This is a genomic window from Phytomonospora endophytica (assembly GCF_014202425.1).
Classification (GTDB): Bacteria; Actinomycetota; Actinomycetes; order Mycobacteriales; family Micromonosporaceae; genus Phytomonospora; species Phytomonospora endophytica.
In genome coordinates this window covers 182,100-237,391 of sequence record NZ_JACHGT010000012.1, presented here as the reverse complement: position 1 = coordinate 237,391, position 55,292 = coordinate 182,100, and the positions used below count along the sequence as shown (strand labels likewise).

Below are 55,292 nucleotides of genomic sequence, written 5' to 3'. Positions count from 1 at the left end.
CAGCATCTCGGGGATGTGACCCGTCGCGCGCGGCTCGTAGGTCGGCTCCAAGACGCCCAGCGACGCGTAGTCGGCGGCCAGAAGCCGCTCATTCGCGTACGCGATCGACCAGAACGGACGATCCTGTTCGAGCGCTTTGGCCAGGAGCTTGTCGTCGATATCGGTGACGTTCCGGACGAAGTTCACGTCAAGGCCGTGATGCGTCAGCCACCGGCGAAGGACGTCGTAGTTGACGCCGCCGCGGAGGTGGCCGATGTGCGGTGGGGCCTGAACCGTGAGGCCACAGAGGTAGAGACTCGCCGCTCCGGACACGCGCGGCGTGAAGTCGCGCACCGAACGGGTGCTGGTGTCATGGAGTCTCAGGTTCACCGATACAGGGTATATGGCTGAGTTCGGCCGCCGCCGCACAGCGGCCCCCGCCGCCTAAACTCGCCCCGTGGCCGAAACACGCACCGTCCCGGCGCCCGGCGGGCTCCAATTCCACTGCCGGATCTGGGGACCCGACGACGGCGTCCCCGTCCTCCTCCTCCACGGCGTCACCGGCAGCGGAGCCGCGTGGGAGCGGGTCGCCGACGCGCTCGGCCCCCGGTGGCGGATCTACGCGCCCGACATGCGCGGCCACGGCGCCTCCTCCCGGCCCGGCGACTACTCCTTCGAGGCCATGCGCGACGACGTCCTCGCGCTGATGGACGCCCTCGGCGTGCCCGAGGCCGTACTCGTCGGCCACTCGATGGGCGGCATCGCCGCGTACCTGCTCGCCGCGGCCCGGCCCGAGCGTGTCAGCGGGCTGGTGCTCGTCGAGACGCCCCCGCCGGTGCCGCTCGGCCGGCCCGCGCCGGTCCGGCCCGAAGGCGAACTCGACTACGACTGGGAGCTGCGCCCGCAGATCATCGCCCAGCTCAACGCCCCATCGGAAGCCTGGTGGAAGGGGCTGTCGGCCATCACCGCCCAGACCCTGGTGGTCTCCGGCGGGGACCAGAGCTTCCTGCCGGGCGAGCGGGTGCTGGAGATGACCGCCGAGATCCCCTGGGGGCTGCTGACCGAGATCCCGGTCGGGCACGACGTGGTCGCGGCGGCGCCGGAACGGCTCGCCGCCGCCATCGGCGACCTCTTCTAGTGCGTGTGGTGGTTGTCGGGCTGTGACGGGTCGCCGGGGTGCTCCAGGCCGTGCACGAGCCGCACTCGCGCCTCCCGCTGACGGTCCAGCCAGATGACGAAGTGCCGCCGCCGTGCGGCCGCGCGGACGTGCTCGCGGGCGTCGTCGGCCGACGGGGGCGCCGGCCGGTGGGCCGTCGCCGCCAGGAAGGCCTCGACCTGCTCCTCGGGGCCCTCGACCTCACCGGTGACCCGCTCGTAGGCGGCCCGCACGGCCGGGTGGCCCTCGAAGGCCGCCGCGTTGATCGAGCCGAGCTCGACCGCGGCCTGCGCGTCGAGGCGGGCGAGGCCCACGTCGTCGCCGTCGAAGTCGGCGGCGCACAGGCGCTCGGTGAGGATCACCTGCGCGACCCAGCGCCGCAGCTGCCGGTCCTCCGAGGTGCCCGGCGTCGGCAGCGCCGCCGCGCGCGGGCCTTCGCGGAGCCGGGTGACGCGCTCGTCGAGCAGCGCGACGGGGACCGGGGCGCCGTCGATGTAGCCGAGGACGTCGTGATCGTGGTCATGGTGCTCGTGCGGCATGGGGACACCGTAGCTGGCGCGGAAACGCCGGTGGATCACCGATTTCCGCGACGAAGATCACGTTGCGTGAGCTTCGTACCGTGAGTGCATGCCCAGCGATACGCCCGCCGAGCACCAGCGCCATCCCACCGCCGTCGTCTGGACGATCGTCATGGCGATCCCGCCGCTGCTGATCCTCCCCGTCCTCTTCCTCGTCCTGCTCGGGGGCGCCCTGTGTGAAGGCGCCGACGGGTGCGGCGGGGGTCACCTCTCGCTCGCCATGTCCGTGGCGATCGCCGGTCCGCTGCTCGGCGCCGCCGTCGGCATCACCGGCGCGTGGCTGGAGTGGCGCATGTGGCCGCAGATCGGCCTGGGACTCCAGATCGGGGGACTGGTGACGGCGTGCGTGGCCGTCGTGCCGTGACGGGGGCGGCTCGCGCCCCCGTCACGGGCGGCTAACGGACCTCGACCCGCAGCGTCGGCAGGTAGGACACCCGCCCGAACCACATGACCTTCACCATCGCCCAGTAGTGACCCGGCGGCGTCGAACGCGGCACCCGCACCGGGAACTCGACGTCCACCGTGGAGCCCGCCTCGATCGTCGCGCCCTTGATCGCCTCCGGGAACAACTCCCAGGTCCCCCACGGCGAGGCCAGCTGGAGCTCGGCCGAGATGTCGGTCTCGGTGCCGTTCTCCAGCCGCGCGACGACCGCCGCGCTCGCACCGGCCTCCAGGACCAGCGCCTCGGTGGCCAGGCCGGCGATCAGGCCGGTGGCGCGACCGGTGCCGGCCTCGGTGCCCTTCGCCGAGTCGCCCCAGTCCTTGTCGGGGTCGCCGACCGGGAGCACGTCGGACGGGCCGCACACGACGGTGAGGGTGTCCTCGATCGTGTGGCGTCCGTCGTGGGTGCGGGCCTGGATGAAGTAGACGCCGTCGGCGAGGTCGTCGGGGACCTGCATCGACAGGGTCTGCACGACGTGGCCGCGCGGCTGGAGGTCGTAGAGGTCCAGATCGTCGTCGCGCCAAGGGGAGATCACGTGCACCTGGCCGGCGACCTCGGCGTCGGTGCGCTGGCTCGACACGCGGACCTCCAGTTCCAGGTCCTGCCCGGGCTCGACGGTGACCAGGTTCGGCGAGATCGCGATCCCGACCGGCTGGTACCCCAGCGGCGCCGGACCGCGGTTGTGCAGCCAGTACCGGGCGTAGACCGGTTCGGCCACTTCACCGTCGGCGCCCAGGATCGGGCCCGCCTCGGCCGAGCGCGCCGGTTCGGCGACGAAGGTCGCGATCTCACCGCCGGACAGTTCGATGAGGCCGCCCTCGACCCGCTCGCCCCGGTGCTCCAGCAGGTCGGCCGTCCACAGTGGAACGTCCTGGCCGGCGAAGGCGACCGTGGCGCGGGATCCGAGGCCGGTGGCGTCGTGCAGGCGCAGCGCGACGGGACCGTCGACGGGCGTGGCGCCTTCGGCGATCGGGTTGCCCGCCGACTTCAGCGTGGTCAGCAGGACGTCCCGCTCGGGCGTGACCGACAGCAGGGAGTGGGTGCCCGGGAGGGTGCCCGATCCGTCGGCGTGCCGGGCGTGCAACGGCGTCGAGAACTCCAGTCCCTTGGAGGGCAAACGGTTCTCGCGCCAGTCACCGGCGCCCGCGACGACCGCGTAGTCGAACTCGTGGGTCCAGTGCTGGAGCTGGAAGGCGGTGCCGTCGGGGGCGGTCCGGCGCGGCGGGTCGATCCACACGCCCGAGGGCCAGCCGGTGCACGACCGCAGCAGCGAGGCGTGCAGGGCGCCGGTCGCGTCGACGGCGAAACCGGGGACCCCGTAGGTGAGCAGCGCGACGGTGTAGTCGTCGAGCGTGCCCTCCGTGGGCACCGATCCGTGGACGGAGGCGGTGATCCGGGCCTGGTCGACGTCGACGAGCCCCTCCGGGGAGTCGACGATCAGCGCCGGCAGCGCGCGGACGTCGCGCAGGTCGGCGTTCGGGCGCCACACCTCGGTGAGCGGTCGGTCGGCCGGGATCCACACGGGCGCACCGGTGTAGGCCGCGCGGACCTCGGCTCCGGCGCCGTCGAGGATCTCGGCGGCGACGGGGTTGACGTCCGGGCCGCCGACGACGATGCGGAAGTCGGGGAGGTTGGAGTCGATGTGCAGCCAGCCGTAGCGGGGGCCGTCGGCGCGGGACGTCGTCGCGGTGACGCCGATCCGGGCGAGGGCGACGACGAGGTCGCGCACGTCGATGCCCTCGGCGGTGACGATCTCGGCGACACCGACGGCGCGTTCGGCGATTCCGTCGGCACCGCTGAGCACGACGCGGGCGGTCGAGGACAGGCCGAACCAGTTGTTGGCCGGGTTGTCCAGGGTCCAGGGGGCCTCGGCGACGTCGACGTCGGGCAGCGCGAAGCCGCGGCCGATGGCACCGGCCGAGACCTCCGAGACCGGCAGGGCGCCGGGGACGTCGGCGGCGAACTTGACGCGCAGCAGCCGGTCGGCGCCGGTGAAGTCCAGAACCCTGGTGCGGCAGTCGATGCGCTCGGCGCCGTTGAGGAGGGTGACGGTCTGCTCGTACTCGACCTCGCCCACGGAACCGCGGATCACCAGCCGCTGACCGAGCGCCGACTCCTCACGCCGGACCTCGGCCGACGACTCCGCCGAGCTGCGCACCGGCCCGGACGGGAGCAGGTGCCACGGGCCCTCGCCGAACTGCGGGTGCGTCGGGTACTCCTCGTAGACGCGCAGTTCGTTGCCGAGTGCGTTGTCGCGCAACAGTTCCCGCTTGGCGACCTTGTCGACCACGGTGGACAGGCCGCCGCCGCGACCGGGATCGGCGCCGACCGTCCAGTGCTCGTTCTCGATGGACGTGCCCTCGACGGCGGTCCAGCCGCCGTCGCCCTCGCCCGGCGTCAGGCGGTAGGTGCGCCAGCCCAGCGACGGCACGTCGGTGGCGCGGAAGACCACCTCGCCGCCGGAAATCGTTGACGCCACGGGTTTCCCGGCGTCGTCGACGACCCCGGCGGTGTCGGTGCCCTCCGGCAGGGCGACGCGGACGAGCCCGTCGCGCTTGAAGGACAGGGTGTTGGTGACGACGACGCCCTCGGCCGAGATCTGGGCGGCCAGCGCGTCCAGTGCCGCGTCGCGGGCGCCGGCGGCCAGGTCGTGGGCCTCGCGCCAGCCGGTGAGCAGGTCGATGTAGACCTGGTCGGACTCCGAGCCGGTGATCGCGTCGTGGTGGGCGCCGTAGGCCAGCTGCCGCCAGACCTTGTCCAGGGCGGCGTGCGGATAGCCGTGCCCGTCGAGGATCCCGGCGAAGACGGCGAGGCGCTCGGCGTCGAGCGCGGCGACCTCGGCGGCCCGCTGGGCCTGCTTGGTGTCGATGTAGGAGACGTCCTTGCCGGTGTAGACCGGGTTCATGTCGCGCGACTGCGGTGAGGGCGAGGCACCGCGTTCGGTGAGCTCTTCCCGCACGGCGTCGAGGAAGTCGCGCGGGGTCGCGCACACGAAGTTAGGCCAGACGTAGCGCTCGTTCCAGTCGCGCTGGATGGCGGTGACCCACTTGTTGGGCGGGGTGTAGTCGGTGCCGACGGGCAGCAGGATGTTGCGGGTCGCGGCGACCGGCTTGAGGCCCTGGTACAGCTCGTAGGTCTGCTTCTCGGCGTCCTCCAATGTGGACGCCGAGTCCATCCGCCAGCCCGCGCCGTAGTGGTTGGGCATGTAGTGCGTCAGCACGCCCTTGCCGGAGGGCGAGATCCACTCGAACTCGCTGTCGAACTGCATGACCGTGGCGTCGCCGGGGGAGTCGTCGTAGTTCTTCAGCATCGGCCCCCACTGGTGGAACGGGCCGCGCGCCCAGGCCGAGCCGGTCAGTCCGGCCGCGGCGAGCAGGCCGGGGAACTGCGGGTCGTGGCCGAAGACGTCGAGCTGCCAGGCGGTCCGGGGATCGCCGTCGAGGATGCCGCGCTGGTAGCCGACGCCGTAGACGATGTTGCGGATCGTCGTCTCCAGGCCGGTCAGGTTGGTGTTGGGCTCGTTGTAGGTGCCGCCGAGGAGTTCGGCCTGCCCGGTGCCGAGCAGGTGGGCCAGGTCGGCGCGCCGTTCGGGGTGGGTGTCGAAGAAGGGCTTGAGGTAGTCGATCTCGGCGAGGACGAACTTGTAGAGCGGGTCGCGCAGGGCCAGGTCCATGTGCGCCTCGACGAGGGCGAAGCCGTTGTTCGCCCACAGCGGCCGGGTCGAGCCGTCGCCGGCCAGGAACTCCCAGGGGCTGGTGTAGGCGGCCTGGGTGTTCCACCACACCGGGTCGTAGTGGAAGTGGGAGACGAGGTGCATCGTCCAGCCGGGTTCGTGGCGCGCGACGACCGTTTCGGTGCGCGCGAGCTCGGTGCCGTCGGCGTCGGCGAGGGTCACCGAGACATCGTTGTCGGGCGCGTCGGTGTCGAAGACGCAGCCGACTTCCACGACCGTCTCGCCGGTGCCCGGCGGTACCTCGGCGCCGCCGCTGATCCCGCGCCCGGTGATGGTCAGGGCGTGTGCGCCGCCGTCGCGCGCGACGGTCACCCGGATCACCTGCAAGGGCTGCGATCGGGTGCCGACGAACAAATCGGTCGATTCGACTGTCTCGATGCGTGCCGTCATGCGGGCACCTTATCCGGATCTCTGGGAAAAGAAACCCTTGCCGAGGGGAGCCGACGGCCCGGTGATCAGAGTTTCAGTGCCTTGATCGCCTCGATGCGTGGTTTGCGCGCCTTGGCGGTGTCCATGCTCGATCCGCGCAGGTCACCGAGCTGGTCGCGGACGTAGTCCTGGGTGCGGGCGACGGCGGCGCGGAGGGCGTCGTCGGGGCGGGTGAAGGAGACCCAGACGATCTCCTCGGCGCCCGGGTCGTACTCCCACAGCCCGACCAGGCGGCCTCTGTCCACAATGGCCTGGGTGGCGAGGTCGGAGAGCGCGCCCTGGGTGTGGCCGATGGCGGCCCGCTTGAGGTCGCCCGGTTCGGCGATCGAGGCCAGATCCCGGCGGAGCAGGAACAGGGAGTCGATCCAGCAGACGAGCGCGTAGGCGGGCTCGTCGGGGGCGGTGAACTCGTCGAACTCCTCGACGTCTCCGGAGTGCATCAGCAGGTCGGTGCCGGGAATCCCCACGAGGTCCACTTCGGACAGTGCGGCCTTGGCGTCGCGGACACCGAACCCGGAGAACCACTGGAAGTGCGCGACCGAGGCGCCGCCCGTCCAGTAGAAGTAGCGGCGGGCCAGCTCGGCCGGCGCGTCGGCGACGGTGCCGGTGGCGTTCCAGCGGGTGTAGGCGAAGCGCTGCTGGTCGAGGCGCCCGTTGACCGGGACGCGACGGATCTCACCGGCGGCCTGGAGCACGCCGAGGGTGGCGGGCAACGTCGTCGCCGCGCCCTTCTTGCGGCCTTCCTCGCCGAGGTTGCGGACCTTGTCGCCGAGACGGTCGCGCAGCTCGGCGGGGGTGAGGGCCTCATCGCCCTCGAAGACGTCGAGAACCTGGCCGCCGAGCTTCTCGACCTCGCCGTCGGGCACGCCCAGGCGGGTGAGGACCTTGACGGCCGTCCGCGCGGCCGGGCGGGCCAGAGTGAGGCCGAGGCCGTAGTCGGCGGCGGGGAGGACGTACGTGCAGCCCCGGGCCGAGGGCAACTCGTAGACGGAGAGGTCGGCGACGGCCTGGTCGGCGGCTTCGCGGGTTGTGCCGGCCCGGGCGAAGAGGGTGACGTAGGGGTTGGCACCGCCGACCGAGCGGGACCAGCCGCCGGTGATCAGGACGTCGGCGGGCGCGGCGGGAGTGGAGGTCAGGAGGCCCTGGCGATGTGCCCACCAGGCGCGCAGCTTCTCCGGTGCTGGTGCGTCGGTCATGGGCCGATCGTGACAGGTGGGTGTGACGCGCGGGGGAGTTTCGGGGATGAGGGCGTCAGGTTCGGACGACGAGTTCGTTCAGGGCCCAGGACTTGAAGGACCGCATGACCCATTGGGTTTCGTCGGGGAGTTCCTCTTCGCTGAACGCGGGAATGCTCGGTCCGGCGCAGATGAGCAGGGCGAACTGGCCGACGTGGGTCGTGTCCCACCAGTGCCAGCCGTCTTGCCTGGTGGCCTTCGACATGTCGAGGTCGAGCCAGTCGATGTCGGAGGACTGGAAGGCCTCGTCGATCTCTTTGGCCCGTGCGGGTTCCTCGTAGGCGAACATGTAGGCGGTGACGAACCAGTCGTCGTCGAGGTAGCCGACCTCCATCCAGTACCGGCACCCGTCGACGAGCTTCTCCGCGGTGGCGCCGCCTACGTCGGAGCAGTCGTCGTGGTCGTAGTCGGCGTCGCGTTCGAGCATCGCTTCGGGATCGGCGCCGAGCGTGCGGACCTCGACCTCGTCGGGGAAGAAGTCCTCGGCGAGCACGATCGCGTCGGGGGCGATCCGCGGCTTGAGCGGGGGCTGAAGAGAGGCGCTTTGGGGCGTGGGCGCGGTCGCGAACGCGAACCCGACCCCGGCGACGAGGACGATGGCCAGCAGCACGGCGAAGAGGACGGTCGTGACGCGCCGCCCGGGGGAGGACGGAGCCGACGACGGGGAAGTGGGCACGGAGTCTCGCTTCTGGCAAGGGGCGGTAGGGCAGGGCTTGGTCATGATGCCCGTCGGGCGAGGGGAACACCTCGACGGTTCGGAGGCTTCGCCTCGGCCGAACATGTGAGTGACGCGCTGTGTCGGCATCGACAGCGGCGAGCGATGCTCGTTCTTCACCGACGAGAAGTGGCCGCCGACCCCGCCCAACGGGCGAGCCGCATCGCGAGCGAAGCGAGCCAACCAAAACCGAGACGGCCGCCCCGGTCCGGCGGCCGTCTCTGTGTTCACTCGCCGCCGGTGTTGTCACCGGCCGGCGTTATCTGGTCAGGGCAATGGCGGGTAGGCGTTCGCCAGCAGCTGCCGGAACTGCGCCGAGAACCAGTGCCCGGACAGCGGTGCGCCGCCCAGGGCCCCGGACATGTTGTTGCCGTTCCTCGGGTTGCCCGTGTAGGTCGGGTCGCACATCCGGTCGAAGCCCTTGCCCTCGTCGTTCGGGATCGCCTCGCTGGAGCCGTCGGACTCGCCCGGCGGCTTGATCCACACGTAGGCGTCGATGCCGGCGGCGGGAGCCGCCGTGGGACGCTCGCCGATGCCGGCGTTGCTCTGGTTGCACCAGTTGCCCAGGTGGATCCGGCGGTCGAAGCGGCCGCCGTTGACGTAGGTGTCCACATTGGTCTGCGGGCCGGGCCCGGTCGGGCGCTGCGCGCCGCCCCAGCCGTTACGGCCGGTGTCGATGAGCATCCCGATGTTGCTGTTGAAGCCCGAGGTCACCAGCTGCTGCCGGAAGGCCTGCGCGAAGGTCAGTTCGTCGACATAGCGGTTCCAGTCGATCCACTTCGACGTGCGCACCGAGGCACCGCCGACGGAGTCGTTGATCGTGTAGTACTGCTCCTTCAGCACGCCGTAGTTGGCGGTGTTGGCGATGAAGCCGTGCACGTTGGCGGCCGTGGAGCCCGAGGCGTTGGCGGCGGTGTACATGAGGTTCGCCGTCGGCGCGAAGTTGTCGTCCCAGCCGATCCAGCCGTGGTGGCCGGCGTCGATGTAGTTGTAGACGTTCGGGACCGCGCCGAGCTTGGCCAGCGCGTAACCGACACCGTTGACGTAGTTGCCGTTGGCCTTCATGACGTCGCACTCGGGCGTCATCGTCGGGCGGCCGGAGACGTTGGTGATCAGGTTCGGCAGCGAGTCGATCTCGATGACGGTCACGATCCGCAGGTTCGCGTACGCCGGACGGGCCAGGATCGCCGCGATCGGGTCGATGTACTCGCTCTTGTACCTGGGCAGCTCTGTCGGGCCGAGCTCGCCGTTGGAGGCGAGGGCGGCGCAGTCGCGGCCGGGCAGGTTGTAGATGACCAGCTGGACCAGCTGCGCGTTCTGGGCGATGGCGGCGTCGAGGTGCTCGGCGAGGCCGAAGCCGCGGTCGGTGCCCTGGATGGCCGCGATGCGGTCGAGCCACACGCCGGTCGGCTGGTTGGCGATCTTCGAGCCGTTGGGCTCGGCGGCCGCCTTGGCCGACCACTCCGGGTTCACGTAGACCTTCGCGCCGAGGTACGGGTTGTCGACCCGGCCGGGGCCGCCGACGCCCTGCACCGTCACGGAGACGGCCGTCGACGTGGTGCGGGCACCGTCGTCGTCGACCGCCACCGCGGTCAGCGAGTAACCGCCCGCGGGAACGTTGGTCCAGCTGTAGGAGTAGGGCGCGCTGGTGTCGGTGGCCAGGAGCGTCCCGTTGGACCGGAACTCCACCGCGGAGACCGTGCCGTCGGAGTCCGCGGCGCTGGCGGCCAGGGGAATCGTCGCCGGAGCCTGGTAGGTGCTCGACGGCGGCGGCGTGAGGCTCACCGTCGGCGCGTTGTTGCCGCCGCCGGGACCGCCGTTGCAGGCGACGCCGTTGACGGTGAACGCGGTGGGCGCGTTGTTCACGCCGGAGTAGTTGGCGTTGAAGCCGATCGAGGCGCTGCCGAGGGTGCGGTTCCAGTCGAGGTTGGTCGCGGTGACCGCCTGACCCGACTGCGACCAGTTCGCGTTCCAGCCGTTGGTGATGGTCTGGTTGCCGGCGAAGCGGAAGCCGAGGGTCCAGCCGTTGGCGGTGTCGCCGGTGTTGGTGATGCCGACCGAGGCGGTGAAGCCGGAGCCCCAGTCGTTGACGCTGTAGGTGACCGAGCAGACGACGGCCGCCTGTGCCGGAGCGGCGACCACGAGTGCGCTGGCGAAGCCGGTGAGCGCGGCCGCGGCAAGGGCGGTGCGTGGGAGGAGGCGGCGAAATGGACGGTGCGCTAAGAGCTTTCTTAACATGCCGGTTCCTTAGGGTCGGGCCGGTGCGGCCCACGGTGCGGGCTATGTGGGAGCGCTCCCACCGATCAGTGTGGCAGAGGTTTCGCGGATGTCAACAGGTGGTTTCCATCCGGATCCGCTGGGTGTCCTTCCTGTGCGGAGTGTTGTCGCCGCTCACGATGGGAGCGCTCCCACATTTTGTACCGGTCCGAAAGAGCCGTTTCTCGCCTAGGGTGTCGCCATGACCTCGACGCCGTTGAGCTCCCCGCGCTTCGACGCGATCATCGTCGGCGGCGGCCACAACGGCCTCGTCGCCGCCGCCTACCTGGCCCGTGCCGGCCGCAGTGTCGCGGTGCTGGAGCGCCGTGCGGCGACCGGCGGCGCGGCGGTGTCGGCCCGCGTCTTCGCGGGGGTCGACGCGCGGCTGTCGAAGTACTCCTATCTCGTCAGCCTCTTCCCCGACGCGATCGCCGCCGACCTCGGCATCGACCTGCGCCTCCACCGCCGCCGGATCTCGTCCTACACACCGGTTCCGGGCGGCGACCTCGGCCTGCTCGTCGACACCGGCGATCCCGCCGCGACGGCGGCGAACATGGCCCGCGTGACCGGCGACCCGGATGCCTTCAAAGGCTGGGAAGCCTTCTACGACAAGGCCTCCACGCTCGCGCGGACGGTCTTCCCGACCCTCACCGAACCGCTGCGCGGCCGCGCCGGACTGCGCGAGATCGTCGACGACGACGCCGCCTGGGACGCCGTCTTCGAACGGCCGCTGTCGGAGGCGATCGAGGCCCACATCGCCGACGACCTCGTGCGCGGCGTCGTCCTCACCGACGGCCTCATCGGCACCTTCGCCGAGGCCGACTCGCCGGGGCTGGACCAGAACCGCTGCTTCCTCTACCACGTCATCGGCCGAGGTACCGGCGCCTGGGACGTGCCCGTCGGCGGCATGGGCGCCGTGACCGGGCAGCTCGCCGACCGCGCCCGCGAGTTCGGCGCCGAGATCCTCGACGGCGCCGAGGTCACCGCCATCGAGACCGACGGCTCGCATGCCCTGGTGCGCTTCGTCTCCGGCGGTGCCGAGTACACGGTGGACGCCGGGAAGGTGCTCGTCAACGCCGCGCCGGCCGAACTGGCCCGGCTGCTCGGCACCCCACCGTCCACTTCGGACGGCGCCGGTGCCCAGCTGAAGGTCAACATGCTCCTGCGCCGACTGCCCAGGCTGCGCGACTCCGCGGTCCGGCCCGAAGACGCCTTCGCCGGGACCTTCCACGTCAACGAGACCTACGCGCAGCTCGCCACCGCCTACCGCGAGGCCGCCGACGGGCGGATCCCCGCACTGCCGCCGTGCGAGATCTACTGCCACTCCCTGTCCGATCCGAGCATCCTCGGACCGGAGCTACGCGAGTCGGGCGCGCACACCCTCACCCTGTTCGGTCTGCACATGCCGCACCGGATCTTCGCCGCCGGAGGCGAGTCGGCCAAGGAGGCCGCGCTGGCCGCGACCCTGCGCTCGCTGAACTCCGTGTTGGCCGAACCGATCGAGGACTGCCTCCACGAGGCGCCCGACGGCACCGCCTGCGTCGAGGCGCACTCCACAGTGGACCTGGAACGGGAGCTGCGGCTGCCCGGCGGCAACATCTTCCACCGGCCGCTGAGCTGGCCTTTCGCCGAGAACGACGAGGAACTGGGCCGGTGGGGCGTGGAGACCGCGCACCCCAACGTCTTCCTGTGCGGCGCCGGTGCGCGGCGAGGCGGTGGCGTGTCGGGCGTGCCCGGACACAACGCGGCGATGGCGGTGCTCGACGCCGGCTAGTCCAGCGCGAACACGACCAGCGCCAGCAGCCCACCTAGCAGCACCGCGCGAGCTGCGATCACCGTGTAGGCCAGCGCGCGGTCGCTCTTCGAGCCCGAGCGCGCCTCACGCAGGACGGAGTAGCGGCTGTACCGGGGTGCCTGATGAACTGCCATATCCCGAGTCTGCGGCCGATCCGGGGCGCTGACCAGGGCCTTGACGCGGGCTTGACGCGGCCCGAGCTGATCTCCACGCCGCCCTGACGCCGGTCCAGATCGGCCGGGATTGGCCTGGCCCCGGCGATCACGCGGGCGTAGGCTCCGCGCGGATCTCGCCCTTGCCCTGTCAGGAGCCCCCGTGACCACGCCCCCGCTACGGACCTGGCTGCCCGGGTTCGCCGTCCTCGCACTCGTGTGGGGCAACAGCTTCCTGTTCATCAAGATCGCCGTCGCCGACCTCCATCCGGTCCAGCTGGCGTTCACGCGCATCCTCGTCGGGGCGCTGACCCTCCTGGCCGTCCTCGTGGTCACCAAGGACCGCGTGCCGCGCGACCGGAGGCTCTGGATGCACCTGTTCATCGCCTCGACGGTCATGACGACGATCCCCTTCGTACTGTTCGGTTACGGCGAGCTGCACGTCTCCTCGGTCGAGGCGGCGATCTGGAACGCGACGACGCCGCTGTGCACCCTGCTCTTCACGATCGCGCTGCTCAAGGAGGAGCGGCCGACGCTCGCCCGCATCGGCGGTCTCGTGCTCGGCTTCCTCGGCGTGATGCTGGTTCTGGGCGTGTGGCGGCCGATGGACGGCAGCGCCTTCGGTGGCAGCCTCGCGTGTTTCGGCGCGGCGGCCTGCTACGGGCTCGGCGGCGTCTACATGCGACGGTTCCTGTCGGGGCGGCCGGAGAGCGGGACGTCCCTGGCCTTCGGGCAGCTGACCGCGAGCACGCTTCAGCTGGCGGTCGTCGCGCCGGTCATGGGGATGGCGCCGGTCGTGTTCGGCGCGCCCGCCAAGGCGTGGGCTTCGGTGCTCGTCCTCGGTGCCCTCGGCACCGGACTCGCCTATGTGCTGATGTACCGGACCATGCGGATCGTCGGTGTCACCACGATGTCGACGGTGACCTACCTGCTCCCGGTCTTCGCGGTCGCCTCCGGCGTGCTCATCCTCGACGAGCACATCACCTGGAACCAGCCTGCCGGAGCGGTGCTGGTCCTGGCCGCGATCGCCGTGACCCAAGGGAGACTGACCGCCCGGCGCCGCCGGGCGGAGCCCTCCGGGGTCACCACAGCCTGAGCGCCTCGCCGAGGCCGTCGACGGTCGTGAAGGTGTGCGTACGCCAGCCGAGGAAGCGTGCGGCCCTGGTGTTGTCGGGATTGTCGTCGACGAAGAAGATCTCGTCGGCCGAGGCCTCGTCCTCCTTGCCCAGCGCGGCTTCCACGGCCTCGAAGGCGGCCGTGTCTGGCTTGCGGACACCGAGGTGGCAGGCGAAGAAGCGGCGTGGGAAGAGCCGCGCGATCTCGGGGAAGGTCGCGTCGAAGTAGTCGGCGAACAGGGGTCCGTTGTTGGAGAAGACCGCCAGCGGCAGACCCGTCGACGTCAACGCCGACACGACCTCGGGGTCGGTGGTGAAGGCCGACGTCCACAGTGCGCTTATCTCGGCGGGATCGCCTTCCAGGCCGACGTTCGCGCGCAGCCAGCCGCACGCCTCCTCGGCGTTGTAGCGGCCCGCCTCGCAGTCGGCTTCGAACCCGGACTCGAAGATCCGTTCGTGCAGTTCGCTCTCGGGCAGCCCGGTGCGCTCGGCGAGGGCCGCGAGGCGCGGCTCGGGGTCGAAGCGGCACAGCACACCGCCGATGTCGGCGACCACGACTCGCACGGTGCCCCTCGCGCCGCCGCGTTGCCGGGGATCCACCAGCGGCCGCCCCGCGGTCCCCTCGTCCTCGGTCGTGACCGTCATGTCATTCCCTCCGCAGTGTCGCCGCGGCCTCCCGCACGGCCCCCGGGATCCGCGCGAGGTGCGCGGGTCCGGTATCGCGGTGGAGTACGCAGACCCTCAGGACGGGGCGTCCGTCGAGTTCGGTTCCGGTCAGGAACACCGTCCCAAGGGTCTGGAGCCGGGCCGGCAGCAGCCGGTTCAGTTCGTCTACCTCTCGGGGAGGGATACCCGCAGGCTCATGGCGGAAACACACCACCGACAGACCGGGTTCGGCGGCGACGGTGAAATCGGGCAGTTCCGACAGCGACGCCGCCAGCTCCCGCGCCTGCCGCCGGTGCCGCACGACCAGCTCCGTCAGGCCGTCGCGGCCCATCGCGCGCAGGGTCATCCACGCCGGGAGCGCCCGGAACGGGCGGCTCTGCTCGAAGCCCAGTTCCGCCAGCCACGTCCCGCCGCCGAAGCCCTCACCGGGCTCGTTGCGCAGGTAGGGCGCCACCGCGCTGAACGTCGCGCGCAGGATCTCCGGATCGCGGACCAGCACCGCACCGCAGCCCACCGGCACGCCCGGCCACTTGTGCGGGTCGAGCGCGAGCGAATCCGCCCGCTCCAGGCCCGCATAGGCGTCGGCGAGCTCCGGGTCGAGCCGCCCGAAGGCGCCATAGGCGCCGTCGACGTGCAGCCACAGGCCCTCCTCGGCGCACACGTCGGCGAGTTCGGTCAAGGGGTCGACGAGGCCGGTGTTGACCGTCCCCGCGCTCGCGGCGACCGCGAAGGGGCGCAGGCCCGCGGCCCGGTCGGCGGCGACGGCCGCGCGCAGCGCGGCCGGGTCGAAGCGGCCTTCGCCGGGGACGACGCGCACGCCGCCGAGGCCGAGCAGTTCGGCCGACTTGCGTACGCAGGAGTGCGTCTCGCCCGACGCGTAGACGACGAGACGCGGACGGTCCGACAGGCCTTCGGTGCGGTCGTCCCAGCCGTCGGCGAGGGCGGCGGCGTGGCGCGCGGCGGCCAGGGCGGTCAGTGAGGCCGTCGAGCCGCCGCTGACGAGGAGGCCCGCGCCCGCGGGGTAGCCGACGAGGTCGGCGAGCTGGCCGACGACGCCGTACTCCAGGTGCACACCCGACTGGTCGCCGCCGGCGGTGCTCGGGCCCATCGCGGCGGCGGCGAACTCGCCGAGGACGCCGGCGGGGTGGGGCGAGGAGTTGACCCAGCCGAAGAAGGCGGGGTGGCCGTTGCCCATGGGGTGGGGCATGACGCGGGCGGTGAACTCGTCGAGGAGGGCGTCGGGCCCGGTTGGTGTGTCGCGGAGGGCGTCGGTGCGCAGGGCCGCGCGTTCGGCGTCGGGCACGGGCTGCCACACGGGGCCGTCGGGGAGGGTCTTGAGCCGGTCGGCGAGCAGGTCTACGAGCGCGTGGCCGGCGCGGCGGAAGTCGTCGGGGTCCCAGTCGATCACCGGGACAGTGTGGCTCCGGGTTGTTGCGCGGAGGTTTCGAAACGGCGCAGGAAGGCCGGGAGCGGGAGTTTCTCCCACGGGACGCGGAAGATCACGCGCTCGATGACGATGCCGAGGGCCATGCCGGCGAGGGCCTCGCTGAACCAGTGGAAGGCGAGGTAGGACATCGACCAGGTGACCAGGATCGGTGGGGCGAGGCGGATGAGGGTGCGGTATCTGCCCAGGGCCGGGAAGAGCGGTGTGAGGAAGGCGACGAGCAGGGCGTACCAGATGATCGTGTTCACGGCGTGGCCCGAGGGGTAGGACTCGCCCGCGGGGTTGGTGAAGAGCAGGGCGCCGTGCGCGTCGGGGTAGGGCGGGCCGAAGCCGTCGTTCGGGCCGTAGTGGGGCGCGACGCGGTCGGTCCAGAGCTTCAGCGGGCCGATGACGAAGCCGACGGCGAAGTAGGTGACGACGAAGACGAGGAGCGGGCGGATGCTGCGCCACTTGCGCGCCAGGAGCGCGGCGGCGATGAGCGTGATGACGGCCAGGGGCGTGCCCTGGCCGACGAAGTTCACGACGCGGGCGACGTAGTACGCCCACTGGGGGCGGTGGGCGTCGGCGAAGTCGCGGACGGCGATGTCGACGTGGACGGCGGCGGTGACGCGGGTGAGCGCGTAGGTGAGGCCGACGACGAAGGCGAGGACCAGGACGTCCAGCCACCAGCGGCGGGGGCGGGGGGCGAGGGGGGTCGTCGTCACGGGGACATCTTCTCACCTGGCGGCGCGAAGGCCCCGACTCGGTGAGCCGGGGCCGGTGTCGCTACTGCGCCCACGGGGGCGGGAGCAGTGTGCCGTCGGCGAGGATCGCCTGGACGCCGGGGAGGGCGCAGGCGGTGACGACGGCGGGGGTGTCGCCGGTGTTGCTGATGCTGAACAGGGTGTCGGCCTGGGCGATGAAGGCGTCGCCGGGGGACATGAGGAACTTCTCGCCGCCGGTTTCCGCGGTGAGTTCGCCGCTGATGAGGACGAAGGTCTCCTCGCTGGTCAGCTTGTGGGGCAGGCCGGGGCCGGGCTGGAGGGTCAGGGTCCAGACGGAGACGTCCTTGGCGCCGCGGCTGGGGGTGGCGAGGTTGCGGCCGACGGTCGGGCCGATCTGGTGGCTGGGGGCGTCGTTGAGGGAGAGGTACAAGGTGGCTCCATAGTGGTCAAGTAGCTTGTCTTGTTCGGCAGTCGATAAGGTACAGCTACTTGACTACTTTTGGCAAGTGAGGGGCAGCACGTGACTTCCGGCGACATTCCCGGCCTCATGGCCATGGCATTCCACGCGGTGATGGACACCGTCCACGAACGGCTCGCCGAGCAGGGCTTCGCCGACGTACGGCCGGCGCACGGCTTCGTGTTCCAGCTGCTGTCGCACACCCGCGGATCGACGGCGGTGGAGATCGCCGCACACCTGGGGGTGACCAAGCAGGGGGCGACGCAGCTGCTGGCCGAGCTGGAGACGCGGGGATACGTACAGCGGATGCCGCACCCGACCGACCGGCGGGCGCGACTGGTGTCGCTGACCGAACGTGGGTGGGCATGCGTCGCGGCGGTCGTGGCGGAGTGGCGGGCCATCGAGGAGGGGTGGGTGGAGCTCGTGGGGCGGGAGGGGCTGGAGGGGGTCGAGGCGGCGTTGCGGGTGATCGTGGGGGCGGCGGGGGGAAGGGCGGTGTTGAGGCCGCTGTGGTGAGGGTCAGGGGGGTGAGGTTCTTCTTGGCCGGGTGGGTCGCCATCGGCCCGCGCGGGCCGCATCCCCTTTGATGGCCATTCGTTAAGCCTAGAACCGCAGTCGCACAACGCCCGGCCCGCCAGCCACGGCGCGGCCCGGCGCCTCCGCCTCTCGCTCGCGGGATCCACGCGCGCTCCACCCCACAAGATCGAAAATCTTCACTGTGCATGGATCTTCAAAGTGCAGATGCATATTGCCGACCCGCTGTCAAGTCCCGATCTTCGAACCCGTACTGTCCACAATGGAAAACGAGGCATCCGCAGGTGTGACGCACAAGGTCATCGCGTGGATCCGCCCGGTTTTGTGACAGGTGGGGTGTGTTGACGGTCACCAGATCCCCATGTCAAGGAGTCATCCCACACCCGGGGTGACTCCTCAACACATCCCCCGTCCGTGGCGTCTAGACGTAGCGCTCCAGGATCGACGACTCCGCCAGCCGCGACAGCCCCTCGCGCACCGACCTGGCCCGCGTGTCGCCCACGCCGTCGACGGCCTGCAAGTCCTCGACCGTCGCCGACAGCAGCGCCTGCAGGCCGCCGAAGTGCTCCACGATCCGGTCGACGACCGCCCCCGGCAGCCTCGGCACCTTGCCCAGGAGCCTGAACCCGCGTGGCGACACGGCCGTGTCGTACGACTCCGCCGACGTCGGGTATCCCAGCGCCCGCGTGACCGCGCCCAGGTCGAGCAGTTCGGCGGGCGAGATCCCGTCGAGCGCCTCCAGGCCGATCGCGAGGTTCTTGCGGTCGAACCCGCCGGGCAGGTAATCCCTGATGACGAGCGTCCGCTCCTCGTCGACGCCGGCGAGCAGCTCGTCCAGCTGAAGGGCGAGCAGCCGCCCGTCGGTCCCGAGCTCGATGACGTAGCCCTCGATCTCGTCGGAGATCCGCCGCACCATCTCCAGACGCTGTATCACCGTCATCGCGTCGCGGACGGTCACCAGATCCTCGATCTCCAGCGCCGACAGCGTCCCCGACACCTCGTCGAAGCGCTGCTTGTACCGCTCCAGCGTCGCCAGGGCCTGGTTGGCGCGCGACAGGATCGCCGCCGAGTCGTCGAGCACGTGCCGGCGGCCGTTGACGTACAGGCCGATGATCCGCATCGACTGGCTCACCGAGATCACCGGGTAGCCCGTCTGCTTGGCGACCCGCTCGGCGGTCCGGTGGCGCGTCCCCGACTCCTCACTGGGAATGGAGGAGTCGGGCATGAGGTGCACGGCCGCGCGGATGATGCGCGTGCCGTCGTTGGTCAGCACGACCGCGCCGTCCATCTTGCACAACTCGCGCAGCCTCGTGGCGGAGAACTCCACGTCGAGCGGGAAACCCCCGGTGCACATCGACTCGACGGTCCGGTCGTACCCGAGCACGATCAGTCCGCCGGTGTTGCCGCGCAGGATCCGCTCCAACCCGTCGCGCAGCACGGTCCCCGGCGCCATCAGGGCCAGGGTCGCGCGCAACGGGTCGTCTCGGTCAATGGGCACTGGAAAGCCTCCACTCCTGCGTAAACGCCCCCAGTCTACGTAAGGCGGGGCCGGGGGCCGCATCGTCTGCGCCGCCCGCTCGCCCGGATCGCACGGCTTCACGTCGACTTGTGGCTGTTCACCGGCTCTTGAACGGCACGGGCTTCGCCTGCGGTGTTATGGATCTTGGCGCGACCCCACCGGTCGGATAACGATTCAGCCGCGCGGGACGATACGTGGCGGAGGGAGCGGGAACTCCGTGCCGCCGTCTCGTACTCTCGTGGTCCGGTGAGGAGGCGCGGATGACGCGGGCGCGCGGACGCGGGGAGAGCAGCCGGGTACGTCTGCGCCGCCGTTTCCCGGCGCGCCACGTGGCCAAACTCCTCGGCTACCTCTTCGTCGCCGGAATCGTCCTCGTCGTCACCTCGCTGGTCTTCGGCGACGAACCCGTCGTCCTCGACAACGGCGCCTCCAACCCCCTGTCGCACCTGACGGTCTTCGCGGCCGTCGCGCTCGCCCTGGGCGTCGTCCCCTACGTGTACCGCCTCGTGCGGCTGCCGCGGCTGGAGGTCAACCACTTCGGCCTGATCGTTCGCCCGGGCGCGCTGCGCACGATGGTCCTGCCGTGGGTGCACATCGAGCAGCTCGCCGGGTACACCGTCCAGGAGCGCAGGCACACGCGGACCTACCTGCTCATCGCCTGCGACGGGCACCAGGGCCGCCTCGGCGACCGGCCCGGCTACGCCGACCGCATCGTCTTCCGCGAGGCCATGCACGTCACGGGCGGCCTCGTCGGCGACTTCGACGTCGCCGTGCGGATGCGCGACTTCGCCGACACGCCCTCGGCGCAACTCGCGCAGCTCAGCGCGTTCGCGCCCAACCACGTCGACGTGGTCGACCTGTCGTCGTGAGCCGGCCGGCGAGGAAACCGTCCAGCCGGTGAGGGGAAACCCACGGCCCTCGGGTGAACCCGGAGCCCCCGAAAGGGCCGGGACCGGTGTGACCACGAAAACGGTGAAGGGCCAGGCCCGTCATCCGCCGGACCTTGCCCTTCACCGTAATGAGATCGAACTTTCGCAGCCGTCCGGAACAGCTAGTTGCCGGACAGCACCTTGTCGAGGAGGACCTCGGCATCATCCTTGGTGCTGCTCTCGGCGAGTGCCACCTCGCCGACCAGGATGTCGCGCGCCTTGGCGAGCATTCGCTTCTCGCCCGCCGACAGCCCGCGCTCACGCTCGCGACGCCACAGGTCACGGACCACCTCGGCGACCTTGAGCGGGTTGCCCGAGGCCAGCTTTTCGAGGTTTGCCTTGTACCTGCGCGACCAGTTCGTTGGTTCCTCGGTGTGCGGAGCGCGCAGAACGTCGAAGACCTTGCCCAGGCCTTCGGCGCCCACGACCTCGCGGACCCCGACGATTTCCAGCGACTTGGACGGAACTCGCACCGTCAGGTCACCTTGCTCGACGCGCAGGACAAGGTACTCCTGCTCTTCGCCCCTGATGGTGCGCTTTTCGATCGCTTCGATGAGTGCGGCCCCGTGGTGGGGGTAGACAACGGTCTCGCCGACACTGAAACCCATAGGATCGGAACCCCTTTCGCTGTGTCAAGGGTAACACGGGGTGGCCATCTTTATCGAGCTCAGCGAGACGCGTTTTCGCAGCTCAAGCGCTATGTGAGCGAATTCTCGCACGCCGTGCTGCCGCTTTAGAACGCCCAGTGACCGCCACTGTCCGTATCGGTGCCCAGGTGACCGATATGCGGTACGGGGCTACGTTCCGCTCAAGTGCGCGGTGTACAAAGTCAGGCCCGGACCGAATGCCATCGCGACCGTGTTCCCGCCTTCGGGATTGTTCGCGCGAAGGCGGTCGGCGACCATCAGGATCGTCGCCGAGGAACAGTTGCCGTGTTCCCGCAGGATCTCGCGGGAGGCGGTCAGCGCGGATTCGGGCAGGGCCAGAGCCTTGCCCACGACGTCAAGGATACGCGGGCCACCGGGATGTACGGCGTACGCGTCGACGTCGGCCGTGGTCAGGGTGGGTGCGAGGAGTCCGTTGACGGTGTCGGCGGCGTGCCGGGCGAGGACGAGCGGCACGCGCGGGGACAGGCCCATGCGGAAGCCGTGGTCGGTGACATGCCAGGTCATGTCGGCGGTGTGGGCGGTGTCGGTGCGGCTGGCGATCTTGCCGATCTCCATGCCGACGGGCGCGTCGGGGACGACGACGACCGCCGCGGCGGCGTCGCTGAACAGCGAATGGGCGACGGCCTGCTCGTTGTTGAAGACACCGAGCGCCGCCGAGGGCTGGAGGTGCAGCGACGTCAGCTCCACGCACAGCAGCGCGGCCGGCCGGCGGTGCAGGCGGACATAGTCGGCGACGGCCGCCAGACCGGGGATGGCGGCGTAACAGCCCATGTGCCCGACGACGAGGCGCTGCAGGTCGGAGGACGCGCCCAGGGACGCCGCGAGGCGGATGTCGAGGCCGGGGGTGGCGTAGCCGGTGCACGACACCACGGCGAGCAGGCCGAGTTCGGCGGCGTCGATGTCGGCGGAGACGAGGGCCTTGGCGAGGGCCTCCTCGGCCAGGGGGAAGGCCTCGATCTCGTAGCGCTGCATGCGCTGGGCCGTCGACCAGGTCGAGACGTCCTCGACGCGGGGGTCGACGACGCTGTGGCGGGTCTCGACGCCGGCGTTGGCGAAGATGCGCGCGGCCCGGTCGGAGTCGCCGCTGTGGCCCTTGAAGTACTCCTCCCAGATCTCGTCCTGCCGGTACACCGGCGGGGTCGCGATCCCCATGCCCGTGATGACCGCGCGGCTCACCATCGCGGGCCCGTCCCGTCGCGGTAGGGGTCGCCGCCGAGCGCGGCCACGCCGAGCCAGTCGGCGCACACGTCGGAGGTGGCCGGCTGGATGGCACCGCAGCGGGCGTCGCGGAAGAGGCGTTCGGCGGGACTGCCCCGGCGGGTCGCCGACGCGCCGGCGGCCTCCAGCATCGAGGCGGCGACCTGGGCGGCGGTGTCCCCGGCGACGAGCTTGGCGCGCCACACCCACTGCGGGGCCTCGGGGTCACCGGCGTCGACCCGGCGGGCCGCCTCCAGCACGGTCGCGTAGGCGGCCGCCACGGCGGCGTCGGCGCGGCCGATGCGGGAGCGGACATTGGGCAGGTTGCGCAGGTTCCGTTCGGTGGCGTGCGCGACGGCGGCGTCCACGGCCGCGCGGGCCACGCCGACGTAGACGGCCGCGTAGGAGGCGACCATCCACTGCGGGGCGAGTTCGGTGGCCAGCAGCGCCAGGCCCTCGACGCCGCCGAGCAGCGCGTCGGCCGGGACGAACACGTCGAAGTCGACGTCGTGCGAGCCGGTGGCGCGCATGCCCATCGAGTCCCAGGTCTCCCGGACCGTCACGCCCTCACCCCGGGGGACGAGGAACTGGGAGACGACCGCCTCACGCTCGCCGGCGCGGCGGGCGGCGACGAGGAAACCGTCGGCCGCGGCCGAACCCGAGCAGAAGGACTTCGAGCCCTTGACGTGGAAACCGCCGGGCTCGGCGGTGTAGCTCGTCGACATCGCCGACAGGCGCGCGCCCGTCCCGCGCTCGCTCATCGCGACCGCGTACAGGCTGCCCTTCGCGGCCGCGCGGAGGATCTCGTCGCGGCGGTCGAAGTACTCCTCGGGCGCGCCGAGCTCCTCGGCGACCTCGTCGGGGGTCAGCGCGAGTACGCCCGTGATGGAGGCGTGCATGTTGAGGATCAGTGCGGTGGCGCCGTTGCCGCGGCCGAGTTCGTAGGCCAGTTCGGCGTAGTCGGCGAAGCTCTTGCCCATGCCGCCGAGGCGTTCGGGGACCATGAAGCCGAGCAGTCCGGCCGCCCGCAGCTGCGCGAAGTCCTCGGCGGGGAAGGAACCGTCGGCGTCGTGGGCTCCGGCCCGTTCGGCCATGCCGGCGCGTATGCGTCGCACGTCAACCACTCTTGCGCCCCCAAGCCTGGTAGAGCACCGAGACCGATCTCATGGGCACCATCACTTCCGCGTCGCCGTCCCTTGTGACGGTACGGCGTCTAGATCGCGTCAGCCAGCGAACGAGGGGACCGAATCGGGGACGAAGCCCACGTAGGGAGACCCGGACACCGTGGCGGGCGCACTCGGCGGCGAGCGCGCGCGGCGGGACGTAGAGCGCGGGGTCGTGCATCCCCTTCGGGGCCGCGCCCGGGACGCGTTCTGCGATGTGGACGGTCAGGGTGCGCGAGATCCACGTGTCGGCGAGGGTGTCGGCGACGAACAGTCCGCCCGGGCGCAGTACCCGGCAGGATTCGGCGACGGCCGCGCGCCAGTCGGGGACGTGCTCCAGGATCTCCCCGGCGGCGACGACGTCGGCGCATTCGTCGCGCAGCGGCAGCCGGGCGGCGTCTCCCCGGACCGGCACGACGCCGTGCGCGGCGGCGAGCCGCAGGCCCGTCGCGCCGAGATCGACGCCGAGGTGGGTGAAACCGGAGAGGTGCGGCGCGAGCAGTCCGCCGCCGCAGCCGACGTCGACCAGGAGCGCCCCCGGGCGCGGCGCCGCCCCGATCAGCCCGGCGCGGGCGCGGGCCAGCCAGTGCAGCATCGCGAAGGTGCCGTCGGGCCGCCACCATTCGGCGGACAGCTCGTCGTACTGGCGGGGGTCGTTGCGTCGCATCGCCGATCAGGGTCCCACACCGGTGCGCGGCTGGGCCCGTGCCGCTAAGGTGCGCCCATGGCCGCCCTCCGCGCACTCGTCCGGGCCTCCCACCCCGGGCCAGCCGTGCTCGTCTCCACGGTGGGCGTGCTGCTCGCGGTCGCCTTCGGGCGCTCGCCGGCCGACACCGTCCTCATCGGACTCGCCGTGTTCGCCGGTCAGCTTTCGATCGGCTGGCACAACGACCATCTCGACATCGACCGCGACCTGGCCGCCGCCCGCACCGACAAGCCCCTGGCGACCGGTGAGATCTCGGTCGACGCGGTCCGCTGGGCCACGGCGGTGTCGGTGCTGACGTGCGTCGCGCTGTCTTTGCTGACGGGCGTCGCGGGCGGGGTCCTGCACATCGCCGCGGTGGCGAGCGCCTGGTCCTACAACCAGTTCTTCAAGCACACGCCCTTGTCGGTGGCGCCTTTCGTGTTCTCCTTCGGGCTGCTGCCGGCCTTCGCCGCGGGCGGTCCGACGGAGGCGCCGTGGTGGACCCTGGTGGCCGGTGGGCTGCTCGGCGGGGGCGCGCACTTCGCCAACGTGCTGCCGGATCTGGCCTCCGACGCCGCCACCGGCGTGCGCGGTCTGCCGCACCGTTTCGGGCGGGTGGGCAGCGAGCTGGCGGCGTCGGCGATGCTGCTGGCGACGGCGGTCGTGCTGGCGCTGGCGATCGGTCGCTGGTTCGCGCTGGCGGGGCTCGCCGTCGCGGTCGTCGGGATCCCGCTCGGTCTGTGGCTCGGTCGTGTCCACGGTGGACGGATGGTCTTCCGGACGGTGATGGCGCTGGCGCTGGTCGACGTGGTGCTCCTGGTCGCCGGTTCGGCTACCGTGAGCGCATGAGGAGCGACGATGAGCGGGCGGCCGACCTCGACCTGGTCGTCGAGGGTGACGGTCCCGGGCACGAGTCCACCGAGGACGCCGAGCCGTCGCGGCGGGCTTTACTGCTGAGCCGGCTGGCGCGGCCCTGGCCCCGTCCGCTGCTCGTGGCGGTCACCGCCGTCGTCGCGATCGGTGGCACGGCGATGCTCCAGCGGCCCGATCCCGAACCGGTGGTGCCGCCCGTCGCCGAGGTGACGCCGAACTCCGAGCCGCCGGTGTACGTGATCCCCGGTGACGGCTACTCCGTCGTCGATGACGAGTTCCTGATCGGTGAGGACGGCAGCTGGACCGCCGACAGTCCCAGCGGTGAGTTGTTGGTGGAGGCGAGCGGCAAACTCGGCACCCCGCGGACCGATCCGGTGTTCTTCGGCTCGGCCCTCGGTGAGGGGAGCGGGATCTCCGATCCGCTCCCGGCCGGGGAGTACGTCCTCGAAGTCGCCTGCGCGGCCAGCCTCGACGACGTGTCCATGCGCCTCGACGTCACCGGTGGCGCGGACCTGGACGGCTCCTACGACATTCGTTGCGACGGGCCCCAGGACGCCATCGAACTGACCCTCACCGAGGAGACGACGGTGTCGGTCGCGTCGGTCGGGCCCAACGCCGTCCACATCGGATATTCGTTCCGAATCCTTCCGGCCGAACGATGATCGCCACCGTACGTCCACCCGATGAACACGGAAGGGTTCAAGAGTTAGCCTCGCGTTATGGGGGCAACGCTTGACACGGGGATCATCGATCTGGACCAACGGCCACCAGAGACCGCGGGGGATTCGCGGCCGCCGTGGCATCCGCGCGACTGGCCGCGCCCGGTGCTCATCACCGTCACGGCCGTCGTCGCGATCCTGGCGACACTGCTGATGGTGCGCGCGACCGGGACCGAGCGCTCCGCCGTGTCCGCCGAGGCGATCCGCCCGGCGAGCAACCCGTGGGCGCTGCTGTACGGGTCGGCGATCCTGAAACTCGACGAGTCCGGGCGGCCCGTCTTCGACGGCATCAATGCCGTCGACTCCGGTTTCCGGCTCGAATCCCAGCTCGAAGCAGGCGACTACCGTCTCCGCTTCGCCTGCGCCTCCGAGATCATCGGCGTCGACGTCGACGTTCTCGTGCGCGGCGGCAGCGGTGACATGGTCACCACGAAGGTCGACTGCGACCTCGACCACACCGACGCGGTCTTCCGTGTCGAGGAGCCGCTCGCGGTGTCGGTCTGGGTCGGTTCCCACCAGCAGGCATCGACGGCCTATGCCTTCGCCGTCGTGGCCGAGTGAGCGTTTAGGGCGGGTTGCCAGACCTCGCGACCGGGCACCAACTACGCTGTCCTCGGTCCAAGCGCATTGATGAGAGGGCAACCACCGTGACCGTCCGGATCGCACGTATCGGAGCCAGTCTGACGGCGGCTGCCGCGCTCGTCATCGGTGTCAGCGCCTGCAGCGCGGGCCAGGTCACGCAGACCGCCGACACGGTCGCGGCCGTGCCCGGCGCGAACCTGCAGGTCGGGGAGTACATCATGATGAACGACGTCATGATCACCTACCCGGGACCGCAGGGCTACCCCTCCGGCGGTACCGCCAGCATGATCCTGCGCATCTTCAACAACGGACCCGACGCCGACGTCCTCAAGGCCGTCAGCGTGTCCCCCGGTGAGGGCGGATCGCCCGGAGCGTCCGACGTGCGCCTCGTCAACGGCGGCGGCGCCCCGGCGCCCTCCGACTCCGGTTCCCCCTCGGCCGACGCCAGCGGCGGGCCCGTGACGACCCCCGGCAGCTCCGCGATCAACGTGACGATCCTGCCCAACGACAAGCAGGCCCTCGTCCCCGGTGAAGGGCCGTACCTGGAGGTCAGTGGACTGTCCGGCGCTTTCAAGCCCGGCCAGAGCCTGCTCGTCACCTTCGAGTTCGAGCGCGCCGGGACCAAGCAGGCCGAGATCCCGATGGGGCTCCCGACGGTGCCGGGCGAGCGCTCGCACGCGGAGTTCCCGGAGGCCGAGGGCGAGGGTCACTAGCCCTTCGTCTCGCGAACATCGAAGCCCCCGCCGGACGGCGGGGGCTTTTTCGTGTTCCGCCCTTGACGGCTAACGGCGTTAGCCTTAGTCTGGTCATATGGCTAACGACGTTAGCCGTGTTCCTGAGGAGCCCTTCATGACCACCGCGACCGTCGCACCCGCACGCACCCACCCCGTCCTCCGCGTCACCGCCCGCGTCGGCTGGGCCGTCCTCGGACTCCTCCTCGCCGCCTTCGCCGTGTTCGAGGCGCAGAAGTACGGCGTCCCCACCACCGCCGCGGCCGTCGCCTCCTTCGCCGTCCCCGCCCTCTTCCGGCGGCACGCCCTCGCGCGAGCCTGGTGGATCCCCCTCACCGTCCTCGTCGGATACAGCCTCGGGTCCCTGGAGTTCCCGCCCCTGTTCACCGCCGGGCTCGGCTGGATGACCCTCATCGTCGCGCTCAAGGTCTTCCGCCGTGGCTGACCGGACCGCCGACATCGTCGCCGCTGCCCGCGAACTACTCGACACCGAAGGCGTCCCCGCCGTCACCATGCGCCGGATCGCCGAGAAACTCGGTATCCGAGCACCCTCCCTCTACAAGCACCTGCCCGACAAGGGCCACGTCGAGACCGCCCTCCAGACGCAGTGCCTCACCGAACTCGCCGTCGCCCTCGAAACCGTCGAAGCCGACCATCCCGGCGACCTGCTCGCCCTCGCGCTCGCCTACCGCCGCTTCGCCGTCGGCAACCCGCACCTCTACCGGATCACCCGGGTCATCCACCGCGACGCGCTTCCCGAAGGCGTCGAGTACCGGGCGGCGATGCCGCTGCTGCGGGCCGTCGGCGGGAACATGGACGTGGCGCGCGCGGTGTGGGCCTTCGCGCACGGGATGGTCGTCCTCGAACTCGACGACCGCTTCCCGCCCGGCGCCGACCTCGACACGGCGTGGCGCATCGGGTGCGAGGCGTTCGCCCGGACTGTCACACCCGGCGGCTAACCTCCTCCAATGGCCAAGCTGCGCACCGCCTACGAATGCTCCGCCTGCGGCCACACGGTCGCCAAGTGGCTGGGCCGCTGCCCCGACTGTGGCGGCTGGGGCACCATGTCCGAGACCACGCCCATGGCCTCGGCGAAGGCGACGCCCTCGCGCGCGCCCGCGGCCACCAGAAGCCTCACCCCGGCGATGTCGATCCGCGACGTCCCCGCCGAACCGGCGCGGCACCGGCCGACCGGCGTCGGCGAGTTCGACCGCGTTCTCGGCGGCGGGCTCGTCCCCGGCGGCGTGGTGCTGCTGGCGGGGGAGCCGGGCGTCGGGAAGTCGACGCTGCTGCTCGAAGTCGCGCACAAGTGGGCCGCCGGCGGTGGTGGTCCCGCGCTCATCGCGACCGGCGAGGAGTCGGCCTCGCAGGTGCGGATGCGCGCCGACCGGCTCGGGGCGCTCCACCCCGACCTCATGATCGCCGCCGAGACCGACCTCGGCTCCGTCCTCGGCCACATCGAGGACACCAAACCGGGCCTGCTCATCCTCGACTCGGTGCAGACCGTCTCGACGACCGAGGTCGACGGCGTCTCCGGTGGCGTCACGCAGGTGCGTGCGGTCGCCTCGGCGCTGATCGCCGTGGCGAAGGCGCGGGGGATGGCGTGCGTGCTCGTCGGGCACGTCACCAAGGAGGGGACGATCGCCGGCCCGCGCGTGCTGGAGCACCTCGTCGACATGGTCGCGCACTTCGAGGGCGACCGGCATTCGGCGCTGCGGCTGCTGCGCGGGGTGAAGAACCGCTTCGGGCCGGCCGACGAGGTCGGCTGCTTCGAGATGACCGAGACAGGTGTGGTCAGCCTGCCCGACCCGGGCGGCCTGTTCCTCACCGAGAACAGCGAGCCCGTGCCGGGGACCTGCGTGACCGTGACGATGGAGGGGCGCCGGGCGATGCTCGTCGAGGTGCAGGCACTCGTCGGCGGCAGCGCCAAGGAGGGCGTGATCCCCCGTCGGACCGTCAGCGGACTGGACGCCGCCCGGCTCAACATGGTCCTGGCCGTCCTGCACCGGCGTAGTGGGAAGCGCGTCCTCGACCGGGAGGTCTACGCCGCGACGGTCGGCGGCATGCGCGTCACCGAACCGGGCGCCGACCTCGCCGTGGCCCTCGCGGTGTCGTCGTCGCTGTCGGAGGCGCCGGTCTCGGCCGACATCGTGGCGATCGGCGAAGTCGGCCTCACCGGCGAGATCCGCCGCGTCCCGGCCGTCCCCCGCCGCCTCGCCGAGGCCGCCCGACTCGGGTTCCGGCAGGCGATCGTGCCGAAGGGCTGCGGCGGCGAAGCGCCGAAGGGGATGACGGTGAGCGAGGCGGGCAGCGTGGACGAGGCACTGCGCCTGTCGGCGATGCGATGGGCGGGGCGGGGGTAGGGGGCGTCTCGGCTGGCGGGCGGGGCTCGGCGGGCGGGACGCGGGTACGTGGGTGTTGCTCGCCCCGGCGCCGAGGTGCTTGGTGGCGCAGTTCGCCGGCGTGCCGGGGCTCGGCGGGCGGGGGCGCGGGCGGGAGGCGGCTCGGGTACGTGGGTGTTGCTCGCCCCGGCGCCGAGGTGCTTGGTGGCGCAGTTCGCCGGCGTGCCGCCCCGGGCGTAGCCGCCGTTCGCGGACGCGCGGGTGCCGGTGCCGGGGGAGCCGCGGCTCGAACGCCGTCCTGGTCTGACCACGTCGAACCCACACCGCCGCACACGGCCTCACGCGTGGCACGCCCGCCCTGCTGACCCTGTCGTCGCTCGTGCCGTGCCGGTTCGCCGGGCCTGCGCGGGTGAGACTCCGGTGGGCGTTCGGGCCGAAGGGCTGCGGCGGCGAGGGTGCTTCGTCTGTCCGCGACGCTGTAGGCCGGGCGGGAGTGCAAGGCGCAAGTCCCCGCGGTGGGCTGCAGGCCTGGGGTGAGGAAGCCTTCGCCGCTGTGCCGCCTCGGCGCGAGTGGCCGCCGCTTGCCAGCGGGCGACCGCGCTGGCGTCGTTCGCAACCGTCCCGCGCGCGTCGCGTCGGCGCGCAGGGGTCGCGCGGGCCGGACTCCGGCGCGCGGTGGTGTCGAAGGGCCGCGGCGGCGAGGTGACGGGAGGGGTCACGGCGAGAAAGGTGCTTCGCCTGCCCTCGATGCGGTGGGCCGGGCGGGAGCGCAGGTGCGAAGGCGCACGTGCGAGAGCCGCTGTGGGGAGTTACGCGGTCGCGGGAGGCCAGGGGCGGGGAAGCCTCGCCGCCGTGGCGTCGTCCCGCCTGCGTGCGGGGCTGCCGTTTGCCGCCTGGCGAATAGCGCTGGCGCCGCTGCCGGTGCTGGGCGAGCCGGAGACCTGGCACGCCCGCCTGTCCTGCTGACCGTGTCGTCCGCGCGCGATGCGGTTCGCCGGGGGCACGCGGGTGAGACTCCGGTGGGCGTCTGTGCCGAAGGGCTCCGGCGAGGGATGCTTCGTCTGTCCGCGACGCCGTAGGCCCGGCGGGAGCGCAGGCCCGGCGGGAGCGCAGGCCCCGCGGCGGGCTGCCCGCCCGGGGCGAGGAAGCCTTCGCCGCTTGCCAGCGGGCGACCGCGCTGGCGTCGTTCGCAACCGTCCCGCGCGCGTCGCGCCGGCGCGCAGGGGCCGCGCGGCGGGGATTCCGCCGGGCGATCGTGTCGCGGGTATCGGGGGCGAGGCTTCGAAGGGGAGGACGGTGCGAAGAGTGCCCCGCCGGTCCACCATGCGACAGCCCGGGCGAAGGTCCCGCCCTGCCGGCCACTCGCGCGCGGGATGCCAGGTGTGGGGAGCCGTTCGCCACCGCCCGTCGTCCAGGTCACCCGGACGGGTGACGGCAACCGCCATGGAACCGCATATCGTCGCGACTTTCCTAATTCCCCGGCCGGCACCGAAAAGCACCTTTCTGCGTCCGAACGCCCTGGTGAATCGTTACCAATGCGCCGGGCTTGATCGTTTCCGCTCGCGAGAATCCACGCGGAATTCCCTCCGAGCTCTCGACTGTGTCGGCTCTCGCTGCTAATTTGCCCGCACCCACAAACGATTCCAACGGGGGATCAATTGAGGGCTCCCTCAAAGGAGTGATCAGGAATGCGTTTGATCAATTCGGCGGCCGACCGCCTCCTGTCCGCAGTACTGCCGAAGGCTCGCGCGGGTGCGTGCGTCCCCGAGCACGGCGACTCGTGGCCTTCGTACTGCAGGTGTCAGAACCACCGCGTCTTCACGAAGCGCTGCACCGTCCAGTGCCTCGGCAACGTGACCTGCGGGAGTTGCACCAACAGCGGCATCCACTGCTGATCGCACTGAACGGTTGACGACCGTCCCTCCAGGATCCGGCCGGGAGGGACGGTGTGTTGGCGCGTTCGGTCAATGACGGGTCCTTGAGACTCGGACAAGAAACCGAAGAAATGGCGATTCTCGCCGTCGAATCGTTTCGATGGACCTCTTCTTTCGAGGCGATTTCGGTCATGGGGCATCGCGGATTTTCGCGTGCCCAAAAAGCCACGGCGGAATCAAGGAAATCACGGGGGAGCGCCCATCGCGGTGCTTCCGAAGGAGAGATCACCATGCGCATGATCAACCCGGTCGCCGACCGCCTGCTGTCCATCGTCCTGCCCCACGCCGAGGCGGGTGCGTGCGATCCCGATCACGGCGAGAAGTTCTGGGTCTACTGCTACTGCCGCAACCGTCGCGTCCACCACCAGCGGTGCACGGTCACGTGCAGCGGCGGCCAGACCTGCGCGGTCTGCGTCCAGACCGGCGAACCCTGCTGAACCGAACCGACCGCGTTCGCCCCTCGCCCCCCGCGAGGGGCGAACGCCCCGAGGCCTGCTCACGAGCACCCTCTCAGGGCCACTGGCTACTCTCGGATACGTGCTCACGCCAATGGTTGGAACCGGGACCGACGTCCACGCCTTCGCCGCAGGCCGCCCCTGCTGGCTCGCCGGGATCCTCTGGGAGGGCGTCGACGGCCTCGACGGGCACTCCGACGGCGACGTCGCCTGCCACGCCGCCTCCAGCGCGCTCCTGTCCGCCGCCGGCCTCGGCGACCTCGGCAGCAACTACGGCACCTCCCGCCCCGAATGGTCCGGCGCCTCGGGCGTGAGCCTCCTCGTCGAATCCGCCCGCCGTGTCCGCGCCATCGGCTACGACATCGGCAACATCGCCGTCCAGGTCGTCGGCGTCAAACCCCGCGTCGGTCCCCGCCGCGCCGAGGCCGAACGCGTCATGAGCGAGGCCGTCGGCGCGCCCGTCCGTCTCTCCGCGACCACCACCGACGGCCTCGGCTTCACCGGCCGCGGCGAGGGCCTCGCCGCGACCGCCGTCGCCCTCGTCTACTCCGACCGGCGCGACCACACCTTCGGCGAAGGCCGCACCACCGACGAGCCGACGGTGGGCAGTCCCGCGTGAACCCGCCCGAAGAGGTCGAGGGCTACATTTCCCGCGCCGAGCTCCTCATCGAGCTCACCCGCTACGACGAGGCCCGCGAAGAACTCGCCGCGGCCCTCCTGCACCACCCCCACAACGTCGACGCGCTGTCCCTCCTCGCCATCGTCGAGCTGGAGGCCGGGCAGCCCGAGGACTCCCTGACCGCCGCCGACGCCGCCCTCGCCCTCGACCCCGCCGACGACCGGGCCCTGCGCATCCGCGGCTACGCCCTCGCCGCCCTCGGCCGCGTCGACGAGGCCGTCACCGCCGCCGAGAAGCTCCTCGACGTCGACCGCCTCGCCTGGTGGCGGCACATGCACTACGCGCTGATCCGCAGCAAGGCCCGCAACGGCCAGGAGGCCCTCGACGCGGCCTGGCAGGCGATCCGGCTCGCCCCCGACCGGCCCGAACCGCACGCCGCGCTCGCCGCGATCGCCGCGAAACTCGGTCTCGACGACCTCGCCGAACGCGCCCGCCGCGCCGCCAAACGCCTCGGCTCCGACGAGGAGGGCAACTGGCGGATCTCCGAACAACTGCACCTCAACTTCGGCCGCAGCGAGTCCAAGGTCGGCGAGCCCCTCGTCCACGAACACGAACCGGCCGTCACCGACCGGCTCGCCACCCTCGTCCGCTACGGCGCGGCCTTCCCGATCGCCGCGCCGCTGATGATCGCGCTGCTGTCGGGCGGCGCCGCGGCCACCGCGCGGATCCTCGCCGCGGTGTTCGCGATCGTCGGCGGCCTCGGTCTGGGCCTGGCCGTGCGGCGGCTGCCTCAGCCGATCATGCCGATCCTGAAAGGCCTCGACGGCTCCGACCGCTGGCTGGAGGTCGCGCTCGCCTGCGTCGGCGCGGCACCGGTCGTCCTGCTCTGCTACGCGGTGATCGCCTCGCCGTTCCTGCTGGCGCTGACGATGCTGCTGGGCTTCGTCGCGCTGTACGCCTTCGTGATGCGCGGGCGTTAGCGCACCTCGGTTAGCCTCGCGGGATGTTACTGCGCACGCGCGTTCTCGCGGCCACGATCGTGGGCCTGTTCTTCCTGATCGGGAACGCCTACTCCGGCGCCGTGCTGGTGACCTTGACCTCGGAACGGGTGCCCGCGTACCTCGCCGACTGCTCCGGCTTCCTCTGGGGCGACTGCGAAGGCACCTGGACCCTCCCCGACGGGACCGAGGAGACCGGCTACATCACCGGCCCTCACCGGTCCGACGAAGGCGAGACCGTGCGGGTCCAGGCCGGACCGCTCGGCGCCTACAGCGGCGGCTGGGCCACGAATTGGCCGCGCCTGATCATCGGGGCCACCGTCGACGTCGCCCTCCTCGCCACCGTCGTGATCGTCCTCCTCGTCGTCGTGCGCGGACGGGCCCAGCTGCGCCGCTTCGACGTCGACACCGCCACCGGGCAGGTCGTCTGGCGCGTCGACCGCCAAGGCGTCCGCGACCGCCGGGGTACGCGTCTGTGGTTCGCCCACCGGGAGAAGCGCGTCCTTACCGAGCTGCGCCCGCCCGGCGGGACCGCCTGGTACCGGCTGCGCCGCGAGGAGTCGGGCTCGGTCCTGCCGCAGGCGCGGCTGTCCGGGAACGGTGCCGTCGTCACCGTGCACGTCGCTCACGCCGACGGCCGCCCGCTCGGTCAGGTCCGCTCGGCGGCGGGCACGAAGCTCACCGTCTCCATCCGCGGGCCCGACGGCGCCGAACGCGCCCGCGCGGTGCACTCCGGCGGGCTGGGCTCGTCGTGGGAGATCACCGGAGTCGACGGCACGCGCCTCGCCTACGCTGTGATCGGTCTCGGCGGGCGCCTCGTGCGTTTCGAGGCCCACACCCCCGAGGAGGCCCGCATGCTGATCGCCGTGTTCCTGCTGGAGTCCGACCGGTTGATGACCGCCAGCACGATGTCGTCGTGAGGCGGACCTTCGAGGTCATCGCCGCCGCGTTCCTCCTCGTCCTGAGCGGCTGCACCGGCAGACCCGTGCCGTACCCGCACACCTCCTACGCCGCTCCGAGCCCGACGCTCGACGTCGTCCTCGAACACGACGGCTACATCGCCACCGGAGCCGTCTGCGAACGCATCGACTGGTCGGTGCTGACCACCCTCGCGCCGATCGACACGCCCTCCTGGGACGGCTACTGGCCCGACACCGGCAACCGCGTCGCCAACGCCTGGTGCCGCAACGAATGGGGCTTCCCCGGCGAGTCCTCGCCCGAGCACAACAGTGTCGTCGTGGAGCTGGAGATCGAGTCCAGCGACCGCTTCGAGGACTCGCGCTGCCTCGAATGGGACGGTCCGCCGGTGACCGGCGCGGGCGAGGAATGGGACCGCAGCATCGTCTTCCACGAGAGCACCGCCGGTGGACAGCACCCCATGTGGACCTGCTTCACGTCGGGCGTCTTCAGCGTCGTCGTGGAGTTCGCCTTCACCGAAACCCGCTGGTTCTCCCTCGGCGACGCCGAGGCGAGACTGGCCGCCATCGCCGTCGCGCTCGCCGAGAACGCCCGGGAACTGTCGCTGTCGGAGACCTACCCCGACCTGCCCGAACCCAGTGCCTCCTAGGACCGGTGGCTGCGGTGCGCGGTCTGCGCGCCGACCACCTTCAGCAACTCCAGCGCCTCATGCGTCCGCGAGCCCGGGACCGGCGTGAACACCCGCAACCGCTGGTCCTCGGCGGGTGTCAGCAACGCCTCGAAGTCGAACTCCATCGCCCCGGCCTCCGGATGCACGACCCGCATCCGGCTGCGCCGCCGCATGGCCACCTCGTGCCGCTCCCACAACCCGGCGAACTCCGCGCTCGCCGCCCGCAGACGCTTCAGCAGCGCGGCCGCCGCCGGATCCCCACGGCGTTTCGCGACCGCCGAACGCAGGTCGGCGACGACCTCGCGACCGTGCCGCTCGTGCTCCCCGACCGGGTAGGCCTCCCGCACGAAAGGATCGGTGAACCAGCGCCAGGCGATGTTGCGGTCCGGGCCCTCCTCGACCGTGCACACGCACCCGAAGACCGCCTCCGCGAGCGCGTTCTGCGCCACCACGTCGCCGAGGTCGGTCACCACCTGGGCGGGCACCCCGGCGAGCTGGTCGAGCAGGTACATCAGCGCCGGGCCGATGTGGTGACCGGCGAGCTCGCCCGCCGGCGGCCGGTGCCCGGCCAGCAGGTACAGGTGGTCGCGTTCGTCGACGGTCAGGCGCAGGGCGCGGCCGAGGGCGGCGAGGATCTGGGGTGATGGCTGTGGGCTGCGGGCCTGTTCGAGGCGCATGAGGTAGTCGGCCGACATCCCGGCGAGTTGCGCGACTTCCTGGCGGCGCAGGCCCGGGGTCCGGCGGCGGGGGCCTTCGGGGAGGCCGACCTCGGCGGGGGAGAGGCGTTCGCGGGAGCGGCGCAGGAAGTCGGCGAGTTCGGGGCGGTCGGCGGCGGTCATGGGTTCCATCCTGCGCTTTCGATCAAGCGCGTGCCAGGGACCGGCGGTCCTAGGCAGAGCGGTCCGATTCACAGCGGGCCGAAACGGGGGCATGGTCGAGGGCATGACGACACAGACCCTCACCATCGGCACCGCCACCGTCCCCTACCGCGTTTTCGGTTCGGGGCCCGGACTCGTCTTCGTGCACGGCACTGGGCGCGGCTCGGTCACCTGGGACGCCCTGATCGATCGCTTCACCGACCGGCACACCGTCATCCTGCCCGACCTGTCGGGCAGCGACCTCGCCGTGGACGACGGTTCCCCGCTCACCCTGGAACTGCTCACCGGGCAGCTCGCCGCCGTGATCGAGGACACCGGACTCGGCGCCGTCGACGTCGTCGGGCATTCGCTGGGGGCGGTGGTCGCAGTGGCGCTGGCGGCGACGCGGCCGGAGCTGGTCCGGCGGCTGGTGCCGCTCGCGGGCTGGACCGGGAAGGGGGACGAGTACGTGCGGCAGACCATGGAGCAGTTCCTGGCGCTGGCGGAGCTGCCGGAGGCGTTCGCGCGGTACGCGATGCTGACGGCCTACAGCCACCGGTACCTGAACGTGATCGGGTCGGAGGCCGTGGACGAGCTGGCGCGGGGGTTCGTGCCGACGCCGGGACGGTTGCGGCAGTTCGAGTTGAACACGCGGACGGATGTGGAGGGGTTGTTGCCGCTGGTCACGGCGCCGACGCTGGTGATCGGGTGTACGGAGGACGTGCTGGTGCCGGTCGCGAACTCGCGGCGGTTGCACGCGGGGATCGCGGGGAGCGAGTACGCGGAGTTGAGGTCCGGGCACGTGGCGAGGGTGGAGGCGGCGGGGGAGCTGGTCGAGCTCGTGGAAGGGTTTCTCGTGCGGCCCTAGACCGGCTGGGGCGAAGCCCCAGACCCACCGGGGACTCCGTCCCTGGACCCGGGACTCAAGGAGTCCCGGGTCTCACCAGGGCCAGTCCTAACCCGTTCGCCGGGCCCACGTCCACGCGTAGCCGGGGTCCTCACACCGTAGCCCCGCGTCGCACAGGTCCAGCGGGCGGAAGGTGTCGACCATGACGGCGAGCTCGTCGAAGTAGTCGACGCCGATCGCCCGTTCCGCCGCGCCCGGCTGCGGGCCGTGCGTGAAACCGCTGGGGTGCAGGGAGATCGAGCCCTGCCCGATGCCCGATCCCTTGCGGGCCTCGTAGTTCCCGCCGGTGTAGAACAGGACCTCGTCACTGTCCACATTGTGGTGGTTGTACGGGACCGGGATCGCCAGCTCGTGGTAGTCGACCTTGCGCGGCACGAAGGAGCAGATGACGAAGTTCGGGCCCTCGAAGGTCTGGTGCACCGGCGGCGGCTGGTGCACGCGGCCGGTGATCGGCTCGAAGTCGGCGATGTTGAACACCCACGGGTAGAGGTGCCCGTCCCAGCCGACGACGTCGAAGGGGTGGTTCGCGTAGGTGAACTTCGTCCACCCGATGCCGCCCCGGATCCGGTGCTGCACCAGGACTTCGGCCTCCTCGCCGTCGACGAGCAGCGGCTCCTCGGGGCCGCGGATGTCGCGTTCGCAGTAGGGCGCGTGCTCCAGGAGCTGCCCGCGCACCGACAGGTAGCGCTTCGGCGGGGTGATATGGCCGGTCGCCTCGATTACCAGTGTCCGAAGTGGACCGTCCCCTGTGGGCACGATGCGGTGGATCGTCGAGGTCGGGATGATCAGGTAGTCGCCCTGGCCGATGTCGAGCGCGCCGAAACTCGTCTCGACGCGCGCGCTGCCCGACTCGACGTAGACGCACTCGTCACCGATGGCGTTGCGGTACAGCGGGCTCGGGGTGTCGGCGACCGCGTAGGAGATCCGGCAGTCCTCGTTGGCGAGCAGGTGCTGCCGGCCGAGGATCGGGTCGGCGCCGCTCACGTCGAGCTTGTGCGTCGACAGGTGCCGGGGCTTCAGCGGGAGGTTCGCCTCACGGGTCAGCGGCTGCGGCGGGGTGAACACGTCGCTGGCGGTGATCGCCGTCGGCAGGTGCCGGTGGTACAGCAGCGAGGAGTCGGAGGAGAAGCCCTCGACGCCCATCAGTTCCTCGGCGTACAGCGACCCGTCCGGCTGCCGGAACTGGGTGTGGCGCTTACGCGGGATCTCGCCGATCCGGCGGTAGTAAGGCATCGTCGCCCCTCCTCGCAGGTGCGCCCCGGTATTTTTCCGGCGGCGCCGAACTCGGACAACAGTACGGTTGGTTCGTGGCCCCCGCGCCCTTGTCCTCCCTTTGGAGCATCGACTACCGTGGGTGCCCGTGTCAACCGGGCTACCTTTGGGCATGATCCCGACCCTCTTCCGCGGCTTCGTCGACGACGCCGCGGTCTTCCCACCAGGCAGCGCGTCCCTCCCCGACGCCGTGCGCGCCCACCTCGATCATCGCGTCAGGTGGTACCGCGAACTCGTCGGCCCGCTGCTGGTGAAGACCAGTCAACTCACTGAATTGCCCGCCCTCCTCGACCGTCACTGGGACGGCGACGGCGAGTTCCGCATCGGCGTCGTCGCCGACACCGGGATCGGCGCCGTCACCAAGGCCGTCGCGGCACTCCCCGCCGGTGTCCGCGTCGCCCAGATCGAAGCCCCCGTCGCCAAACGCGGTGAGGACCCGATGCCCGGCGCCGCCGAGCTCAAGGCCACCGTCGGCGAATGGGGCGAAGCGCTCGTCTACGGCGAGATCCCCCTGACCTTCGGTCTGCACGAGGCCCTCGACACCTTCGTCGGCACCGTGATCACCCCGAAGTTCCGCACCGGCGGGCTGCTCGCCGAGCTGTTCCCGACCCCCGACGAGCTCGCCGTGGTCATCGTCGCCTGCGTCGAGCGGGACATGCGGCTCAAGCTCACCGCGGGTCTGCACCACGCCGCCCGGCACACCGACCGCGCCACCGGGTTCACCCATCACGGCTTCCTGAACGTGCTGCTCGCGTGCGTGCGGGCCGCCGAGGGGGCGGATGCCGCGACGGTCGCTGAAGCCTTGCGTCACACTGATCCCCGTCCGCTCGTTGACGTTACGTACGAGCTGCGTGACCGCGAGCGCCCGTTGTGGGCGGGATTCGGGTCGTGCAGCGTCACCGAACCGCTCGATGACCTGATCGGTCTCGGGCTGATTGAGGAGCCTGTACAGCCATGACGTGGGTCGCCAGTGCCGTCGACAGTCGCTACGGGGTCGAGAACCTTCCCTATGGCGTGTTCTCCACCCCGAACGACTCCGCCGCCCGCCTCGGAGTCCGGATCGGGGACGAGGTGCTGGATCTGCGCCGGGTCGCCGAGAGCGGTCAGTGCGCCACCTGCCCGACGTGCAGCGCGTTGCGCGCGCCGACGCTCAACGCCTTCATGGCGCGGGGGCGCGAGGTGTGGTCGACGGTGCGGGGACAGGTCCAGTCGGTGCTGACCGACCCGGGCATGGAGCCGCACATCCGGCCGATGATGACGCCGCTGGCCAAGGTCACGATGCACGCGCCGTTCCTGGTCGCCGACTACGTGGACTTCTACTCATCGGAGCATCACGCCACCAACCTCGGCAGGATGTTCCGGCCGGATTCGGAGGCGCTGCTGCCGAACTGGAAGCACCTGCCGGTCGGATATCACGGCCGCGCGGGGACGGTCGTGCCGAGCGGGACGCCGATCGTGCGCCCGCAGGGGCAGCGCAGGACACCGGACGGGGAGATCGTGTTCGGGCCGTCGGCGCGGCTCGACATCGAGGCCGAGGTCGGCTTCGTCGTCGGTGTCCCGACCGTACTGGGGCACCCGGCGGGCGTCGACGAGTTCCGCGAGCACGTCTTCGGCGCCGTCCTGGTCAACGACTGGTCGGCGCGCGACATCCAGGCCTGGGAGTACGTGCCGCTCGGGCCGTTCCTCGGGAAGTCCTTCGCGACCTCGGTGTCGCAGTGGGTGACGCCGCTCGACGCGCTCGACGACGCCGAGATCACCGCGCCCGTCCAGGATCCCGAGGTGCTGCCCTACCTGATCGAGAAGGATCGCTACGGCTACGACCTGCGGCTTTCGGTGAAGTGGAACGGGACCGAGGTGTCCCGGCCGCCGTTCGCCGACATGTACTGGACGCCGGCGCAGCAGCTGGCGCACATGACGGTCAACGGCGCCGGACTGCGGACGGGAGACCTGTACGCGTCGGGGACGGTGTCGGGACCGGCGGCGCATCAGCGCGGCAGCTTCATCGAGCTGACCTGGGGCGGCAAGGAACCGGTGACGCTGGGGGACGGGGCGACGCGCACGTTCCTCGAAGACGGCGACACCGTCGAGCTCAACGCCACGGCGATGGGGACCGAGGGGCGGATGATCGGGCTGGGCGAGGTCGTGGGGACGGTGCATTCGCACTAGGACGGTTCAGGGGCGGCGGTGGGCGCGGGTCCACCGCCGGTCCGGGTCCAGACACTGATCCGCAGACCGACGTCGAGAAGCCGGCCCCGCGCGGAGACGGCACATTCCGTGAAGGTCACCCTGGCGAGTCGGCCGAGGTTGGACAGCAGACAGAGTGATGTCCCGTAGGCGGCCTTCTCCTTGCCCGAGTACTCCTCGATCCTCCACTCCGGGAGGGCGTCGCCCAGCGCGGCGGCGTGGCAGTCCTCGGGGGACGGGCCGGCGTCGGCGGGGAGAGCACCGGCGGCGGCAGCGCCCCATGTGGAGTAGTCGGTGCCGACCCACGCCAGTGAGGGTATGTCGAGCTCGGAACAGAAGTACCAGGCGAGATCTATGTGTTCCGAGGGGTAGGTCACCAGGTGTATCGGCCACGTGCCGCTCGTCGGTACGGCGTCGAGGTCGAAGCCGTACCAGGGGCACGAGCGGTCGTCGTCACGTGGGACGGTGGCACGGCTGTCGAGAATCTCGGCCGTCCACTCGGAACGCTCCTCCACAGCGGGGGATCGCTCCACCACGTCAGCACTACGGGCACCGCCACCACCGCCGCGATGACCGCGCTCGCGATGGCGGCCCATGCCGCTTTCCTGCTCACCCGCAGGTTTCGACGCGCGATCGCGTTCGCCTCTCGGGCCATGTCCTTGTCCGGATCGGTCGTGTCCGGCACCTTTAGCGCACTCACCACGCGCAGATGATACGTGCGGAGAGTCAGTTCGCGCTCACTCAATCACCATTCAATCCCTTGTGCAGCAACCCCGTCAGCGCCTCCACGATCTCCGCGTCCGACAGGCCCGGGCCCTCGTCGGTCGTCATGACCGCGTAGGCCAGCATCGCCAGCATGGCGCCCATGGCGGGCGCGAGGATCCGTGGCGGGCCGGGCAGGGCGTGCCCGCGTTCGGCCAGCCATTCCAGGTGTTCGCGCAGCATGTCGGTGTCGGTGGCGAGGTCGCGCCAGGCGCGGCCCGAGCCCGGTTCGTCGGCGACCATCGACTGGAACAGTGCCACGACGACCGGCAGGTTCTCCCGGAACACGCCCCACGCCACGGCCAGGTGGGCGCGCAGCTCGTCGCGGTCGCTCAGGTCGTGGTCGCGCGGGTGCTCGGTGATCGCCGCGCCGGCCGCGCCGCGCATGTCCGACAGCAGCGCCGCGAGGAGCTCGTCCTTGCCCGTGAAGTGCTCGTAGAAGGAACCCGTCGAGCGGCCCGCGGCCTTCGTGATGTCGGTGATCTTCGTGTTGAGGAAGCCGCGTTCGACGAACAGCCGCCGGGCGGCCTCCTTCAGCGCCGCCTCGGTCTCCCCGGCCCGCCGCTTGCGCACGCCCGTCACGTCTCGCCTCCTCTGTTGACGGGGACCATACCAACGAGCATACTGAATCACAGTTCACCGAATCCAGATTCAGCGAAATGAGAGATCATGAAGATCACCGTGATCGGCGGCGGAGTCGCCGGCGCCACCACCGCGCTCGCCGTCCGCCGCGCCACCGGGGCCGAAGTCGACGTCGTCGAGGCCTACGCCGAACCGGCCGGTGCCGTCGGCTCCTACCTGAGCCTCGCCGCCAACGGCCTGCGCGGGCTGGAGAGCCTCGGCTGCCTCCCGGCGATCCGCGCGGCCGGATTCGACGTGCCCACACAGCGGATGTGGGGCGCCGGGGGCAGGCTCCTCGGCGAGGTCGCCCGCGGCCGCCGCGCAGCCGACGACATGCACAGCGTCACGCTCATGCGCGGGGCCCTGGTGGAGACGCTGCGCCGGGCCGCGATCGACGCGGGGGTGCGGATCGAGACCGGGCGACGGGTGCCCTCACCGTCCGATGTGGACGCCGACCTGGTCGTCGGCGCCGACGGCATCTGGTCGGCGACCCGCGCCCACCTCGCCCCCGGCGTCGGCGAACCCCGCTACGCCGGGCTGTACAGCGTCTCCGGTTTCAGTCCGGGCACCGGCGAGACCGGCGTGTTCAACATGACCTTCGCCGCCCCCGGCGCGTTCATCCACGTCGAATCGCCCGACGGACGCATCTGGTGGAGCGCGCAGATCCACGGCGACGAACCCGTCCCGTCCCTTGTGGACCTCTACCGCGACACGCCCCACGTCGCCCGGATCCTCGCCACCGCGACGGAAGCCGGCGGCCCCATCAGGCACCACGTCCTCGGCGAGGTCACCCGCTGGCACGACGACCGCGTCGTCCTCGTCGGCGACGCCGTCCACCCCGTCGGCGCCGGACAGGGCGCCGCCATGGCCATCGAGGACGCCGTCGTACTGTCCCTCGCGCTCGCCCGGCACGGTCTCGGCCGCGACACGTTCGCCGCCTACGCCGCCGAACGCCGTGACCGCGTCGCCAAGGTCCTCAAGACCGCCGGCGACAACACCGGCGCCAAGACCGCCGGCCCGCTCAAACGCCGCCTCAACGAAGTGATGATGGGACTGTTCATCCCGCGCTTCTACGAGCGGGCCACGGGCTGGCTGTACGACTTCGACCCGGGGACGGTTCCGGCCCGGGGCTAGCCGACGCCATTGTGGACAGTCGGGCCGCGCAGGGCGGCGGCGGGCCGCGGCAGCTCGTGCGGACGGTACCGCCGGGCGACCCGCGGCGGAGGTTTCCGCGCCGTCTCGGCACGGCTCGTCGCGTCCACGCGACCCGCGGCCCCGGCGATGAGCGCCGACTCGCACGGGCACGTGACAACGCGGATCGAACCGCTGCTCAGCGCGGCGCAGCAAAGGACCGGGCAGGCCTCACTCCACCTTCGCCAGTTCACGGGCCGCCTCGCTCTGTCCCGCCGCGTTGCCCAGCTCCACGAACATCCGCAGCGACCGCCGCAGGTGGCCCTCGGCTTCCGGTCGCCGACCGCGTGCCGCGAGCGCGATCCCCGTCGCGAGGAGGATCTGCGCCCGCAGGTCCTCCGATCCGAGTTCCCGGGCCAGTTCTCCCGCCCGGCGCAGGTCGGCCTCGGCGGCGGCCGGATCGCCCAGCCGCACCAGTTCCGTGGCGCGTCCGATGAGCGCGGTCGCGAGCGCGTCGCGCAGGTCGTGCCGTTCGGCGAGCGCCACGACCTCGGCGAAGAGTTCGTGCGCGGCCTCGTGTTCGCCGAGTCTGGCGTGCACCTCGGCGAGGTTGTGCATGGCGACGCATTCGGAGTCGGGGGCCCCGACGGCCGCGGCGAGTTCCCGGCATTCCCGGTAGCACTCCAGGGCGGCGCCCAGGTCGCCGGTGAGGAGGTGCACGGTCCCGAGGCCGCTCAGCACATGACCGAGGCCTCGCTTGTCGTCGGCCCGCCGCTTGTGCTCCCGTGCCCGCTCGAACCACTCCAGTGCCTCGGCGTACCCGCCGATCCGCCACCAGACGTCGCCGATGCGGAAGGCCGCGGCACCCGCGTGGACGTCGTCGCCGTAGGTCTCGGCGACCTCGAAGGCGTGCCGGTGGATCGCCATTCCCTGGTCGTGCAGGGAATGCAGGTGCAGGCGGCGCCACAGCAGGGACGACAGCCACTGCGCGTGGTCTCGCCGGCCGTGCGCGGCGGCCTGTGCGGTGACGGCGACCAGGTCGTCGAGTTCGGCGTCGAGCCACGCGGCCCCGTCGACGCTGTTCTCGAAGCGGCGGGCGTGGTGGTCAGAACCCGGCAGAACGCTGTGGTCGCAGGGGTCCCAGGAGTGTTCGGCGTCCTTGGCGTTGGCCGTGGTGTGGACGTAGTAGTCGGCGAGCCGCTCGCGGGCCGCGTCGACGGCGGCGGTGTCCAAAGTGGATGCGAGTTCGGCGGCGTAGGCCCGCAGCAGGTCGTGGGTCCCGTAGCTCTCCGGCGCGTCGGTCTCGTCGATCAGGTGCGCGTGCAGGAGCGTCCCGAGCCGCTGTTCGGCGTCCTCGTAGGAGATTCCGGCCAGTGCCGCGGCGGTGTGCGCGTCGACGCGGCGGCCGGGATGCAGGCCGATGAGCCGGAACAGGCGGACCGCGTCGGCGTCGAGCTTCTCCAGCGACCACGAGAACACCGCCCGCGCGTCGCTGTAGGGATCACCGGGGTCGGCGAAGAAGTCCAGTTCGCGTGAGGACAGGTCCGCGACGAGTTCGGCGAGGGTGTCCCCGGGCCGGTCGGCGGCGTGCCGGGCGGCGACCCGGAGGGTCAGCGGCAACCGCGAGCAACGCTCCACAAAGGACAATGCGGCCTCCGGTTCGGCCGTGACCCGGTCCCCGATCAGGTCCCCCAGAAGGGAGAGCGCCTCCGCCGGAGTCAGCAGGTCGACGTACAGGCGCACCGCGCCGTCCCGTGCCCGCAGCCCGGTGAAGGCGTGGCGGGTCGTCACCACCGCGAAGGAGTCGGGTCCGGTCGGGAGGAGCGGCCGCACCTGCTCGGGGGTGGCGGCGTTGTCGAGGACGACCAGCAGGGCGCGATCGGCGGTGAGGCTGCGGTAGAGCGCGAGGCGCTCGTCGGCGTTGACGGGGATGGACGACGCCGGAACGCCGAGGCCGCGCAGGAAGAGCCCGTGCACTTCCGTCGCCGTACGTGGTTTCCCGGGCCCGAAACCGGCCAGGTCGACGTAGAGCTGCCCGTCCCGGAAACGTCCCGCGACGCGGTGTCCCCAGTGGACGGCCAGGGCCGTCTTCCCGACGCCGCCGCTGCCCGTCAGCGCCGACAGCACCGCCGCCGGCGGTCGCCCCGACGGGTCGAGCAGGTCGTCGAGTTGCCGCAACAGCGACTCGCGGCCGATGAATCCCCGGACGTCGAAGGGAAGCTGTCTCGGCGTCGGGACACCCGGCTCCGCCGGCTGATCGCGGACGCCCAGATCGGCCGCCCTCGCCCGCCGCCACGCCGCCTCCCATGCCTTGCCGGACGGGGGATCCAGCTCTTCGACGAGGCCGCGCAGCACCGGCAGCCTCGGCAGCGGACGGCTCCCGTTGAGCGCGTCGCTCAAGGTCGAGGCGGGCACGCCCGTCCGTTTCGCCAGTGCCCGCAACGACGGGTCACCGGCCCACATTTTCAGTAAACGCAGTTCCCGCGCGAGATCCGCCGATGAGCCGACCCGGGCGGGATCGGGGCGTTCTGCGGGGTCGTTCGGCGTCACGATCTGGCTCCTTTGCGACGGCGCCTCCTGCCGTGCCGGGGCTTGCGATCGTAGCCGGTGCCTGTACGGGAACGTACGGGAGCGTCCGGACGGGTCGACGCAGCGTCGCCGATGTGTGCTCAATCAATGGTGCACGAGGCACGAGTACGGGGGTGGGGCCGCCTCGCATCGTTCGATCTGGGGGAGATTCAAACGATGCGAGGCGCCAACACTCACGCCCAGTCGCCCGTCCGCAGGAACTCGCCGATCGCCGTCTCGTGCGGCGCCAGGTCCATGCCCTGCGCCGCGACCCACCCGTCGTCGAAATAGCTGTGACCGTAGCGTTCGCCCGAGTCGCACAGCAGCGTCACGACGCTCCCCGCGACACCGGCCGCGCGCATCTCGCCGATCAGCGCGAACGCCGCCCACAGGTTCGTCCCCGTCGAACCGCCCACCCGTCGGCCGAGAAGTTTCGACGCCACCCGAAGCGCCGCCACCGAAGCCGCGTCGGGCACCTGCACCATCCGGTCCACGACCGTCGGAATGAACGACGGCTCCACCCGCGGCCGCCCGATCCCCTCGATCCGCGACCCGCCCCGCACCGTCGCCGCCGGGTTGGCCTCGCTCCACCCGGCGAAGAACGCCGAGTTCTCCGGGTCGGCGACGCACACCTTCGTCGGATGCCCCTGGTAGCGAACGTAACGCCCGATCGTCGCCGAGGTCCCGCCCGTTCCCGCGCCGACCACCACCCACGTCGGCACCGGATGCCGCTCGGCGCTCAACTGCTGGAACACCGACTCGGCGATGTTGTTGTTGCCACGCCAGTCCGTCGCCCGCTCGGCGTAGGTGAACTGGTCCATGAAATGCCCGTCGCGCTCACCGGCCAGCCGCCGCGCCTCGTCGACGACCGTCGCCGGATCGTCGACCAGATGGCACGTGCCGCCCATGAACTCGATGAGGTTGACCTTCTCCTCGCTCGTCGACCGCGGCATCACCGCGATGAACGGCAGCCCCAGCATCCGCGCGAAGTAGGCCTCGCTCACCGCCGTCGACCCGCTCGACGCCTCGATCACCGGCGTCCCCTCGGTGATCCACCCGTTGCACAAGGCGTACAGGAACAGCGACCGCGCCAGCCGGTGCTTCAGGCTGCCCGTCGGATGCACCGACTCGTCCTTCAAGTACAGGTCGACGCCCCACTCCACGGGCAGCGGAAAGGTCAGCAGGTGCGTGTCGGCGCTGCGGTTGGCGTCGGCGTGGACCTTCGCGATGGCCTCGTTGACCCAGCCTCGGGTCTTGTCGCAACATCGGTCGACGGTCTTCATGGCGCTCCCCGGGTGATGATCGCTTCTGCCTGGTCAACATAGCCGCCGGGGGCGGCCGCCGACGCGGCCAATCGGGGTGCGGAGTGGACTGCGCCTCACTCCTCCCTGGGTGTGCCGAGGGGCTGCGGCCGGGCTTCCCACTTCGTCGACAGCGCGATCGCCGTCCGCGTGCGCGCGACCCCCGGCAGCCGGTTGAGACGGTTCACGAGCTGCTCCAGCTCGCCGATCGCCCCGACCCGCACCTTGATGAGGAACGACTCCTCACCGGCCAGGAAATAGCAGGACTCGACCTCCGGGATCTGCTCCAGCGCGTCGGTGACCACCGAGTACTCGGTGTCGGTCCGCTCCTGGATGCCGATCAGGGCCGTCACACCCAGGCCGACGGCCTCGGGGTTGACCTCGGCGCGGTAGCCGGTGATCACGCCGTTGCGTTCCAGCCGGCCCATCCGGTCGTGCACGGCGGGGGCGGAAAGACCCACCTGCCGGGCCAGCTCGGCATAGGAACGGCGGCCGTCCACGCGCAGCATCTCCAGCAGCCGACGGTCGATGTCATCCATGGCTGCGACCCTAGTGGACGCAGCGGACCGACGACGAAGACGCCTGATCCTGCCGGTTTGGTGCATATTCAGGAGCTTGGTGCTCTAATGGGGGTGGACTCCGCCTGAAGGGGCGCAAGGGGCAGGGGGGCACGTCAATGGACAGTGAAGACCGCTTGTTGACACCGGGCGAAGTGGCGGCGCTCTTTCGCGTCGACCCCAAGACGGTGACCCGTTGGGCCGCCGCCGGCCGGATCAGCAGCATCCGCACGCCAGGTGGCCACCGCAGGTTCCGAGAGTCGGAGGTCAAGAAACTGCTCTTCGGGGAGCGCGGGGGACCGCCGCCCGAGCAGCCGTGACGCCTGAGGGCTTGCCCACCGGGTAGCGGCCCGCCGATACTTCCGCGGTGATCACCTTCGCCTCCCCCGACGAATACCGCGAAAGCCTCGGCGACCTCGACCACTGGTGGCCGCACGCCCGGGCCGTCCTGCGCCGCCACGGGCTCACGCCCACCGGCGAACCGCGGGCCGCCCAAGGCGGTTCGTACCCGACGATCCTCGTCGGTGACCTCGTCGTGAAGCTCTACGGTCACGCCGGCGCATGGCGCCGCGCGCACACCGCCGAGCTCCACGCCTACGAGGTCCTCGCGGGCGACGCCGAACTCGCCGCCCCGAGGCTGCTCGCCTCGGGGGAGTGGGAGGGCTGGCCCTACCTCGTCATCACCCGTGTCCCCGGCACGACCTGGGCCGACGCGGCGATGACGCCCGCCGAGCTCACCTCGGCCGCCGCCGACCTCGGCGCCCACATCGCGCGCCTCCACGCCCTCGACCCGGGGCCGCACATCGAGCGCTTCGCCGGCCGGCCGCCCCTCGACTTCGAGGCCGCCCACACCCGCTCCGCGATGCCGAAACGCCTCGTCGAACAGGCCGCCGCGTTCGTCGCGGACGTCGCCCCCGACGACCCGGTCTTCGGCAACGGCGACCTCTTCGAAGGCAACATCCTCGTCGCCGGCGGACGCGTGACGGGACTGATCGACTGGGGCGACGCCCTCGTCATCGACCGCCACAACGAACTCGCCAAGATCCACCTGTCCACCTTCCGCTGCGACACGACGCTGCTGCGGGCCTTCCTGAACGGCGCGAACTGGCCGGTCGCCGACGACTTCGCCCGCCGGGCCATGGCGATGTCCCTGGTCAGGCAGGCCGTCGGCGTCGCACAGCACGGAGGCGGCTTCGACAACTTCCACCTGATCCCCCGCATGTTCCCCGTCGACGACATCGCCACCCTCGACGAGCTCGCCGAGGCGGTCTTCGGGCTCTGAAGGCGCCCTAGCCCTCCAGCCTCGCCGCCCCCAGCTCACCGCGCCACCGCTGGTACAGGCTGTGCGCGACACCGGCCGCGTCCAGCACCCGGCCCGCCACGAAGTCCACGAGCTGCTGTACGTCGGTCGCCCCCGCGTAGAAGGCGGGGGAGGCGGGCAGCACCGTCGCGCCCGCGTCGTGCAGCGCCAGCAGGTGCACCAGGTGACTCCGTGACGCCGGCGTCTCCCTCGGCACCACGATCACCGGCCGGTGCTCCTTGAGGTTCACATCTGCCGCCCGCTGCAACAGGTCCTTCGACAGGCCCAGCGCGATCCCCGCGCACGCCGCCGTCGACGCCGGAACCACGACCATCCCGTGCACGGCGTACGACCCCGACGAAGGCCCGGCCGCGAAGTCCCCGGCGGGCCAGTAGGCGACGTCGTCGGCGGCCAGGTCGCGACCCAGCCACGTGCCCAGGTCGTCCTTCCAGTGCGCGTCGCGGATCGTCCCGCCCGTCTCGTCGACCAGCGTCAGCCGGGCCGCCCGCGACACCACCAGGTCCACGGCGTGCCCGGCGTCGAGCAGCCCGCCCAGCACGGCCTTCGCGTAAGGCGTGCCCGACGCGCCAGAGATCCCGACGATCCACGGTTTGCGCATGACTCAAGCGTGCCGCACAGGCCCCACGCGGGAGGCACGGGGCGGCACGACTCACAGCCCCAGTGCCGACAGGCCCGGCAACGCCGCCCGGGCCAGCTCACGCGCGGTGTCGGCCGAAGTCCCGCGCCGGGCCGCATCGGCCGCGCGCACACACTGCGAGACCGTGTGAGCGGCCAGCACGGCCCTGACCATCGGCAGCGAGGGCGCGCTCATCGACAGGCTCGACACGCCCAGCCCCACCAGCACGCACGCGAGCGCCGGATCGGCCGCGGCCTCCCCGCACACCCCGCACGACTTCCCCGCCCGGTTGGCCGCCTCCGCCGTCGCGTGGATCAGATCGAGCAGCGCCGGCTGCCAGGGATCCTGGAAGCGCGCCAGCGCCCCCAGCTGCCGGTCCGCGGCGAACGCGTACTGCGCCAGATCGTTCGTCCCGATGCTGAAGAAGTCGACGCCCCCGGCGAAGTCCCGCGCACGCAACGCCGCCGCCGGGATCTCCACCATCACCCCGACCTTCGCCGCCTCCTCGGTCAACCCGGCCGCGCGGGCCGCGTCGACGAAGAAGGCCGCGTCATCGCCGTCGGCGACCATCGGCGCCATCACCCACAGGTCCGCCGACAGGCCGCGCGCGGCCTCCGCGAGCGCCCGCAACTGCGTGTCGAGCATGTCCGGGTGGTGCCGCATCATCCGCAGCGCGCGCTCGCCGAGGGCCGGGTTCGGCTCCTCCCCCGTGGGCAGGAACGCCAGTGGCTTGTCGGCGCCCGCGTCGAGGGTCCGGACGACCACCCGCCCGTCGCCGAAGGACGACAGCACCTTCCGGTAGGTCGCGACCTGCTGTTCGAAGGTCGGCGCCTCGGCGCTGTCGAGGAACAGGAACTCGGTGCGGAACAGCCCGACGCCCTCGGCGCCGTGCGCGAGGGCTCCTTCGACGTCGGCGGGTCCGCCGATGTTGGCCAGCAGCGGCACGCGTTTGCGGTCGGCGGTCCGCCCGGGTCCCTTCGCGGCCGACACGGCCTCGGCGAGCGCGTCGGCGGCCTGCGTGGCGCGCCGGACGGCGTCCTCGTCGGGGTCGACGGTGATGACCCCGGTGGCGCCGTCGACGAGGACGCGGGTCCCGTCGGGCAGGTCGAGCGCGGCGGGCGCGGCGACGACGGCGGGGATGCCCATGGTGCGGGCAAGGATGGCGGTGTGGCTGGTCGGGCCGCCTTCGGCGGTGACGAAGGCGACGACCTTGGCCGGGTCGATGAGGGCGGTGTCGGCGGGCGCGAGGTCGCGGGCGACGAGCACGAAGGGCTCGTCGGCGACGGGCACGCCGGGCATGGGCGCGCCGGTGAGGACGGCCAGGACGCGGTCGCGGATGTCGTCGAGGTCGGTGACGCGCGCGGCCATGTACCCGCCGGCCTTGGCGAGGAGTTCGCGGAAGGTCCCGAAGGCCTCGTGGACGGCCCTGGGCGCGGCGAGGCCGCCGTCGATCCGCTGCCCGGCGACCTCGGCCAGGCTCGGGTCGCGGGCCATCATCGCCTGCGCGGCGAGGACCTCACCGGCTTCGGCGCGGTCGCGTGCGGCCGCGGCGGCCGCACGCGCGTCGAGGTCGGCGCCGACGGCGGCGAAGGCCTCGGCGGCCCGCCGTTTCGCCTCGGCCGGGTCGCCGTCGAGCGGCTGCCCGGCGGGCGGTTCGGGCACGGCGGCGGCCATGGCGCGGACGGGACCGGCACCGACGCCGGGGCTGACCCCGACGCCGGTGACGTTCGCGATGTCGGTCACGGTCAACTCCCGCCCTCCGGTGCCTGCGACACGAGCGCGGTGAGGCGGTCGACGATCGTCTCGTCGAAGCTGTCGACGGAGATCTCGTCGCCGTTGCGGACGTCGAGGCCGAGGACGGCGAGGATGCTCTTGGCGTTGACGCGGCGGCCGTCCTTGGTGAGGCCGACCTCGTCCTCCGACTCGGCGGCGGTCTGCACGAACACCGCCGCGGGCCGCGCGTGCAGCCCGACCTCGGTGGTGACCTTGATCTGGCGCTCAGCCACGGTTGTCTCCTCTACTCCCAGGTGAACAGCGGATCGGCGGTGCCGACCTCGCCGTCGGCGGTGACCGTGACGCGCTCGCGATCGGCGTCGAGGGCGATCACCGGACAGATCGGCGAGCGGCCCCCGGCCTCGATCGCGGCGGCGTCCCAGCGCACGATCTCGGCGCCGGCGTCGACGTGCGCGCCCTCCTCGGCGAGCAGCTGGAAGCCCTCGCCGTTGAGCTTCACGGTGTCGATGCCGAGGTGGACGAGGACGCCGCGGCCCAGGTCGTCGACGATGACGTAGGCGTGCGGGTGCAGTTTCTGGATCACGCCACTGATGGGCGCGACGGCGACGCCCGGCCCGCGGACCGGGTCGATGGCGCTGCCGGGACCGACCATGCCCTCGGCGAAGACCGGGTCCGGCACGCCGGTGAGGCCGACGACCTTCCCGGCGACGGGTGCGACTACCGACGTCATCGTCAGCCCTCCATCAGTTCTTCGATGTCACTGGCGATGTTGTCGGCGTCGGTCCCGACGACGACCTGCACGTTCGTGCCCGCCTTGAGCACGCCGTAGGCGCCGGCGGCCTTGAGCGCGCCCTCGTCGACGAGCGACGCGTCCTTGACCTCGGTGCGCAGGCGCGTCGCGCAGGGCTCCAGGTCCTCGATGTTCTCGGCGCCGCCGAGCGCGGCGATGATGGCCTCGGCCTTGTCCATGTCGGGCTCCCCCTGCCTTCGGGCGCGACCGGCGCCCACCCGTGGTCTATTTAACGCGGAAATGCCCGAGTTGTCGGGCCATCTGTTTATGATCGCGTCAATGTCGACCAGGTGACGGGGGGCGTCCGATGAGCGCGACGGCGGCGACAGGTGACAGCGCCAAAGGCGGATCGGCTGCCTTCGCGTTCCTGCAGAAGTTCGGGCGCAGCCTCATGTTGCCCATCGCGGTGCTGCCGGCGGCGGCGCTGCTGCTGCGCTTCGGGCAGCCCGACATGCTCGGCAAGGACGGTCTCGGCGCGCACTGGGAGTGGCTGCTGCCGGTCGCGAAGGTCCTCGCCGCCGCCGGTCAGGTCCTCTTCGACAACCTGCCGTTGTTGTTCGCCGTCGGCGTCTCGCTCGGCATCGCCAAGAAGGCCGACGGCTCGACCGCGCTGGCGGCCGTCGTCGGCTATCTCGTCTTCGACCGCGTCACCAAGGCCATGTTCAGCGAGTCGCGCATCCGCGACCAGGTCCTGCAGAACGTCGTCGCCGCCGACGGCTCGATCAGCCCGAAACTGAACATCGGCATGATGAACCCGACCGGTGTCCTCGGCGGCATCATGATCGGCATCATCGCCGGGCTGCTGTGGCAGAAGTACCACCGGATCAGGCTTCCGCAGTGGCTGTCCTTCTTCGGCGGCCGCCGCTTCGTGCCGATCGTCACCGCCGTCACCGCGATGCTCCTCGGCGTGATCTTCGGCTGGGTCTGGCCCGTCGTCGGGCAGTGGATCGCGAACTTCGGCGACTGGGTCACCGAGAACGGCGTGGTCGGTGCGGGCGTCTACGGCGTCATCAACCGTCTGCTGCTGCCCATGGGCCTGCACCACATCATCAACTCGATCGTGTGGTTCACCATCCCGACCTGCGACGTCAACGGCGTCGTCGCGCACGGCGACCTCAACTGCTACTTCGCCGGACAGGACGGCGCCGGCACCTTCATGGCCGGCTGGTTCCCGGTGCTGATGTTCGGCATCCCCGGCGCGGCCCTCGCCATGTGGCGGGCGGCCCGCCCGGCGAACCGGGCCGTCGTCGGCGGCCTGATGATCTCCGGTGCGCTGACCGCCTTCGTCTGCGGCATCACCGAGCCCGTCGAGTACTCCTTCATCTTCGTCGCGCCGCTGCTCTTCGGCCTGCACGTCCTGCTCAGCGGCGTCTCGCTGGCCCTCGTCACGGCCCTCGACATCAAGATCGGCTTCGGCTTCTCCGCCGGGCTCATCGACTACCTGCTCAACTTCAGCAAGTCGAACACGCACAGACCGCTGCTGCTGTTGCTCATCGGGCTCGTCTACTTCGTCGTGTACTTCCTGGTCTTCTACCTGCTGATCACGAAGCTGAACCTGCCGACGCCGGGCCGCGAGGCCGAAGACGAGGAGGCCGAGGCGGCCAACTCCACCTAGACCGCACGTGTGAGGAACCGGCCCCGGGGTTTCCCGGGGCCGGTTCTTCGTGCGGCTAGAAGAGGCCGAGCAGCCAGGCGCCGAGCGCGCCGACCGCCGCCAGCAGCAGGATCCCGATCGCCATGCCGACCGCGATGCGGCCCATCGTGCCGCGCTCGGGCGGCTTCGCCGGGCCGGGGCCTTCGCGGTGGCCGCCGAGGATGTCGCCGGTCAAGGACGTCGTCAGGTGCGTCAGCGCCCACGGGCCCTTCGTCCTGGGCAGGACCGGCTGGGGCGGCGTGAAGCCGTTGGGGAGGGTCTGGGGCTCGTCGTAGGCCCCCGTCGCACGATAGATCCGGCCCTTGGCCGGCTGCCACGGTGTACCCGTGGCAGCCGGCGGGCTCGCTTGCTCCTCTGGCCCCCCGGCGTGGGGGCCGCTAGGTCCGGGGACCGCCATCGCCGCCACCCGGCATGGGAGGCCACGGCAGCTCGGGCTCCGGCGGGCGACCGTAGGTGCGCGGCGTCGCCATCGGCAGACGGGCGGGAAGCTCGTCGGCGTTCAGGCGGTTGGCCGCGGGAACGGTCGCGACACCGCGAGCACCGTCACCGGCGTTGACGCCGTCGGCGAACCAGGAACTCGACGGTGCGGGTTCCGGCGGCGCGGGCGGAGGCGGCGGCGCGGACGGCTGCTCCGGCTGCTGCTGGAAGGGCTCGGCCAGGGAGGCCCAGGCGTCGCCGCCCTGCGCGGGCTGCTCGCCGGGCGCCTTCCATTCGGAGATGTCGGGCGTGTCGACGGGTGCCGCGGGCGGCGTGTACTGCGCGTAGCCCGGGGCCGGGGCCGACTCCGCGACCGGCGCCTCGACGGGCGGCGGGTAGGAGGCGGGCTCGGAGCTGGGGACACCGAAGGACGGTGCCTCGGCCGGGGGCGGCTCGGGTTCGAAGCGCTCGCCGCTGTCGGCGCTGGGTACGGCGAAGGAGGGGGCTTCGGGCTGTTGGGGCTCGAAGCGGTCGCCACCGTCGGAGCTGGGGACACCGAAGGAGGGTGCCTCGGCCGGGGGCGGCTCGGGTTCGAAACGCTCGCCGCTGTCGGAGCTCGGAACACCGAAGGACGGAGCTTCCGGTTCGAACCTGTCGCCGCCATGCGAACTCGGGACCCCGAAGGAGGGGGCCTCGGCCGCGGGCTGCTCGGCGGCGGGCGGGTCGAAGCGGCCACCGGCGTCCGAACCGGGCACGCCGAACGAGGGCGCCTCCGGTTCGAAGCGGTCGCCACCGTCGGCGCTGGGTACGGCGAAGGAGGGGGCCTCGGGCTGCTGGGGCTCGAAGCGGTCGCCACCGTCGGCGCTCGGAACACCGAAAGAAGGAGCCTCGGGCTGCTCGGGCTCGAACCTGTCCCCACCTTCGGCGCTCGGAATGCCGAACGACGGGGCCTCGGCGGGCGGCGGGGGCGCGAACTGCTCGTCGCCACCGGCGGCGGGCGCCTCGGGAGCGAACCTGTCGCCGCCCTCGGTGCTCGGGATGCCGAAGGACGGTGCCTCGGCGGGCGGCTGCTCGGCGGCGGGCGCGGGCGCCTCGGCGACCGGTTCGTCGTCCACGTCGGTGCCGATCGCGTCGAGCATGGCCTGTTCCTCGGCCGAGATCTGCGGCTCGGCGGGGGCCGGCGCGGGTGCGGCACCCTCCCAGATCGCGCCACCCTCGGCGGGCGGCGGAGGCGGGGGAGCGTCGGGATCGACGGCGGGACCCGCGTCGACCGGGGGCGCCTCGGCGGCCACGTCGAGCTTCTCGCCGATCGGCGGCGGCTCGGGCAGCGGCGGGAGCTCCCAGTCCTCGTCGTTGTCGGTCAGGTCCTTCTCGACCGGCGGCAACTCGGGCAGGGGAGGCAACTCCGGGTCGTCGACGGGAGCGGAGGCCGCCGGCTCGTCCGGACGGGCACCGCTGTTGTCGCCCGGCATGGAGAACGCCGGGGGCGCCTCGGCCGGAGGCGGCGACCACGCGCCGGGCTGCTCGGGAGCGGCGGGCGGAGTCGGCCACGGAGAGTCCTCGACCGGCGGAGCGGGCGGGGCCGCCGACGCGCCGGGCACGCCGAACGAAGGCGCGTCGCCACCGGGAGGCGGCGGCATGCTCGGTGCCTGCCACGACTGCTGCTCGCCACCGGGCGGCGGCGGGGGAGTACCCCACTGCTGGTCACCGCCGGGAGGCGGAGGAGGAGTACCCCACTGGTCGGCGGGGGGTGCGGAGGTCGGAGGCGTGCCCCACTGGTTTCCGCCGGGCGGCGGAGGCGGGGGTGCGCCCCACTGGTCCTGGGCCGGAGGCCCGGACGCGGGAGCACCGGGAGGAGGCGGAGGCGGCTGCCAGCCACCCTGCCCGGGCGGGGGCGGTGGTGCGCCCCACTGGTCTTGGGCGGGTGGACCCGAAGCGGGCGCACCGGGAGGAGGCGGCGGTGCGCCCCACTGGTCCTGTGCGGGAGGACCCGAAGCGGGCGCACCCGGAGGAGGCGGCGGAGCACCCCACTGGTCCTGCGCGGGAGGACCCGAAGCGGGAGCGCCGGGAGGTGGGGGCGGTGCACCCCACTGGTTCGGCGGTCCGGAGACGGGCGGGGGCGGTGGTGCGCCCCACTGGTCTTGCGCCGGGGGACCCGAAGCGGGCGCACCCGGAGGAGGCGGCGGTGCGCCCCACTGGTCCTGTGCG

General features: G+C 71.6%; 57 protein-coding genes (1 of these 57 only partly in view). 27 read left to right on the top strand and 30 right to left on the bottom strand.

What is annotated here, in order from left to right:
* Nucleotides 1–369 carry the 5' portion of a cysteine--tRNA ligase gene (gene cysS / locus HNR73_RS26480; protein ID WP_184790337.1) on the bottom strand. It extends 1,059 nt beyond the left edge of the window, so the window shows 369 of its 1,428 coding nt (coding positions 1–369); it begins with the start codon at nt 367–369; its stop codon lies off the left edge, out of view.
* 67 nt (nt 370–436) lie between these two features.
* On the opposite strand from cysS, the gene HNR73_RS26475 reads away from it, so the two are divergent.
* On the top strand, nt 437–1,117 hold the full coding sequence (locus HNR73_RS26475; protein WP_184790336.1) for an alpha/beta fold hydrolase: 681 nt from the start codon (nt 437–439) through the stop codon (nt 1,115–1,117).
* On the opposite strand, the gene HNR73_RS26470 is transcribed toward HNR73_RS26475, so the two are convergent.
* Nucleotides 1,114–1,674: a DUF7158 domain-containing protein gene (locus HNR73_RS26470; RefSeq protein WP_184790335.1), complete on the bottom strand. Its 561-nt coding sequence runs from the start codon at nt 1,672–1,674 to the stop codon at nt 1,114–1,116. The genes HNR73_RS26475 and HNR73_RS26470 overlap by 4 nt on opposite strands.
* Nucleotides 1,675–1,762: 88 nt before the next feature.
* On the opposite strand from HNR73_RS26470, the gene HNR73_RS26465 reads away from it, so the two are divergent.
* The gene (locus tag HNR73_RS26465) at nt 1,763–2,077 is read left to right on the top strand and encodes a hypothetical protein (protein WP_184790334.1); all 315 of its coding nucleotides are present in this window, start codon (nt 1,763–1,765) and stop codon (nt 2,075–2,077) included.
* Between the two features lie 31 nt (nt 2,078–2,108).
* Here HNR73_RS26465 and HNR73_RS26460 read toward each other — a convergent pair whose 3' ends face one another.
* The 4 genes from HNR73_RS26460 to HNR73_RS26445 form a co-directional block, all read right to left on the bottom strand.
* The gene (locus HNR73_RS26460; protein ID WP_184790333.1) at nt 2,109–6,278 is read right to left on the bottom strand and encodes a glycoside hydrolase family 38 N-terminal domain-containing protein; all 4,170 of its coding nucleotides are present in this window, start codon (nt 6,276–6,278) and stop codon (nt 2,109–2,111) included.
* A gap of 65 nt (nt 6,279–6,343) precedes the next feature.
* Nucleotides 6,344–7,513, bottom strand: a complete 1,170-nt coding sequence (locus HNR73_RS26455) for a DNA glycosylase AlkZ-like family protein (protein ID WP_184790332.1) — start codon at nt 7,511–7,513, stop codon at nt 6,344–6,346.
* Nucleotides 7,514–7,568: 55 nt separating this feature from the next.
* A complete protein-coding gene (locus HNR73_RS26450) occupies nt 7,569–8,228 on the bottom strand; it encodes a hypothetical protein (protein ID WP_184790331.1) in 660 nt (219 codons plus the stop codon).
* 306 nt (nt 8,229–8,534) lie between these two features.
* Nucleotides 8,535–10,505: a glycoside hydrolase family 6 protein gene (locus HNR73_RS26445; protein ID WP_184790330.1), complete on the bottom strand. Its 1,971-nt coding sequence runs from the start codon at nt 10,503–10,505 to the stop codon at nt 8,535–8,537.
* 220 nt (nt 10,506–10,725) lie between these two features.
* Here HNR73_RS26445 and HNR73_RS26440 point away from each other — a divergent pair, with 220 nt between their 5' ends.
* On the top strand, nt 10,726–12,297 hold the full coding sequence (locus tag HNR73_RS26440; protein ID WP_184790329.1) for a phytoene desaturase family protein: 1,572 nt from the start codon (nt 10,726–10,728) through the stop codon (nt 12,295–12,297).
* On the opposite strand, the gene HNR73_RS26435 is transcribed toward HNR73_RS26440, so the two are convergent.
* Complete coding sequence (locus tag HNR73_RS26435) at nt 12,294–12,452, bottom strand: hypothetical protein (protein ID WP_184790328.1); 159 nt, start codon at nt 12,450–12,452, stop codon at nt 12,294–12,296. The genes HNR73_RS26440 and HNR73_RS26435 overlap by 4 nt on opposite strands.
* Nucleotides 12,453–12,633: 181 nt before the next feature.
* On the opposite strand from HNR73_RS26435, the gene HNR73_RS26430 reads away from it, so the two are divergent.
* Nucleotides 12,634–13,566 carry a DMT family transporter gene (locus HNR73_RS26430; RefSeq protein WP_184790327.1) on the top strand — a complete coding sequence of 311 codons (933 nt, stop codon included), beginning with the start codon at nt 12,634–12,636 and terminating at the stop codon, nt 13,564–13,566.
* On the opposite strand, the gene HNR73_RS26425 is transcribed toward HNR73_RS26430, so the two are convergent.
* The 4 genes from HNR73_RS26425 to HNR73_RS26410 all read right to left on the bottom strand — a co-directional run bounded on the left by HNR73_RS26425 (nt 13,553) and on the right by HNR73_RS26410 (nt 16,829).
* On the bottom strand, nt 13,553–14,230 hold the full coding sequence (locus HNR73_RS26425) for an HAD family hydrolase (protein WP_184790326.1): 678 nt from the start codon (nt 14,228–14,230) through the stop codon (nt 13,553–13,555). The genes HNR73_RS26430 and HNR73_RS26425 overlap by 14 nt on opposite strands.
* A 1-nt stretch (nt 14,231) precedes the next feature.
* Complete coding sequence (locus HNR73_RS26420) at nt 14,232–15,659, bottom strand: pyridoxal phosphate-dependent decarboxylase family protein (RefSeq protein WP_203686910.1); 1,428 nt, start codon at nt 15,657–15,659, stop codon at nt 14,232–14,234.
* Nucleotides 15,656–16,399 (bottom strand): phosphatase PAP2 family protein, encoded by a 744-nt coding sequence (locus HNR73_RS26415; RefSeq protein WP_184790325.1) that lies wholly within the window; start codon nt 16,397–16,399, stop codon nt 15,656–15,658. The genes HNR73_RS26420 and HNR73_RS26415 overlap by 4 nt, the downstream gene beginning before the upstream one ends.
* Nucleotides 16,400–16,460: 61 nt before the next feature.
* A complete protein-coding gene (locus HNR73_RS26410) occupies nt 16,461–16,829 on the bottom strand; it encodes a cupin domain-containing protein (RefSeq protein ID WP_184790324.1) in 369 nt (122 codons plus the stop codon).
* Between the two features lie 90 nt (nt 16,830–16,919).
* Between HNR73_RS26410 and HNR73_RS26405 the strand changes: the two genes are divergently transcribed.
* Complete coding sequence (locus HNR73_RS26405; protein WP_184790323.1) at nt 16,920–17,372, top strand: MarR family winged helix-turn-helix transcriptional regulator; 453 nt, start codon at nt 16,920–16,922, stop codon at nt 17,370–17,372.
* Between the two features lie 439 nt (nt 17,373–17,811).
* On the opposite strand, the gene disA is transcribed toward HNR73_RS26405, so the two are convergent.
* The gene (gene disA / locus HNR73_RS26400) at nt 17,812–18,888 is read right to left on the bottom strand and encodes a DNA integrity scanning diadenylate cyclase DisA (RefSeq protein WP_275414593.1); all 1,077 of its coding nucleotides are present in this window, start codon (nt 18,886–18,888) and stop codon (nt 17,812–17,814) included.
* A gap of 281 nt (nt 18,889–19,169) precedes the next feature.
* Here disA and HNR73_RS26395 point away from each other — a divergent pair, with 281 nt between their 5' ends.
* The gene (locus HNR73_RS26395) at nt 19,170–19,778 is read left to right on the top strand and encodes a hypothetical protein (protein WP_184790321.1); all 609 of its coding nucleotides are present in this window, start codon (nt 19,170–19,172) and stop codon (nt 19,776–19,778) included.
* 182 nt (nt 19,779–19,960) lie between these two features.
* On the opposite strand, the gene HNR73_RS26390 is transcribed toward HNR73_RS26395, so the two are convergent.
* The 4 genes from HNR73_RS26390 to HNR73_RS26375 all read right to left on the bottom strand — a co-directional run bounded on the left by HNR73_RS26390 (nt 19,961) and on the right by HNR73_RS26375 (nt 23,533).
* Nucleotides 19,961–20,446, bottom strand: coding sequence for a CarD family transcriptional regulator (locus tag HNR73_RS26390; protein WP_184790320.1), 486 nt, complete (start codon nt 20,444–20,446; stop codon nt 19,961–19,963).
* Between the two features lie 189 nt (nt 20,447–20,635).
* Nucleotides 20,636–21,685, bottom strand: coding sequence for a type III polyketide synthase (locus tag HNR73_RS26385; RefSeq protein ID WP_184790319.1), 1,050 nt, complete (start codon nt 21,683–21,685; stop codon nt 20,636–20,638).
* Entirely contained in the window at nt 21,679–22,797 is a 1,119-nt protein-coding gene (locus HNR73_RS26380) for an acyl-CoA dehydrogenase family protein (protein ID WP_184790398.1), read from the bottom strand. Before HNR73_RS26380 ends, HNR73_RS26385 begins: the two co-directional genes overlap by 7 nt.
* Before the next feature lie 22 nt (nt 22,798–22,819).
* Complete coding sequence (locus tag HNR73_RS26375) at nt 22,820–23,533, bottom strand: methyltransferase domain-containing protein (protein ID WP_184790318.1); 714 nt, start codon at nt 23,531–23,533, stop codon at nt 22,820–22,822.
* A gap of 57 nt (nt 23,534–23,590) precedes the next feature.
* Between HNR73_RS26375 and HNR73_RS26370 the strand changes: the two genes are divergently transcribed.
* The 14 genes from HNR73_RS26370 to HNR73_RS26305 all read left to right on the top strand — a co-directional run bounded on the left by HNR73_RS26370 (nt 23,591) and on the right by HNR73_RS26305 (nt 34,371).
* Entirely contained in the window at nt 23,591–24,400 is an 810-nt protein-coding gene (locus HNR73_RS26370; protein ID WP_184790317.1) for a UbiA family prenyltransferase, read from the top strand.
* Nucleotides 24,397–25,086, top strand: coding sequence for a hypothetical protein (locus tag HNR73_RS26365; RefSeq protein WP_184790316.1), 690 nt, complete (start codon nt 24,397–24,399; stop codon nt 25,084–25,086). The genes HNR73_RS26370 and HNR73_RS26365 overlap by 4 nt, the downstream gene beginning before the upstream one ends.
* Before the next feature lie 57 nt (nt 25,087–25,143).
* Entirely contained in the window at nt 25,144–25,704 is a 561-nt protein-coding gene (locus HNR73_RS26360) for a hypothetical protein (protein WP_184790315.1), read from the top strand.
* Between the two features lie 86 nt (nt 25,705–25,790).
* A complete protein-coding gene (locus HNR73_RS26355; RefSeq protein WP_184790314.1) occupies nt 25,791–26,438 on the top strand; it encodes a hypothetical protein in 648 nt (215 codons plus the stop codon).
* 136 nt (nt 26,439–26,574) lie between these two features.
* On the top strand, nt 26,575–26,901 hold the full coding sequence (locus HNR73_RS26350; protein ID WP_184790313.1) for a hypothetical protein: 327 nt from the start codon (nt 26,575–26,577) through the stop codon (nt 26,899–26,901).
* Entirely contained in the window at nt 26,894–27,415 is a 522-nt protein-coding gene (locus HNR73_RS26345) for a TetR/AcrR family transcriptional regulator (protein WP_184790312.1), read from the top strand. Before HNR73_RS26350 ends, HNR73_RS26345 begins: the two co-directional genes overlap by 8 nt.
* A 9-nt stretch (nt 27,416–27,424) precedes the next feature.
* The gene (gene radA / locus HNR73_RS26340) at nt 27,425–28,819 is read left to right on the top strand and encodes a DNA repair protein RadA (protein WP_184790311.1); all 1,395 of its coding nucleotides are present in this window, start codon (nt 27,425–27,427) and stop codon (nt 28,817–28,819) included.
* A gap of 780 nt (nt 28,820–29,599) precedes the next feature.
* Nucleotides 29,600–29,764, top strand: a complete 165-nt coding sequence (locus HNR73_RS26335; RefSeq protein WP_184790310.1) for a hypothetical protein — start codon at nt 29,600–29,602, stop codon at nt 29,762–29,764.
* A 722-nt stretch (nt 29,765–30,486) separates the two neighbouring features.
* Nucleotides 30,487–30,693 carry a hypothetical protein gene (locus HNR73_RS26330; protein WP_184790309.1) on the top strand — a complete coding sequence of 69 codons (207 nt, stop codon included), beginning with the start codon at nt 30,487–30,489 and terminating at the stop codon, nt 30,691–30,693.
* 269 nt (nt 30,694–30,962) lie between these two features.
* A complete protein-coding gene (locus HNR73_RS26325) occupies nt 30,963–31,169 on the top strand; it encodes a hypothetical protein (protein ID WP_184790308.1) in 207 nt (68 codons plus the stop codon).
* Between the two features lie 112 nt (nt 31,170–31,281).
* The gene (gene ispF, locus HNR73_RS26320; RefSeq protein ID WP_184790397.1) at nt 31,282–31,806 is read left to right on the top strand and encodes a 2-C-methyl-D-erythritol 2,4-cyclodiphosphate synthase; all 525 of its coding nucleotides are present in this window, start codon (nt 31,282–31,284) and stop codon (nt 31,804–31,806) included.
* Nucleotides 31,803–32,786 carry a tetratricopeptide repeat protein gene (locus HNR73_RS26315; RefSeq protein WP_184790307.1) on the top strand — a complete coding sequence of 328 codons (984 nt, stop codon included), beginning with the start codon at nt 31,803–31,805 and terminating at the stop codon, nt 32,784–32,786. Before ispF ends, HNR73_RS26315 begins: the two co-directional genes overlap by 4 nt.
* A gap of 23 nt (nt 32,787–32,809) precedes the next feature.
* Nucleotides 32,810–33,724 carry a hypothetical protein gene (locus HNR73_RS26310; RefSeq protein ID WP_184790306.1) on the top strand — a complete coding sequence of 305 codons (915 nt, stop codon included), beginning with the start codon at nt 32,810–32,812 and terminating at the stop codon, nt 33,722–33,724.
* Nucleotides 33,721–34,371, top strand: a complete 651-nt coding sequence (locus HNR73_RS26305; protein WP_184790305.1) for a hypothetical protein — start codon at nt 33,721–33,723, stop codon at nt 34,369–34,371. The genes HNR73_RS26310 and HNR73_RS26305 overlap by 4 nt, the downstream gene beginning before the upstream one ends.
* Here the strand turns inward: HNR73_RS26305 and HNR73_RS26300 are convergent.
* Entirely contained in the window at nt 34,368–35,231 is an 864-nt protein-coding gene (locus HNR73_RS26300) for a helix-turn-helix transcriptional regulator (RefSeq protein ID WP_184790304.1), read from the bottom strand. The genes HNR73_RS26305 and HNR73_RS26300 overlap by 4 nt on opposite strands.
* Before the next feature lie 103 nt (nt 35,232–35,334).
* On the opposite strand from HNR73_RS26300, the gene HNR73_RS26295 reads away from it, so the two are divergent.
* Entirely contained in the window at nt 35,335–36,117 is a 783-nt protein-coding gene (locus HNR73_RS26295; protein WP_184790303.1) for an alpha/beta fold hydrolase, read from the top strand.
* 87 nt (nt 36,118–36,204) lie between these two features.
* Here the strand turns inward: HNR73_RS26295 and HNR73_RS26290 are convergent, their stop codons facing one another.
* The gene (locus HNR73_RS26290) at nt 36,205–37,389 is read right to left on the bottom strand and encodes a homogentisate 1,2-dioxygenase (protein ID WP_184790302.1); all 1,185 of its coding nucleotides are present in this window, start codon (nt 37,387–37,389) and stop codon (nt 36,205–36,207) included.
* 151 nt (nt 37,390–37,540) lie between these two features.
* Here HNR73_RS26290 and HNR73_RS26285 point away from each other — a divergent pair, with 151 nt between their 5' ends.
* Nucleotides 37,541–38,386, top strand: coding sequence for a hypothetical protein (locus tag HNR73_RS26285; protein ID WP_184790301.1), 846 nt, complete (start codon nt 37,541–37,543; stop codon nt 38,384–38,386).
* Nucleotides 38,383–39,594, top strand: coding sequence for a fumarylacetoacetase (fahA, locus tag HNR73_RS26280; protein ID WP_184790300.1), 1,212 nt, complete (start codon nt 38,383–38,385; stop codon nt 39,592–39,594). The genes HNR73_RS26285 and fahA overlap by 4 nt, the downstream gene beginning before the upstream one ends.
* Here fahA and HNR73_RS26275 read toward each other — a convergent pair.
* Both HNR73_RS26275 and HNR73_RS26270 read right to left on the bottom strand, forming a co-directional pair.
* A complete protein-coding gene (locus HNR73_RS26275; RefSeq protein WP_184790299.1) occupies nt 39,591–40,127 on the bottom strand; it encodes a hypothetical protein in 537 nt (178 codons plus the stop codon). The genes fahA and HNR73_RS26275 overlap by 4 nt on opposite strands.
* A gap of 226 nt (nt 40,128–40,353) precedes the next feature.
* Nucleotides 40,354–40,956: a TetR/AcrR family transcriptional regulator gene (locus HNR73_RS26270; RefSeq protein WP_184790298.1), complete on the bottom strand. Its 603-nt coding sequence runs from the start codon at nt 40,954–40,956 to the stop codon at nt 40,354–40,356.
* A gap of 87 nt (nt 40,957–41,043) precedes the next feature.
* On the opposite strand from HNR73_RS26270, the gene HNR73_RS26265 reads away from it, so the two are divergent.
* Nucleotides 41,044–42,129 (top strand): FAD-dependent monooxygenase, encoded by a 1,086-nt coding sequence (locus tag HNR73_RS26265; protein ID WP_184790297.1) that lies wholly within the window; start codon nt 41,044–41,046, stop codon nt 42,127–42,129.
* Between the two features lie 228 nt (nt 42,130–42,357).
* Here HNR73_RS26265 and HNR73_RS40900 read toward each other — a convergent pair whose 3' ends face one another.
* The 3 genes from HNR73_RS40900 to HNR73_RS26250 all read right to left on the bottom strand — a co-directional run bounded on the left by HNR73_RS40900 (nt 42,358) and on the right by HNR73_RS26250 (nt 46,534).
* Nucleotides 42,358–44,676: an ATP-binding protein gene (locus HNR73_RS40900; RefSeq protein ID WP_184790296.1), complete on the bottom strand. Its 2,319-nt coding sequence runs from the start codon at nt 44,674–44,676 to the stop codon at nt 42,358–42,360.
* Between the two features lie 212 nt (nt 44,677–44,888).
* Complete coding sequence (cds1, locus tag HNR73_RS26255; protein WP_184790295.1) at nt 44,889–45,977, bottom strand: L-cysteine desulfhydrase Cds1; 1,089 nt, start codon at nt 45,975–45,977, stop codon at nt 44,889–44,891.
* Nucleotides 45,978–46,072: 95 nt separating this feature from the next.
* Nucleotides 46,073–46,534, bottom strand: a complete 462-nt coding sequence (locus HNR73_RS26250) for an Lrp/AsnC family transcriptional regulator (protein WP_184790294.1) — start codon at nt 46,532–46,534, stop codon at nt 46,073–46,075.
* A gap of 137 nt (nt 46,535–46,671) precedes the next feature.
* Between HNR73_RS26250 and HNR73_RS26245 the strand changes: the two genes are divergently transcribed.
* Both HNR73_RS26245 and HNR73_RS26240 read left to right on the top strand, forming a co-directional pair.
* Nucleotides 46,672–46,872 carry a BldC family transcriptional regulator gene (locus tag HNR73_RS26245; protein WP_184790293.1) on the top strand — a complete coding sequence of 67 codons (201 nt, stop codon included), beginning with the start codon at nt 46,672–46,674 and terminating at the stop codon, nt 46,870–46,872.
* 47 nt (nt 46,873–46,919) lie between these two features.
* The gene (locus HNR73_RS26240; protein WP_184790292.1) at nt 46,920–47,834 is read left to right on the top strand and encodes an aminoglycoside phosphotransferase family protein; all 915 of its coding nucleotides are present in this window, start codon (nt 46,920–46,922) and stop codon (nt 47,832–47,834) included.
* A 7-nt stretch (nt 47,835–47,841) separates the two neighbouring features.
* Here HNR73_RS26240 and HNR73_RS26235 read toward each other — a convergent pair whose 3' ends face one another.
* The 5 genes from HNR73_RS26235 to HNR73_RS26215 are packed head-to-tail and all read right to left on the bottom strand — an operon-like array spanning nt 47,842 to nt 51,192.
* A complete protein-coding gene (locus tag HNR73_RS26235; protein ID WP_184790291.1) occupies nt 47,842–48,471 on the bottom strand; it encodes a UbiX family flavin prenyltransferase in 630 nt (209 codons plus the stop codon).
* 51 nt (nt 48,472–48,522) lie between these two features.
* A complete protein-coding gene (gene ptsP, locus HNR73_RS26230) occupies nt 48,523–50,232 on the bottom strand; it encodes a phosphoenolpyruvate--protein phosphotransferase (protein WP_373316650.1) in 1,710 nt (569 codons plus the stop codon).
* Between the two features lie 2 nt (nt 50,233–50,234).
* Entirely contained in the window at nt 50,235–50,495 is a 261-nt protein-coding gene (locus HNR73_RS26225) for an HPr family phosphocarrier protein (RefSeq protein ID WP_184790289.1), read from the bottom strand.
* 11 nt (nt 50,496–50,506) lie between these two features.
* On the bottom strand, nt 50,507–50,953 hold the full coding sequence (locus tag HNR73_RS26220) for a PTS sugar transporter subunit IIA (RefSeq protein ID WP_184790288.1): 447 nt from the start codon (nt 50,951–50,953) through the stop codon (nt 50,507–50,509).
* 2 nt (nt 50,954–50,955) lie between these two features.
* A complete protein-coding gene (locus HNR73_RS26215; RefSeq protein ID WP_184790287.1) occupies nt 50,956–51,192 on the bottom strand; it encodes a PTS sugar transporter subunit IIB in 237 nt (78 codons plus the stop codon).
* 128 nt (nt 51,193–51,320) lie between these two features.
* On the opposite strand from HNR73_RS26215, the gene HNR73_RS26210 reads away from it, so the two are divergent.
* Nucleotides 51,321–52,628, top strand: coding sequence for a PTS transporter subunit EIIC (locus HNR73_RS26210; protein WP_184790286.1), 1,308 nt, complete (start codon nt 51,321–51,323; stop codon nt 52,626–52,628).
* A gap of 55 nt (nt 52,629–52,683) precedes the next feature.
* On the opposite strand, the gene HNR73_RS26205 is transcribed toward HNR73_RS26210, so the two are convergent.
* Both HNR73_RS26205 and HNR73_RS26200 read right to left on the bottom strand, forming a co-directional pair.
* Nucleotides 52,684–52,842: a hypothetical protein gene (locus tag HNR73_RS26205; protein WP_184790285.1), complete on the bottom strand. Its 159-nt coding sequence runs from the start codon at nt 52,840–52,842 to the stop codon at nt 52,684–52,686.
* A 202-nt stretch (nt 52,843–53,044) separates the two neighbouring features.
* Nucleotides 53,045–54,724, bottom strand: a complete 1,680-nt coding sequence (locus HNR73_RS26200; RefSeq protein WP_184790284.1) for a hypothetical protein — start codon at nt 54,722–54,724, stop codon at nt 53,045–53,047.
* Nucleotides 54,725–55,292: the final 568 nt, after the last annotated feature.

What these genes read in the sequence shown, in the direction of transcription:
- HNR73_RS26220 (WP_184790288.1), bottom strand. Translation starts at nt 50,953, where the DNA reads ATGACGTCGGTAGTCGCACCCGTCGCCGGGAAGGTCGTCGGCCTCACC.
- HNR73_RS26200 (WP_184790284.1), bottom strand. Translation starts at nt 54,724, where the DNA reads ATGCCGCCGCCTCCCGGTGGCGACGCGCCTTCGTTCGGCGTGCCCGGC.
- HNR73_RS26245 (WP_184790293.1), top strand. Translation starts at nt 46,672, where the DNA reads ATGGACAGTGAAGACCGCTTGTTGACACCGGGCGAAGTGGCGGCGCTC.
- HNR73_RS26470 (WP_184790335.1), bottom strand. Translation starts at nt 1,674, where the DNA reads ATGCCGCACGAGCACCATGACCACGATCACGACGTCCTCGGCTACATC.
- HNR73_RS26465 (WP_184790334.1), top strand. Translation starts at nt 1,763, where the DNA reads ATGCCCAGCGATACGCCCGCCGAGCACCAGCGCCATCCCACCGCCGTC.
- HNR73_RS26370 (WP_184790317.1), top strand. Translation starts at nt 23,591, where the DNA reads ATGGCCGCCCTCCGCGCACTCGTCCGGGCCTCCCACCCCGGGCCAGCC.
- HNR73_RS26250 (WP_184790294.1), bottom strand. Translation starts at nt 46,534, where the DNA reads ATGGATGACATCGACCGTCGGCTGCTGGAGATGCTGCGCGTGGACGGC.
- HNR73_RS26385 (WP_184790319.1), bottom strand. Translation starts at nt 21,685, where the DNA reads ATGGTGAGCCGCGCGGTCATCACGGGCATGGGGATCGCGACCCCGCCG.
- HNR73_RS26365 (WP_184790316.1), top strand. Translation starts at nt 24,397, where the DNA reads ATGAGGAGCGACGATGAGCGGGCGGCCGACCTCGACCTGGTCGTCGAG.
- HNR73_RS26285 (WP_184790301.1), top strand. Translation starts at nt 37,541, where the DNA reads ATGATCCCGACCCTCTTCCGCGGCTTCGTCGACGACGCCGCGGTCTTC.
- HNR73_RS26350 (WP_184790313.1), top strand. Translation starts at nt 26,575, where the DNA reads ATGACCACCGCGACCGTCGCACCCGCACGCACCCACCCCGTCCTCCGC.
- HNR73_RS26435 (WP_184790328.1), bottom strand. Translation starts at nt 12,452, where the DNA reads ATGGCAGTTCATCAGGCACCCCGGTACAGCCGCTACTCCGTCCTGCGT.
- fahA (WP_184790300.1), top strand. Translation starts at nt 38,383, where the DNA reads ATGACGTGGGTCGCCAGTGCCGTCGACAGTCGCTACGGGGTCGAGAAC.
- ispF (WP_184790397.1), top strand. Translation starts at nt 31,282, where the DNA reads ATGGTTGGAACCGGGACCGACGTCCACGCCTTCGCCGCAGGCCGCCCC.
- HNR73_RS26445 (WP_184790330.1), bottom strand. Translation starts at nt 10,505, where the DNA reads ATGTTAAGAAAGCTCTTAGCGCACCGTCCATTTCGCCGCCTCCTCCCA.
- HNR73_RS26300 (WP_184790304.1), bottom strand. Translation starts at nt 35,231, where the DNA reads ATGACCGCCGCCGACCGCCCCGAACTCGCCGACTTCCTGCGCCGCTCC.
- radA (WP_184790311.1), top strand. Translation starts at nt 27,425, where the DNA reads ATGGCCAAGCTGCGCACCGCCTACGAATGCTCCGCCTGCGGCCACACG.
- HNR73_RS26235 (WP_184790291.1), bottom strand. Translation starts at nt 48,471, where the DNA reads ATGCGCAAACCGTGGATCGTCGGGATCTCTGGCGCGTCGGGCACGCCT.
- HNR73_RS26390 (WP_184790320.1), bottom strand. Translation starts at nt 20,446, where the DNA reads ATGGGTTTCAGTGTCGGCGAGACCGTTGTCTACCCCCACCACGGGGCC.
- HNR73_RS26455 (WP_184790332.1), bottom strand. Translation starts at nt 7,513, where the DNA reads ATGACCGACGCACCAGCACCGGAGAAGCTGCGCGCCTGGTGGGCACAT.
- HNR73_RS26210 (WP_184790286.1), top strand. Translation starts at nt 51,321, where the DNA reads ATGAGCGCGACGGCGGCGACAGGTGACAGCGCCAAAGGCGGATCGGCT.
- HNR73_RS26310 (WP_184790306.1), top strand. Translation starts at nt 32,810, where the DNA reads ATGTTACTGCGCACGCGCGTTCTCGCGGCCACGATCGTGGGCCTGTTC.
- HNR73_RS26375 (WP_184790318.1), bottom strand. Translation starts at nt 23,533, where the DNA reads ATGCGACGCAACGACCCCCGCCAGTACGACGAGCTGTCCGCCGAATGG.
- HNR73_RS26215 (WP_184790287.1), bottom strand. Translation starts at nt 51,192, where the DNA reads ATGGACAAGGCCGAGGCCATCATCGCCGCGCTCGGCGGCGCCGAGAAC.
- cds1 (WP_184790295.1), bottom strand. Translation starts at nt 45,977, where the DNA reads ATGAAGACCGTCGACCGATGTTGCGACAAGACCCGAGGCTGGGTCAAC.
- HNR73_RS26440 (WP_184790329.1), top strand. Translation starts at nt 10,726, where the DNA reads ATGACCTCGACGCCGTTGAGCTCCCCGCGCTTCGACGCGATCATCGTC.
- HNR73_RS26265 (WP_184790297.1), top strand. Translation starts at nt 41,044, where the DNA reads ATGAAGATCACCGTGATCGGCGGCGGAGTCGCCGGCGCCACCACCGCG.
- HNR73_RS26330 (WP_184790309.1), top strand. Translation starts at nt 30,487, where the DNA reads ATGCGTTTGATCAATTCGGCGGCCGACCGCCTCCTGTCCGCAGTACTG.
- HNR73_RS26360 (WP_184790315.1), top strand. Translation starts at nt 25,144, where the DNA reads ATGGGGGCAACGCTTGACACGGGGATCATCGATCTGGACCAACGGCCA.
- HNR73_RS26380 (WP_184790398.1), bottom strand. Translation starts at nt 22,797, where the DNA reads ATGGCCGAACGGGCCGGAGCCCACGACGCCGACGGTTCCTTCCCCGCC.
- HNR73_RS26460 (WP_184790333.1), bottom strand. Translation starts at nt 6,278, where the DNA reads ATGACGGCACGCATCGAGACAGTCGAATCGACCGATTTGTTCGTCGGC.
- HNR73_RS26290 (WP_184790302.1), bottom strand. Translation starts at nt 37,389, where the DNA reads ATGCCTTACTACCGCCGGATCGGCGAGATCCCGCGTAAGCGCCACACC.
- HNR73_RS26325 (WP_184790308.1), top strand. Translation starts at nt 30,963, where the DNA reads ATGCGCATGATCAACCCGGTCGCCGACCGCCTGCTGTCCATCGTCCTG.
- HNR73_RS26425 (WP_184790326.1), bottom strand. Translation starts at nt 14,230, where the DNA reads ATGACGGTCACGACCGAGGACGAGGGGACCGCGGGGCGGCCGCTGGTG.
- HNR73_RS26295 (WP_184790303.1), top strand. Translation starts at nt 35,335, where the DNA reads ATGACGACACAGACCCTCACCATCGGCACCGCCACCGTCCCCTACCGC.
- HNR73_RS26395 (WP_184790321.1), top strand. Translation starts at nt 19,170, where the DNA reads ATGACGCGGGCGCGCGGACGCGGGGAGAGCAGCCGGGTACGTCTGCGC.